Annotated in this window: 54 protein-coding genes and 1 other RNA gene (2 of these 55 only partly in view); 24 read left to right on the forward strand and 31 right to left on the reverse strand. The window is 43.6% G+C overall.

The annotated features are described in order from the left end of the window. Window positions 1-850, reverse strand: partial view of an endonuclease I family protein gene (locus JSY38_RS17735; protein ID WP_205114503.1) — the 5' portion only. It extends 2 nt beyond the left edge of the window; 850 of the gene's 852 nt are visible here — the first part of the coding sequence; its start codon is at window positions 848-850; only part of the stop codon is in view: it crosses the left edge, with 1 base visible at window position 1. 345 nt (window positions 851-1195) lie between these two features. Between JSY38_RS17735 and JSY38_RS17740 the strand changes: the two genes are divergently transcribed. Then, entirely contained in the window at window positions 1196-1849 is a 654-nt protein-coding gene (locus tag JSY38_RS17740; protein ID WP_205114505.1) for an SDR family oxidoreductase, read from the forward strand. Window positions 1850-1970: 121 nt separating this feature from the next. On the opposite strand, the gene csrA is transcribed toward JSY38_RS17740, so the two are convergent. Then, window positions 1971-2183, reverse strand: coding sequence for a carbon storage regulator CsrA (csrA, locus tag JSY38_RS17745; RefSeq protein WP_205114507.1), 213 nt, complete (start codon window positions 2181-2183; stop codon window positions 1971-1973). 131 nt (window positions 2184-2314) lie between these two features. Beyond that, window positions 2315-2965, reverse strand: a complete 651-nt coding sequence (locus JSY38_RS17750) for a LexA family protein (RefSeq protein WP_205114509.1) — start codon at window positions 2963-2965, stop codon at window positions 2315-2317. 84 nt (window positions 2966-3049) lie between these two features. Between JSY38_RS17750 and JSY38_RS17755 the strand changes: the two genes are divergently transcribed. Continuing rightward, window positions 3050-3247, forward strand: a complete 198-nt coding sequence (locus tag JSY38_RS17755) for a helix-turn-helix domain-containing protein (RefSeq protein ID WP_205114511.1) — start codon at window positions 3050-3052, stop codon at window positions 3245-3247. 189 nt (window positions 3248-3436) lie between these two features. Here the strand turns inward: JSY38_RS17755 and JSY38_RS17760 are convergent, their stop codons facing one another. After that, entirely contained in the window at window positions 3437-4204 is a 768-nt protein-coding gene (locus tag JSY38_RS17760; RefSeq protein ID WP_205114512.1) for an SDR family NAD(P)-dependent oxidoreductase, read from the reverse strand. Window positions 4205-4858: 654 nt separating this feature from the next. On the opposite strand from JSY38_RS17760, the gene proV reads away from it, so the two are divergent. Genes proV through proX form a run of 3 tightly spaced genes read left to right on the forward strand, consistent with a single transcriptional unit; the run spans window position 4859 to window position 8147 of the window. Continuing rightward, on the forward strand, window positions 4859-6055 hold the full coding sequence (gene proV, locus JSY38_RS17765; RefSeq protein ID WP_114413360.1) for a glycine betaine/L-proline ABC transporter ATP-binding protein ProV: 1197 nt from the start codon (window positions 4859-4861) through the stop codon (window positions 6053-6055). After that, window positions 6052-7116, forward strand: a complete 1065-nt coding sequence (gene proW, locus JSY38_RS17770; protein WP_205114513.1) for a glycine betaine/L-proline ABC transporter permease ProW — start codon at window positions 6052-6054, stop codon at window positions 7114-7116. Before proV ends, proW begins: the two co-directional genes overlap by 4 nt. Before the next feature lie 44 nt (window positions 7117-7160). Continuing rightward, a complete protein-coding gene (gene proX, locus JSY38_RS17775) occupies window positions 7161-8147 on the forward strand; it encodes a glycine betaine/L-proline ABC transporter substrate-binding protein ProX (protein ID WP_114413362.1) in 987 nt (328 codons plus the stop codon). 271 nt (window positions 8148-8418) lie between these two features. On the opposite strand, the gene JSY38_RS17780 is transcribed toward proX, so the two are convergent. Next, on the reverse strand, window positions 8419-8634 hold the full coding sequence (locus JSY38_RS17780; RefSeq protein ID WP_205114514.1) for a DUF1127 domain-containing protein: 216 nt from the start codon (window positions 8632-8634) through the stop codon (window positions 8419-8421). A gap of 466 nt (window positions 8635-9100) precedes the next feature. Between JSY38_RS17780 and JSY38_RS17785 the strand changes: the two genes are divergently transcribed. Continuing rightward, window positions 9101-9655, forward strand: a complete 555-nt coding sequence (locus tag JSY38_RS17785; RefSeq protein WP_205114515.1) for a YaeQ family protein — start codon at window positions 9101-9103, stop codon at window positions 9653-9655. 34 nt (window positions 9656-9689) lie between these two features. Here JSY38_RS17785 and JSY38_RS17790 read toward each other — a convergent pair whose 3' ends face one another. Beyond that, window positions 9690-10433: a dienelactone hydrolase family protein gene (locus JSY38_RS17790; protein ID WP_114413365.1), complete on the reverse strand. Its 744-nt coding sequence runs from the start codon at window positions 10431-10433 to the stop codon at window positions 9690-9692. A gap of 140 nt (window positions 10434-10573) precedes the next feature. On the opposite strand from JSY38_RS17790, the gene JSY38_RS17795 reads away from it, so the two are divergent. The 5 genes from JSY38_RS17795 (at window position 10574) to JSY38_RS17815 (ending at window position 15566) form a co-directional block, all read left to right on the forward strand. Then, on the forward strand, window positions 10574-11728 hold the full coding sequence (locus tag JSY38_RS17795) for a tRNA-queuosine alpha-mannosyltransferase domain-containing protein (RefSeq protein ID WP_205114516.1): 1155 nt from the start codon (window positions 10574-10576) through the stop codon (window positions 11726-11728). Between the two features lie 265 nt (window positions 11729-11993). After that, window positions 11994-13313 (forward strand): YjiH family protein, encoded by a 1320-nt coding sequence (locus JSY38_RS17800; RefSeq protein ID WP_205114517.1) that lies wholly within the window; start codon window positions 11994-11996, stop codon window positions 13311-13313. Window positions 13314-13513: 200 nt separating this feature from the next. Then, the gene (locus JSY38_RS17805; protein ID WP_205114518.1) at window positions 13514-13969 is read left to right on the forward strand and encodes a carboxymuconolactone decarboxylase family protein; all 456 of its coding nucleotides are present in this window, start codon (window positions 13514-13516) and stop codon (window positions 13967-13969) included. Between the two features lie 39 nt (window positions 13970-14008). Further along, the gene (locus tag JSY38_RS17810) at window positions 14009-14782 is read left to right on the forward strand and encodes a helix-turn-helix domain-containing protein (protein ID WP_205114519.1); all 774 of its coding nucleotides are present in this window, start codon (window positions 14009-14011) and stop codon (window positions 14780-14782) included. A 49-nt stretch (window positions 14783-14831) separates the two neighbouring features. Next, window positions 14832-15566, forward strand: a complete 735-nt coding sequence (locus JSY38_RS17815; RefSeq protein WP_205114520.1) for a hypothetical protein — start codon at window positions 14832-14834, stop codon at window positions 15564-15566. Window positions 15567-15625: 59 nt separating this feature from the next. Here the strand turns inward: JSY38_RS17815 and JSY38_RS17820 are convergent, their stop codons facing one another. The 3 genes from JSY38_RS17820 to JSY38_RS17830 all read right to left on the reverse strand — a co-directional run bounded on the left by JSY38_RS17820 (window position 15626) and on the right by JSY38_RS17830 (window position 18427). Further along, complete coding sequence (locus JSY38_RS17820) at window positions 15626-16159, reverse strand: glutathione peroxidase (protein WP_239544041.1); 534 nt, start codon at window positions 16157-16159, stop codon at window positions 15626-15628. A gap of 98 nt (window positions 16160-16257) precedes the next feature. After that, a complete protein-coding gene (locus JSY38_RS17825; RefSeq protein ID WP_205114521.1) occupies window positions 16258-17604 on the reverse strand; it encodes an alpha/beta fold hydrolase in 1347 nt (448 codons plus the stop codon). Between the two features lie 52 nt (window positions 17605-17656). Then, window positions 17657-18427, reverse strand: coding sequence for a hypothetical protein (locus JSY38_RS17830; RefSeq protein WP_205114522.1), 771 nt, complete (start codon window positions 18425-18427; stop codon window positions 17657-17659). Window positions 18428-18710: 283 nt separating this feature from the next. Between JSY38_RS17830 and JSY38_RS17835 the strand changes: the two genes are divergently transcribed. Beyond that, the gene (locus tag JSY38_RS17835; RefSeq protein ID WP_114413374.1) at window positions 18711-19268 is read left to right on the forward strand and encodes a CBS domain-containing protein; all 558 of its coding nucleotides are present in this window, start codon (window positions 18711-18713) and stop codon (window positions 19266-19268) included. 166 nt (window positions 19269-19434) lie between these two features. Here JSY38_RS17835 and JSY38_RS17840 read toward each other — a convergent pair whose 3' ends face one another. The 7 genes from JSY38_RS17840 to JSY38_RS17870 all read right to left on the reverse strand — a co-directional run bounded on the left by JSY38_RS17840 (window position 19435) and on the right by JSY38_RS17870 (window position 29116). Further along, window positions 19435-20181 (reverse strand): AAA family ATPase, encoded by a 747-nt coding sequence (locus JSY38_RS17840; RefSeq protein ID WP_239544043.1) that lies wholly within the window; start codon window positions 20179-20181, stop codon window positions 19435-19437. A 98-nt stretch (window positions 20182-20279) separates the two neighbouring features. Continuing rightward, window positions 20280-21671, reverse strand: coding sequence for an NAD-dependent succinate-semialdehyde dehydrogenase (locus JSY38_RS17845; protein ID WP_205114524.1), 1392 nt, complete (start codon window positions 21669-21671; stop codon window positions 20280-20282). A gap of 13 nt (window positions 21672-21684) precedes the next feature. Continuing rightward, window positions 21685-22968, reverse strand: a complete 1284-nt coding sequence (doeA, locus tag JSY38_RS17850; protein ID WP_205114525.1) for an ectoine hydrolase — start codon at window positions 22966-22968, stop codon at window positions 21685-21687. Further along, entirely contained in the window at window positions 22965-24224 is a 1260-nt protein-coding gene (locus JSY38_RS17855) for an aspartate aminotransferase family protein (RefSeq protein ID WP_205114526.1), read from the reverse strand. Before JSY38_RS17855 ends, doeA begins: the two co-directional genes overlap by 4 nt. Window positions 24225-24278: 54 nt before the next feature. Then, window positions 24279-25466: a N(2)-acetyl-L-2,4-diaminobutanoate deacetylase DoeB2 gene (gene doeB2 / locus JSY38_RS17860; RefSeq protein WP_205114528.1), complete on the reverse strand. Its 1188-nt coding sequence runs from the start codon at window positions 25464-25466 to the stop codon at window positions 24279-24281. Between the two features lie 624 nt (window positions 25467-26090). Continuing rightward, window positions 26091-27536: an aldehyde dehydrogenase gene (locus JSY38_RS17865; protein WP_205114530.1), complete on the reverse strand. Its 1446-nt coding sequence runs from the start codon at window positions 27534-27536 to the stop codon at window positions 26091-26093. A gap of 125 nt (window positions 27537-27661) precedes the next feature. Then, the gene (locus tag JSY38_RS17870) at window positions 27662-29116 is read right to left on the reverse strand and encodes an aldehyde dehydrogenase (protein WP_205116951.1); all 1455 of its coding nucleotides are present in this window, start codon (window positions 29114-29116) and stop codon (window positions 27662-27664) included. A 153-nt stretch (window positions 29117-29269) separates the two neighbouring features. Here JSY38_RS17870 and JSY38_RS17875 point away from each other — a divergent pair, with 153 nt between their 5' ends. Further along, window positions 29270-30157: a helix-turn-helix domain-containing protein gene (locus JSY38_RS17875; RefSeq protein WP_205114532.1), complete on the forward strand. Its 888-nt coding sequence runs from the start codon at window positions 29270-29272 to the stop codon at window positions 30155-30157. A 325-nt stretch (window positions 30158-30482) separates the two neighbouring features. Here JSY38_RS17875 and JSY38_RS17880 read toward each other — a convergent pair whose 3' ends face one another. From JSY38_RS17880 to JSY38_RS17910, 7 genes are all read right to left on the reverse strand, one after another. Further along, entirely contained in the window at window positions 30483-31700 is a 1218-nt protein-coding gene (locus JSY38_RS17880; RefSeq protein ID WP_205114534.1) for a metallochaperone AztD, read from the reverse strand. A gap of 182 nt (window positions 31701-31882) precedes the next feature. Next, window positions 31883-32350 carry a DUF2867 domain-containing protein gene (locus tag JSY38_RS17885; protein ID WP_205114536.1) on the reverse strand — a complete coding sequence of 156 codons (468 nt, stop codon included), beginning with the start codon at window positions 32348-32350 and terminating at the stop codon, window positions 31883-31885. A 155-nt stretch (window positions 32351-32505) separates the two neighbouring features. Further along, on the reverse strand, window positions 32506-32862 hold the full coding sequence (locus JSY38_RS17890) for a hypothetical protein (protein ID WP_205114538.1): 357 nt from the start codon (window positions 32860-32862) through the stop codon (window positions 32506-32508). A 62-nt stretch (window positions 32863-32924) separates the two neighbouring features. Next, window positions 32925-34283 (reverse strand): biosynthetic peptidoglycan transglycosylase, encoded by a 1359-nt coding sequence (locus JSY38_RS17895; RefSeq protein ID WP_205114541.1) that lies wholly within the window; start codon window positions 34281-34283, stop codon window positions 32925-32927. Window positions 34284-34408: 125 nt separating this feature from the next. Continuing rightward, window positions 34409-35038: an ATP-binding cassette domain-containing protein gene (locus JSY38_RS17900; RefSeq protein WP_205114542.1), complete on the reverse strand. Its 630-nt coding sequence runs from the start codon at window positions 35036-35038 to the stop codon at window positions 34409-34411. Continuing rightward, window positions 35038-36759 (reverse strand): ABC transporter permease, encoded by a 1722-nt coding sequence (locus JSY38_RS17905; protein WP_205114543.1) that lies wholly within the window; start codon window positions 36757-36759, stop codon window positions 35038-35040. Before JSY38_RS17905 ends, JSY38_RS17900 begins: the two co-directional genes overlap by 1 nt. Window positions 36760-36918: 159 nt before the next feature. Further along, entirely contained in the window at window positions 36919-38130 is a 1212-nt protein-coding gene (locus JSY38_RS17910) for an ABC transporter substrate-binding protein (protein ID WP_205114544.1), read from the reverse strand. Window positions 38131-38297: 167 nt separating this feature from the next. Here JSY38_RS17910 and JSY38_RS17915 point away from each other — a divergent pair, with 167 nt between their 5' ends. From JSY38_RS17915 to JSY38_RS17925, 3 genes are read left to right on the forward strand one after another with little or no spacing between them, the layout of a single operon-like run. After that, complete coding sequence (locus JSY38_RS17915; RefSeq protein WP_114413387.1) at window positions 38298-39440, forward strand: succinylglutamate desuccinylase/aspartoacylase family protein; 1143 nt, start codon at window positions 38298-38300, stop codon at window positions 39438-39440. 30 nt (window positions 39441-39470) lie between these two features. Further along, window positions 39471-41777 (forward strand): ATP-dependent helicase, encoded by a 2307-nt coding sequence (locus tag JSY38_RS17920; RefSeq protein ID WP_239544045.1) that lies wholly within the window; start codon window positions 39471-39473, stop codon window positions 41775-41777. A 10-nt stretch (window positions 41778-41787) separates the two neighbouring features. Next, window positions 41788-42744: an isopenicillin N synthase family dioxygenase gene (locus JSY38_RS17925; RefSeq protein ID WP_205114545.1), complete on the forward strand. Its 957-nt coding sequence runs from the start codon at window positions 41788-41790 to the stop codon at window positions 42742-42744. 66 nt (window positions 42745-42810) lie between these two features. Here JSY38_RS17925 and JSY38_RS17930 read toward each other — a convergent pair whose 3' ends face one another. From JSY38_RS17930 to JSY38_RS17945, 4 genes are all read right to left on the reverse strand, one after another. Continuing rightward, a complete protein-coding gene (locus tag JSY38_RS17930) occupies window positions 42811-43596 on the reverse strand; it encodes a class II glutamine amidotransferase (protein WP_205114546.1) in 786 nt (261 codons plus the stop codon). 78 nt (window positions 43597-43674) lie between these two features. Next, the gene (locus JSY38_RS17935) at window positions 43675-45342 is read right to left on the reverse strand and encodes a methyl-accepting chemotaxis protein (RefSeq protein ID WP_205114547.1); all 1668 of its coding nucleotides are present in this window, start codon (window positions 45340-45342) and stop codon (window positions 43675-43677) included. A 326-nt stretch (window positions 45343-45668) separates the two neighbouring features. Then, window positions 45669-46073: a phosphoribosyl-AMP cyclohydrolase gene (gene hisI, locus JSY38_RS17940; protein WP_114413391.1), complete on the reverse strand. Its 405-nt coding sequence runs from the start codon at window positions 46071-46073 to the stop codon at window positions 45669-45671. Continuing rightward, window positions 46070-46951 (reverse strand): 6-carboxytetrahydropterin synthase, encoded by an 882-nt coding sequence (locus JSY38_RS17945; protein ID WP_205114548.1) that lies wholly within the window; start codon window positions 46949-46951, stop codon window positions 46070-46072. The genes hisI and JSY38_RS17945 overlap by 4 nt, the downstream gene beginning before the upstream one ends. A gap of 211 nt (window positions 46952-47162) precedes the next feature. Here JSY38_RS17945 and ffs point away from each other — a divergent pair. The 3 genes from ffs to umuC all read left to right on the forward strand — a co-directional run bounded on the left by ffs (window position 47163) and on the right by umuC (window position 49391). After that, window positions 47163-47259, forward strand: an RNA gene (gene ffs, locus JSY38_RS17950) — signal recognition particle sRNA small type. A gap of 414 nt (window positions 47260-47673) precedes the next feature. After that, complete coding sequence (gene umuD / locus JSY38_RS17955) at window positions 47674-48120, forward strand: translesion error-prone DNA polymerase V autoproteolytic subunit (protein ID WP_205114550.1); 447 nt, start codon at window positions 47674-47676, stop codon at window positions 48118-48120. Next, entirely contained in the window at window positions 48120-49391 is a 1272-nt protein-coding gene (umuC, locus tag JSY38_RS17960; protein WP_205114552.1) for a translesion error-prone DNA polymerase V subunit UmuC, read from the forward strand. The genes umuD and umuC overlap by 1 nt, the downstream gene beginning before the upstream one ends. A gap of 4 nt (window positions 49392-49395) precedes the next feature. Here umuC and JSY38_RS17965 read toward each other — a convergent pair whose 3' ends face one another. The 3 genes from JSY38_RS17965 to JSY38_RS17975 form a co-directional block, all read right to left on the reverse strand. Further along, window positions 49396-50064 (reverse strand): hypothetical protein, encoded by a 669-nt coding sequence (locus tag JSY38_RS17965; protein WP_205114554.1) that lies wholly within the window; start codon window positions 50062-50064, stop codon window positions 49396-49398. Window positions 50065-50316: 252 nt separating this feature from the next. Beyond that, entirely contained in the window at window positions 50317-50685 is a 369-nt protein-coding gene (locus JSY38_RS17970) for a methionine-R-sulfoxide reductase (protein WP_205114556.1), read from the reverse strand. Window positions 50686-50801: 116 nt separating this feature from the next. Next, window positions 50802-51659, reverse strand: a complete 858-nt coding sequence (locus JSY38_RS17975; protein WP_205114558.1) for an AraC family transcriptional regulator — start codon at window positions 51657-51659, stop codon at window positions 50802-50804. A 143-nt stretch (window positions 51660-51802) separates the two neighbouring features. Here JSY38_RS17975 and JSY38_RS17980 point away from each other — a divergent pair, with 143 nt between their 5' ends. The 5 genes from JSY38_RS17980 to JSY38_RS18000 all read left to right on the forward strand — a co-directional run bounded on the left by JSY38_RS17980 (window position 51803) and on the right by JSY38_RS18000 (window position 57612). Then, a complete protein-coding gene (locus tag JSY38_RS17980) occupies window positions 51803-52735 on the forward strand; it encodes a phytanoyl-CoA dioxygenase family protein (protein ID WP_205114560.1) in 933 nt (310 codons plus the stop codon). A 111-nt stretch (window positions 52736-52846) separates the two neighbouring features. Further along, the gene (locus JSY38_RS17985) at window positions 52847-53557 is read left to right on the forward strand and encodes a dienelactone hydrolase family protein (protein WP_205114562.1); all 711 of its coding nucleotides are present in this window, start codon (window positions 52847-52849) and stop codon (window positions 53555-53557) included. A gap of 369 nt (window positions 53558-53926) precedes the next feature. Further along, entirely contained in the window at window positions 53927-55069 is a 1143-nt protein-coding gene (locus JSY38_RS17990) for an HlyD/EmrA/EmrK family protein (RefSeq protein WP_205114564.1), read from the forward strand. Between the two features lie 3 nt (window positions 55070-55072). Further along, on the forward strand, window positions 55073-56638 hold the full coding sequence (locus JSY38_RS17995) for an MFS transporter (protein ID WP_239544659.1): 1566 nt from the start codon (window positions 55073-55075) through the stop codon (window positions 56636-56638). A 53-nt stretch (window positions 56639-56691) separates the two neighbouring features. After that, window positions 56692-57612 (forward strand): LysR family transcriptional regulator, encoded by a 921-nt coding sequence (locus tag JSY38_RS18000; protein ID WP_114412127.1) that lies wholly within the window; start codon window positions 56692-56694, stop codon window positions 57610-57612. Between the two features lie 33 nt (window positions 57613-57645). Here JSY38_RS18000 and JSY38_RS18005 read toward each other — a convergent pair whose 3' ends face one another. Then, window positions 57646-57671: the final stretch of an IclR family transcriptional regulator gene (locus JSY38_RS18005; protein WP_205114568.1), read on the reverse strand. Its footprint extends 763 nt past the window's final position; only the last 26 of its 789 coding nucleotides appear in the window; its start codon lies off the right edge, out of view — the gene reads right to left on this strand; it ends in the stop codon at window positions 57646-57648.

The raw sequence follows: 57671 nt of genomic DNA on the forward strand, positions 1-57671 counted from the left end.
ATAAGCACTTACTCGCCCATATCACACCCACGAACTCAGGATGATCGATAAACGGATTACGGTTGCCTTGTAGCTCTTGTACTCGGTCGTTACGGCGTTTTTCAAAGTCGGTGACGGCAAATTCATCATTCCATTTAACCAGCGTGCAAAGGTCGCCTATGGATGGCTGGCCGCTTTGTTTCTCGTTGCTGTCTAATATGATCAGGTCTGGCATGTTTTCAGGTGAAGCGTCGTCGCCAGCTTCGTAGCGTGTTGCCATGTAGAAGACCATACGGGCGATTTGGCCTTTGGCGCGGTCGGTTGGCTCAAACGATTCATTGGCTTTGTCTACATAGGTGCCACTGAATACTTTACTGCCATTGCCTAGGGTATCGTAGAAAGGATCGCCGCCCATGTCGTAACCATAGTTACTGTGAGCGCCGTTAATGTTCCGATCGGCAGGGCGTAGGTGGTGCAAGTCGGTGTACCCATCTTGGCTTTGTTTTTTGAATCCTCGCGACTTTGGCCAAACGTGTTCTCGGTCCCAAGAATCGTTATTGGATTTACCACGGTTTGCCTGGTTAATGTGTCTGGCTTCATCTAGGTAAAGCATTTGCACTAGGCCACATTTTGGCGCGTCATCAGGACAGGCGGAATCGGTGTAAACCAAGGCTTCCCATACGTCTATCTTCTTGCCATCGTACCAATCTGTATTACCACTTTGCGTATACTTAAGCGGCTTCTGACCATCTATGATGGAGTGCAGCTTCGATTTCAACGCGTCACCAGATAGCCCTTCCGTTCCATCGTAGTAACCCGCCAATACAATTTCCGAAAACAACATCAGAAACACAAAAAAACAGCGACGCATGGCACATTTCCTGAGGAATAAGATAGGCAGGATTGTAGGGCCGTTTGCTGTCAGTAATGCGTTTGGATTTGCAGTGTTTTGTGAGTAAGTGTATGGGTTGTATGAGGTTTGTGTGACAGCTTTGTGGTGTTATCTGAATGGCATTTTCGAGTTTGTAGTTATGAGGTTAATTTAGGTGTGATCTACTTTCTTAAGCATGATTCTCTAATATCCAGTAAATATGCAAGCTTGTCGTTTGGGGTTTTATCTTGGTGTCATACCCTTATAGTAATAGGTAAGCCTTTAAAAGGCGGTGGCGTTTTAATATTCGCGTCTCGTTCCTTGAAACGTAGAAGGAGGCAGGTTATGAGTAAAACTCTCGTTATAGGTGCAAGTGGTCAAATTGGTCAGTTGATAACGAAGACACTTGTTGAGTCAAAAGAAGTTGCTCGTGCTCTGGTGCGAGATAAAAGTAAGCTGGATGAATTTAAAGGCAGTGAGCTGGAGATAGTCGAGGCTGATCTTGAAGAAGATTTTAGTCATGCATTTGATGGTATTGATAATGTGATTTTTGTGGCTGGTTCTGGTGGTTCAACAGGTGCGGATAAAACCTTGCTGATTGATTTGTGGGCTGCTAAAAAAGCCGTCGACTATGCACAAAAAACCAATATTAAACAGTTTATTATGTTGAGCAGTATTGGTGCTGACGACCCAGATGCCATGGAGTCTGACATTAAGCCCTACTTAGTGGCTAAGCACATGGCGGATCAATACCTGATGGCGTCTGGTGTGCCATACACCATTGTTCGTCCTGGCCCATTAACGAATGATGAAGGCGAAGGGAAGATTACCACTAGACGACCAACCACCATAAAAGAAATGAAGATTCCACGAGCCGATGTTGCTAAATCAATTTTATATATTCTGAGTAGAGAAGATTTAAACGGTAAAATATTTGAGCTGTTTAATGGGTCATATGACATAGACACCATATTGTCTATAGAGTTTGATCTTAGTTGATATGTCTCGTCCTAAAATACGTTAATAGCCCAATGCTCTATTTAGGCATTGGGCTATTTTTTATTGGCCACTGTTGTTCGAGTGGTTTTAGGCCTAAATTCAGGTAATAAGTGATACAGCACTAAGTAGGTTCTGTTTCACTGAGTTGCTCGCTTTTCGATTGCTGTAATTTTTCGGCTTGAATGCGTTTGTATATTTCTTCCCTGTGAACGCTTATTTTTTTCGGGGCTGTAATGCCTATGCGTACTTGCGTACCTTGGATTCCTAATACCGTGACTTCCATATCATCACCGATATTAATCGTTTCACCTGGGTGTCGAGTTATGACTAGCATGATTCCTATCCTTTGGTTGTTGTCGACCACGTCAAGTTACAGTTTTTATTGTTAGCTAGTCAACAGTCTAAGTTGTTTTGTTATGAAAAAAAACCACTGCGCTAGTATGAAGAGGATGGCTTGTACATAGTTTAGAACATTATTCGGGCTTGGGTCACAACCCCTACAATCTGTAGATCATTAGCCACTTCAATAGGCCTGTAGTTTGAATTAAGTGGCGTTAAGTAAGTGCGAACCGCGTCTACGACAAATTTTTTAAAGGTTACGTCTTTGCTGTCTGCTAATTTCGCAACGATCAAATCACCACTATTTGCCGTTAAGGTAGGTTCAACAAGAATAAAATACCCTTCAGGGACGCTAATGCCAGATGATGACATCATGTTGTCGCCAATCACTTTTAGCCAAAATGCCGTTGCAGATACCGTGTCTGTTACTTCTAGGTGTTTTAGCTTTAAAGATTCTAACTCGCCTATGTTCGGCCATTGTGCAGCTTGTTGGGCGGTAATGATGGGTCTTAGGTTATTTTTAAAGGGCTGTGAGGTTTGATCATCATTGATGTAGTGAGAGGTGTTTTCTCTTACTTCATTTGTTGTGCCCAGTAACAGCCATTCTGCATCGCAATCAAGCGCTTTGGCTAAATTGAGTAGCTTTCGCGGGTTTTGTGTTCTGCCATCTTCGATTTTTTGCAAAGACTGCTGTGAAATGCCAACGCGCTTGGCTAGCTCTGATTGAGTTAGTCTAAGGTCGGTTCGTTTTTGTTTAACGCGTTCTGAGATGCTCATAAGGTGAATAATTACAACTTTATCTGTATTTGACAAACAATAAAAGCTGTTATCAAATACAGTAAAGGTTGTTAAGGAGGTTATATGTCAGCCATTGCAAAAGCAGTCGAAATTGTAGGGAGTCAAACTGCACTCGCGCACATCTTAGGAGTTAAGCAAGCTCACGTTTGGAACTGGTTGCACATCCATAAGCGTTCGCCGGCAAAATACATCCGGTGCATCTCCCTGGCAACGAGGGGGCAGGTTAGTGAAAGTGATTTACTGAAAGATCATGAGCTTTAGTATTTGAATTTGTGAATTTTGGGCTAGATGAAAAATAGCGCCTAGCCTTCATCGACTCCAAACAGCACAACTAGCAAAAACACCTTCCCGCAACCACCGAAAGCATTGATATTCAATGTTTTTTATCACAATTGATCACGTCATTCGGTGGTTTTTTCGGTTTAGTTGTTACTTAGTTCTGCAACAGAATTAAACGGAGGATGCACCGCCGCCGCCATCAATACGGTAGTAGGCGCCAGTGATAAAGGAAGCGTCGTCAGACGCTAGGAAGTACATTAAGTTGGCTATCTCATCGGCTCTTGCATAGCGTTTTAATGGTACTGCGGCTTCGAAGGCTTCTCTCGCTTCTTTTTCATGGCCTTTCGCTGAATTTGTTTCAATGGAGCGCATCATTGCTGTATCGACACCGGAAGGAGCGACGGAATTGACTCGGATATTATAAGGCGCTGCCTCAAGAGCGGCGGTTTTGCTTAAGCCGATTAAAGCGTGTTTAGATGAAACATAGGCGCTCATGCCCGGTGCGCCTAGTAATCCGCCATTGGATGCTGTGTTCACAATGACACCACTTTTTTGCCCCATCATTGTTTTCATCACATATTTTAGTCCAAGGAAGGCACCAATCAGGTTTACGTCCATTACTTTTTTGTAGTTTTCTACGGTCTGATCAACAATGTTAGCAAAATCGCCATTAATACCTGCGTTGTTTACAAAAACATCAATTTTGCCAAATTTATCCAATGTTTTTTGTACGTAATTCTCGACATCTTTTTCGTTAGACACATCGCCGTCTATTAATAGCGTTTCTCCATTGATCTCAGCAGAGATTTTCTCTAAGGCTTCTTTTGATAGGTCAACTAATGCGAGATGTGCTCCAGCGGCGGCAAATTTTTTCGCTGCGGCAATACCAATGCCGCCAGCGGCACCGGTTATTAGTACGACTTTATTTTCAAAGCTCATAAACTTCTCCTGTGAAATTAGAATGTATCTATACGGAAATAGCCTTTTGTTAAATGTTTATAACCTTTTCACCATAACGAAATTTATCCGAGGATTTGTGGTTAAAATAAGTAAAGAATCTGAAAGGAGCATTTTTATCGATTCTTCTGTATCAAGACTTATTTAATGTCTTTAGCAGGTGTTTGGCGCTAGGGCGGGTAGTGTTTTTTGCGGTTCAAGGAAGGTTTGTTGATTTTCGGCAAAGCTCTGTTCAGATGGAAAAAAGTCATAAAAATGCTCCTCTTGATAATTGATCGGAACAATTCATCAAAGTCGGCTAGTATCATCGTTGTGGAAAGTGATTACGGCTCTAATTTTTTAGTGTTGTTTGCTCGCAACTCAACAAGCACAGTGTCTATGCTCCTAAGTTTACGAATCTAGCTAAATAGTTCATTAACATAGTAATTTCAGGGTTAATTTAGCAAAAAAAATGCAATTTTAATGGTCTAATTGTTGCGGTATTGCCCATGGCGTTGATACGGGCAAGTTTTTGGAATGTTAAACAAAATGTAAACATTTAGACTTGTAACTAATAATTTTTGTCTTTATGCTAAATAAACGTTAAGTCGTTCTTCAACAACGATTTACGATTGTGTTTAACAACAGAGAGCCATTATGGTCACAAAACTCGAAGTTAAAAACCTATATAAAATTTTTGGAGAACATCCCAAGAAAGCATTGAAGATGCTTGATAAAGGCATAAACAAGGACGAAATTTTTAAAAAGACGGGTCAAACAGTTGGTGTAAAGAACGCCAGTTTGGCTATTAATGAAGGTGAAATCTTTGTTGTAATGGGGCTTTCGGGTTCTGGTAAATCAACCCTCGTTCGTTTATTAAACCGTCTTATTGAACCTACCCAGGGCCAAGTGTTAATTGACGGCCACGATATTACTAAAGTGGATGATAAAGAATTACGCGACATTCGCCGTAGTAAAATCAGTATGGTCTTCCAGTCATTTGCATTAATGCCTCACATGAATGTGCTCGATAATACGGCTTTTGGTTTAGAGCTTTCCGGCGTCAATGTACAAGAGCGTCATGAAAAAGCCCGCAATGCATTGGCTCAAGTTGGTTTGGAATCTCACGCAAATAGTTACCCTGACGAACTGTCTGGAGGTATGCAGCAGCGTGTTGGTCTTGCTAGGGCATTAACCAATAACCCTGATATTCTTCTTATGGACGAGGCATTTTCAGCGCTCGATCCACTTATTCGAACAGAAATGCAGGATGAGCTAGTCCGCTTGCAGTCCGAGCACCAGCGTACTGTAGTGTTTATTTCACATGACCTTGATGAGGCTATGCGTATCGGCGATCGAATTGCCATCATGCAAGGTGGTGAAGTTGTTCAGGTCGGAACACCAGATGATATTTTGCATAATCCTGCGAATGATTATGTCCGCTCCTTCTTCAAAGGCGTTGATGTTAGTAATGTTTTCTGCGCTAGAGATATTGCTTCTAGATCCAGTCTTACTCTTATTAAGAAAGATTCTAGCGAGGGGCTTATAACCGGTTTGAAATTGTTAAATGAAAATGAGCGTGACTATGGTTATGTCATTGATAAAAGCCAGCGATTTTTAGGAGTGGTATCTACTATTTCACTGCAAGATGTGATTAAGAATAAGCAGACGCTTTCTGAGGCTATTATTGATGATATTCAACCGATTGCTGCAGATACTTCTATCGGGGATATTATTTCGATTGTGGCTCACTCTCCGTGTGCTGTGCCGGTTGTTGATGATCAGCAGAAGTACGTAGGTGTTATCAGTAAAGCTCGTTTACTAGAAACATTGGATAAGGAGGCTTCTGTATGAGTACCGAATCAAATCCTTGGGCAACCCCGTCAGACGACACGGGTGCAGCGGAATCGACAGCCAGTAACCCTTGGGGTGGCGCTGCATCGACTCAAAATTCAGATGCTATGTCTATGTCAGCTAGTGGCACGCCTGTCGAGCAAACGGATTTTAGTTTACTTCATCCTTTTCAAGACGTTTGGATTCCACTTGATAGCTGGATTGAAACGGGTGTTAGCTGGGTAGTAACGAATTTCCGTCCTTTCTTTACCGCTGTTAAAGCGCCAGTAGATGCTACTTTGACAGCGGTTGATAGTACATTTAATGCTGCGCCTCCGCTGCTTGTTATTGCGTTGTTCGGTTTGATTGCTTGGCAATTGTCTGGTCGACGTTTGGCGATAGGCTCTGTAGTTGGCTTGATAACGCTTGGTGCAATTGGTGCTTGGCAAGAATCGATGACAACCTTGGCTCTAGTGGTAACTTCCGTCCTGTTCTGTATCGTACTGGGGATTCCGACTGGCATTGCCATGGCGCGGAGTGATCGCGCAGCCAAAGTGATTCGTCCGATTCTGGATATCATGCAAACAACACCAGCCTTCGTGTATCTGGTTCCAATCGTTATGTTGTTCGGTATTGGTAATGTTCCTGGGGTTATCGTGACTATTATCTTTGCTGTCGCGCCCGTTATTCGCTTAACGAACCTAGGTATTCGACAAGTACCCAGTGACTTGATAGAAGCAGCAAACTCGTTTGGTGCAGATAAGAAACAGATGTTGTTCAAAGTTCAATTGCCACTTGCTATGCCGACTATCATGGCTGGTGTTAACCAAACGCTAATGCTTGGTTTGTCTATGGTGGTAATTGCATCGATGATTTCGGTCGGTGGTTTAGGTTTGATGGTGTTACGAGGTATTGGCCGTTTAGATATTGGTCTCGCGACTATCGGTGGTATAGGTATTGTTATTCTCGCTGTTATCTTAGATCGCATGACTCAATCACTTGGACAAGATGCTCGTCAGCGTGGCACTCGTCATTGGTATGAAACTGGACCAATTGGCCTATTGCTCGCTTTTAAAAAATGAAAATCAAAACGGTTACACTAAACTCATTCAAAGGAGATGTTCCAATGAAAAAGGTAGTTACATTAACTTCACTTGCCGCACTGTTTAGCGGTGCTGTCCTAGCCGATGGTCACTTGCCTGGCGAAGGTGTCAAAGTCACAGCGGTACAAAGCCCAATCGCAGAAGAAACATTTCAAACAATAGTTGTTAACAAAGCGCTAGAAAAATTGGGCTACGACGTACAGCCAATTAAAGAGGTTGACTATAGTGCTGGTTATACATCTGTTGCGAATGGTGATGCACAGTTCCTCGCAGTGAACTGGTACCCTCTGCATAATGCTATGTACAAAAATGCCGGTGGTGATGACAAGTTTTATCGCGGTGGCAACTATATAGAAGGGGCGGCGCAAGGCTACCTAATTGATAAGAAAACCGCAGACAAATACAAGATTACCAATATCGCTGATTTCAAAAAGCCTGAAATTGCGGCTTTATTTGATACCAATGGTGATGGTAAAGCAGACCTAACGGGCTGTCAGGCTGGTTGGGGTTGTGAAGGCGTTATTGAGCATCAGCTAGATGCATTCAACTTGCGTGATAAGATTACTCATAATCAAGGTCAATATGCAGCGATTATTTCTGACACGATTGCTCGCTACAATGAAGGTGAGTCGATCTTTTATTACACTTGGACGCCTTATTGGGTATCCGGCAAGCTTGTTCCAGGTCGTGATGTTGTATGGTTAGAAGTGCCTTATTCTTCGAATCCGAACAACACAGACACTGCGCTTCCAAATGGTAAAAACTACGGTTTTGACATCAACAGCGAGCGAATTGTTGCAAACAAAGCCTTTGCTGAAGCCAACCCTGCTGCTGAAAAATTATTTGAGATCATGAAATTACCTATTAATGCAGTAAGTGCTCAGAATATGCTGATTGCAGATGGTGAGGATTCTCAGCGTGAGATGGATATCCATGCTGATAAATGGATCAGTGCTAATCAAGCGACATTTGATGGCTGGATCTCAGAAGCCAAAAAAGCGGCGAAGTAAAATACTTTGTTAATCAGTTTTTGATTTGTCTGGATTCTATTTGAGATAAAAAAATAGACAGCTAGAAGGTCAATATCTTGATGATGGTAATACTAAAGGATGCTGTATTTATACAGTGTCCTTTTTTGCGTCTGCTGCTAATTTTTATGTTGAATATTGACTGCTAGTAGTCAAAAAAAACGCCTTTCATTACCGAATAATGAAAGGCGTGTTTGGCCATCCGGCCTAGTGGTTTACCGTCACCTCAGAGCCCTCTGAGGTGACGATCTGGTCACCCGTCACTCGGTTGTTCTCCCGGTGGTATTTGGGCTTTCTCGTTGTTTTGACTTTCTAGGTCTTGCTTGCCGGCCAAAGGGCGGATTTGTCCGTTGTCGCGGTAGAAACCAATGTCTTTTAAGTAATGGTCATCAAGCTGACGAAACAGCTGGTTCGTACGGCGAGCTTCGAAGTATTCTTTAGCGGCGTTGAATAGGGCGATGATACTCATAAGTTTTCTCCAAAATATACATTTAATAGTGTGTTTTGGCGGAACTTACGGGGTGATTTCTTACAGAGGTGACCGCGTAAATTCCGCGGTCAATGGTGTATTACACAGGCATTGAACACGTGGACAAAGTTTTGCGTACTCGATTATTACAGCGAGTCGCCATGGAAGAAGTAGAATGATTTAGCGTATAAATTGTCATTTTGCTTCTCCTTAACTTTGAGGTTTATTCATTGCGTTATGCATTGTGTAATATTTGCTCGTTTGAGCTCCTTAATTGAGCCTTTTTTCGTGACTTATGTCAATTACTTATATTGAAATAACGGTTCTTTTTTTAAAAACTATAAATACACTCTTGAATGCAAAAAAACAGTTTGTTTATGTCGGTATTGTGGGTGTGTTTTGCTGTACAATTCTTCGCGATTTTCCTGTGCTCTTTTTATAGTTAACAAATGTAGTAAGTGACCTCATGGCGACGAAAGCAACAATTTACAAAGCATCGGTTCAAGTGTCTGATATGGATCGGAACCATTACCAAAGTTATGAATTAACCTTGGCATTACACCCTTCTGAAACCGAAGAGCGCATGATGGTGCGTTTGGCGGCGTTTGCCTTGTTGGCTGATGAGAAAGAGGGTGGCGAGCAACTGAGTTTCAGTAAAGGTATTAGTACTGAAGACGAGCCAGATCTTTGGCAGAAAAATTACTCAGACGAAATTTTGCTTTGGGTCGAGTTAGGTCAGCCAGACGAGAAGCGTTTGCGCAAAGCCTGTGGTCGCGCTCAAAACGTCGTTGTAGTGAATTACAACGATAAGTCCGATATTTGGTGGGAACAAAACAAAGGCAAGAATAGCCGTTTTGATAACATGCGAGTATTGCGTTTCCCAGAAGCTCAAGTTGAAGCGTTAGCGAAGATCTGTACTCGTTCTATGCAATTGAATGTAACCATTCAAGACAGCGAAATGTGGATCTCTGGTGAGCTAGGCGAATGCCAGATGACACCTATGTGGCGAGGCGAGCAATAAGCTCACCTTCCACCACGATGTGCAGTTTACAGTGTTACGCCTTGTGCAAAGTGCGTTGGAACAGCGCAACCGCTTTGTTGTAACACTCTAAGGCGAGGGCAGGGTCGTAACGATCGCCTTCGTCGCGCATGAAAGCATGCTGGCCGTTGAATTCATGCCAAGTGAATAAGCGGTTAGTATCGATCAATTGCTGGTAAATCTTCTGGCGTCCTTCCGTAGAAACATGCGGGTCTTGTTTGCCCCACACCATAGTGATTTCGCCTTGAATTTCTTTTGTGCGAGTAAAAGAGTCGTTACCTTCATCGCAAGGAATGGTATTCGAATGAATGTCTGTTGCGTACAAGCAAAAAGCCGCTTGGATGCGAGGATTTAATGCCGCACGATATGCCAAATGGCCTCCTAAACAAACGCCCATGGTGCCAAATTGCCCCGTGCAATAATCTTGCTGTTCGAAATATTCCAGCATAGCCACGGTGTCGCTGTCGTGCGCTTCTAGGGTTTTGGTGAATTTGTCCGCGTTGCCTTTGTCTTTGCCTTCATCGTCATAGCCCAAGACTGTGCCGATTGGGTTAAGTTCATGAAACACTTCTGGCACAATCACCACAAAACCATGGCCAGCCATAATCGCAGCAGAGCGGGCAATTGGTGCGGTTTGTTGGAAAATCTCAGAGTAGAAAAAGATACAAGGAAAGCGACCTTCTGCTTGAGGGCGATAAACCGTGCAGCGCATGGTGCCGGTTGGCGTGTTAATATCTTGATCGTGACGTTGAATGATCATGGTAATCCTTAAAGCGATTTGTCATTTTCCTACATGATATTCGACCCAACTGGGATGAGCCAGCCGCAAAGCTTTCAAATAGACATAAAAGCTCTTAAATAGATAAAAAACTAAATTTAACCAACGAGTAGAAAGAAATCGTGCGAATTTTATTGATCAGTGCTTACGAAGCTAGCAGCCATAAAGCCTGGGCAAATACCTTGATGAATGGTTTAGATCAGCATGAATGGAGTTACTTGTCTCTGCCTGCTCGACATTTTGCGTGGCGGATTCGCGGTAACGCCATGAGTTTTGCGTTTGATCCGCAATTTAAACCTCAGATAGAGCAAGAGTACGATTTGGTCATTGCGACGTCGATGACAGACTGTGTCGGTTTAAAAGCCTTTTGCCCAAACTTACAGAACATTCCTTGGGTGCTGTATTTTCATGAAAATCAATTTGCCTATCCTGCCAGCGACAAACAGCAAGGCTTGGTGGAAATGCAGATGGTCACCTTGTACAGCGCCTTGGCTGCTGACCTGTGCGTGTTTAATAGCGCATTCAATAAAGACTCTTTCTTTGGTGGGGCGCAGGCCTTGTTAAAGAAACTGCCTGATTACGTCTCGCCAGATTGGTTAAATGACATAGAAGCCAAATCCCAAGTGCTTGCTGTGCCTTTGGATATGCCTACTTCAATCGAGTCTTTAGTAGAGACGAGTTTAGCGTCAGAAATAGAGGAGAGTGGAAAACTCCCTGAGCCTATCAAATTGGTTTGGTCGGCGCGTTGGGAATTTGACAAAGGGCCTGATCGATTACTGGCTATGCTAGAAGAACTAGAGCGCCGCAAGCTAGACTATGAAATTGCCATTCTTGGCGAACAGTTTCGTTCTATTCCAAAAGAATTTGATCAGATTCAAGCCAAGTTTGCTCATCGAATCACACAGTTTGGCTTTGCACCAAGTCGGGCGGATTATCTAGGTTTTCTTGCGTCATCAGACATTGTGCTTTCTACCGCATTGCATGAATTCCAAGGCCTTGCTGTGCTAGAAGCGGTCGCGCTGGGTTGTGTGCCAGTGCTGCCAGACCGACAGGTTTATCCAGAGCTGTTTGGCAATCACCTAAACGAAAAGCTGTATCTTTATCATAGCGATTTGAAAGATATTCAAAGCGAAGCCGAGCGAGCAGTGGACTTGATTCTGCGTGTTGTTAGGGATGATGTGAAAGCGCCAGATGTTAGCCATTACCAAGCCGAAAACTTACTAAAAAAATATGATGAGCTTATTGATCAGCACGGATGTCAAAATGATTATGTATAGACAACTTGGCTAATCTGTATTTTATCAAGCACTTATTGTTTCTGTTTTTCTCTACATTATTTATGAATCAAAATGGCGCGTAATGCTTTATATTGCGCCTATTTTGTGCGATATTCCTATGGTTGATGCCTTAAAAATAAAAACAAATTCACTTTAATCGTAAGAAAGAAGAGCAAATCCACGTCATTTTAATATGTATATACATGTTGGTATGTATGTTGCTTTTTAGCTTATGATTAATAACCTTCTCATAGGAAGTCTTCATATGAATGCTACAGATCCAAAGTCAGGAGCGGTGTCTCCACTGTCTCTTCTTAAACTCATTGCCTATAGCTGCATTGGTCTTTTTGTCTTTTTCATTCCGATCAATATCGGTGGGAAAGAAACCATTCCGCTTGATCATATTGTGTCTTGGCTCCGTAATGATTACGGTCAAATGGCTGAGGTTTACGCTATTTTAGTGGTGTTGGCTGGTGGTGCTTATCCTTTTATCTCGGGTAACTGGAAAGCCAGTAAAACGCAAACGGTGTTGTCTATTTTTAAAGTCTTGGGCGTCGTCACTGCGATAATGGCGTTTTTCTCCGTCGGGCCTGCCTTTTTATTTGAAAAAGACATGCTGCCTTTCTTGTTTAGTAAATTGGTGGTGCCGGTTGGTCTGATTGTACCGATTGGTGCGGTATTTCTAGCCTTTCTGATTGGTTACGGTTTGCTTGAATTTGCCGGTGTGCTTTTACAGCCGATTATGAAGCCTCTGTTTAAGACGCCAGGTAAATCAGCGATTGATGCGGTTGCGTCCTTTGTAGGTAGTTATTCTATTGGCTTGTTGATTACCAATCGTGTTTATAAGTCTGGCCAATATTCCGCGAAAGAAGCGGCGATTATTGCGACTGGTTTTTCTACCGTCTCGGCAACCTTTATGGTGATTGTGGCGAAAACACTGGGCTTGATGGATGTTTGGAACGTCTTTTTCTGGGCCACTTTATTGATCACTTTTGTAGTGACAGCCATTACAGTACGCATTTTTCCGCTTAGCAAAATGGACGACACGGCAGAAAGCCGTGAAGTCGAAAAGTTCGAGCATTCGCGCTTCAAACAAGCGGCATTGGAAGGGTTGGATGTGGCGAAAAATGCCGCGCCCATTGGTCGTAATATCCTGCAAAACATCAAAGAAGGCATGTTAATGGCAATGAGCATTTTGCCTTCTATTATGTCGGTTGGTTTGTGTGGCTTGTTATTGGCGAAATACACGCCAGTGTTTGAGTGGATTGGTTACCTGTTTTACCCATTCGCATGGATCGCCCAGTTGCCAGATCCAATGATGGTGGCGACAGCGTCGGCTACTGGTTTGGCAGAAATGTTCTTGCCTGCGTTAATTGCAGCGAAAAGCGTGTTTGTTGTGAAGTTTGTCGTTGGTGTAGTGTCTATCTCATCCATACTTTTCTTCTCTGCATCGATTCCTTGTATCTTGTCGACCGAGATCCCATTGAATATTAAACAAATGTTGATTGTTTGGTATCAGCGTGTGGCTTTAACGATCCTCATTGCTTCACCTGTAGCATTTTGGGCTGAGTCGTTTGTTCAGTAATCAATAAATAGTCGCTTCACTGCTATTCAACTATGAGCAATAGATAGCGATAGAAAAATACACTAAAACACACCTAATTGGCGCTTCTACATCAATTTGGTGTGTTTTATCTTTCCTTTCAAAATGTCGAATTTCTTCAATTAATGCTGATCAGCTATCGCTAGGATTGGGCTTCAAATTTTTTCTTTGGAGATCTCAATATGTTAAAACGTATCAACTATTATGCTGCTGCTCCACAAGTGTTCGAGTTGTTGTTCAAGCAAGAAGAAATTTTAAGCAAACAATTTGCGGATATACCAAGCTTAGGTAAAACTATTTTGGAGTTAGTGAAGCTTCGTGTCTCACAAATAAACCAATGTGCTTTTTGTTTGGATATGCACAGTACGCAAGCATTTGAAATGGGTGAGACGTACGAGCGAATGATAGCTTTGAATGCGTGGCAAGATTCACCGCTATTTTCTGAGCAAGAACGTCAGGCTTTGGCTTGGGTGGAGCATCTTATCGCAGGTCATTCTGTTGGGGACGGTCATTATGAAGAAATGCTGGCAAATTTTGGTGAATCTGGATTAACTCATTTAACCATTGCTATAAATGCTATTTCTAGTTGGAACAGAATAGTAAAAGTATTTAAACCTGAAGTAGGTAGCTTTCGCTGAACAAGCGGTTTGCCTCCACCAGTAAATGAGAGGACTAATATGTTATCGCCCTTGTTGTTTGATATTCGCTTTCCGCAAGGGCCACTTTCTCTGTGGGTACAGGCTATTTGGTCGGCACAAATCCCAATGGATCAACAGGGTGTTACGCGTCGATTGGTTGCTGATGCAGGTAGTGGAATATTGTTCAATCTTGGAGAGCCGATACGGGTTGATCAAGAAGTTTGGAATGAACCAGTGATATTTCAATCAACCAATCGGCAGGCGCATATTATTCATTTACCCACTGGTGCTAATTTAGTTGGTGTGCGTTTTCAGCCCGGAATGGGTGGCTTGTTGCAGACGGAGTTAGCTGCGCTGGAAGGCAATATTGGCTCATGGCAATCGTCTGAATTTATCCAATCTTTATTGGTTCAGTTAAAAAGTATTTTAAGTGTAGAAGAACGTATTAATTTATTGGATAAGGCTTTCGATCACGTTACTTCAGGATCGACATATGATCATGACCCAGTAGTGAAAGCCATAGAATTGCTTCAACAATCTTCCCGAGTTGATTTGTTAGATAGCCTTCCTCTTAGTCAGCGTCAAATAGAACGTCAGTTTCAAACTCGTTTGAGTATGTCTCCAAAATACTTCCAACGCTTGAGAAGAGTTCGAGCGGTTTTGTTGGCTCTAAAAATGGAAGAAAATCATGTCAAACTGGCTGAACTCGCTGTCGAATACGGTTTTTCTGATCAAGCGCACATGACACGTGAATGTCAGTTAATCGCAGGTATTACGCCAAAGCGTTTTATGAAAAGCAGGTTATTACGCTAACGGGTTTATTTTCAATGGTGCCTACCGTCAAGTTTGCTATGATTCCAGCATGAAATCAAAACTGCAACTTACCGCTATTTATCTGCCTGTTTTCCTAGTGTTGTGGCTGGGGCTTTTCCTCGATAGCAAAGCATTGGCGGAGCACATTCCGTTTAATCAATGGATCACTAATTTCTTGGTATTGATCTGTTTTGCCTGGGTTTATTCTCGTGTTACGGCAAGAATCAAAAAGCTGATGTTGTATGGCATTGCTTTGGCTTTGCTGGGGGAGGTGGTGTTTTCTATCGTGCTGGGAATGTACGAATATCGGCTTGAGAATGTCCCTATTTATGTGCCTCTTGGTCACAGTCTTATTTATGCCGCTGTGTTTTATATCCAAAAAGAAAAAATTATCCAGCGTAATAAGGCACGTATTATTTCGATTTTGTATTGGGCAATGATCGCCTATTCGAGCCTTTGGCTGCTGTTCGACCAGGATGTATTTGGCTTCCTTTGTATGTTGGTGATTGTGCTGCTGTTAAGAAAGAAAACGGGCAATGAGCTGTTTTTTCTTATCATGTTTTTCATGGTGGTGTATTTGGAATTGCTGGGAACTTATTACCAGTGCTGGTTTTGGCCCGACACCTGGTTCGGTAAGGTGCCTTTCATTGCGAGTAGTAATCCGCCGAGTGGCATTAGCGTGTTTTATTTTGGTTTCGATATTGGCTGTTTATGGATGTATAAAAAACTGAATAGACAAAAATGGAACCGCATGAAGATACTTAGACAAATCCGGTCTTCATAGCAAAAAAAAGAGTCACGTTATTGGCGTGACTCTTTTTTGTCTAAACTTTGCTTTAACGCTTATAGATCAGCTTCAATCGATGCAACAAGTGCGTCGTCTTTCGGCGTCACATCTGGAGAGAAACGCTCAACTTTGCCATCTTTGGTGATCAAAAACTTCTCAAAGTTCCAAACTACTTCTGGTGCCTTTGTCGCTTCGATTTTATGACCTGCCAACATGTTAACCATAGCATCGCGATTTGGTGTAACCGGTGCTGCTGTAATCAAGCCTTTGTATAAAGGATGCTTGTCTTCGCCAGTGACAGTAATTTTGCTAAACATTGGGAAGGTTACATCGTAGGTAAGGCTGCAAAACTGTTGAATTTCTTCATCGCTACCTGGTTCTTGACCTGCAAAATCGTTGGCAGGGAAGCCTAGGATTTCTAAACCTTGCTCGTGGTATTTTTTGTACAAGGCTTCAAGACCTTCGTACTGTGGCGTTAGCCCACATTTAGACGCAACGTTAACCACCAAAACGGTTTTGCCTTGGTAAGTCGATAGATCAACACTTTTGCCTTGGATGTCATTAACTGTCAAATCTAATACGTGACTCATGGAAACCTCTTATAGATGATAAAAACTAATTTTAAAAATCCATTTAAGCATAGCGTTTAATGCTTGGTTGAAATGCGAAGCAATTGCATAAATTAATGTTATGCGTGTTGTTCGCTTTTTAAAGGGCCGCCTTGGTCTAACAATAATTCACGTAATTTGCAGAACACTTCTGGCGATTGACGAACTCCGTCGTGTTCGTAGCTATTGGTGATCCAAACTTGAGAGTGTCCGACTTGGCTCGCCGTTTTTAGCGACAATTCACGGGGCACGTACATGTCGTTGTGATACACAGCGGCGACAACGGGCACCTTGTTCTTGGCAAGTTTTTCGAGATCATAAAGTGGCGCGTAGTCTTGGTATTCCGCTAGGGCGTTTGCTGCATCCGCAAAAGGGCGCAGTGAGGAAATTTGATCAAACATCCACGGATAGATCATTTCGCCAGTAAGCATCAAAGGTGAATTAGATGCATCAAATTCACTAAACTGATCTCGCAGCTGTTGTGCGGCCCAGCTAGTGCTTTCATTAGGTCGGCCATAGATACTTTCATGAATCGCCGCAAATAGCGGGCCTTCATGGTAGCTGGTGATGTTCATTACTTGTTCTAAAAATACATCACTGAGTCGTGTTTTATCGCTGCCTGCAAAGGCTTCATCGACTAACCAATGCACTTGATCAATCCCAGGGCCCATTCCCAACAAAATACCAATGCTTTGGAAGCGTTCTAACGTAAGTTGGTCGCCATCAGGCAGCCGTACCGTTTCGTTAGTAAGGCATTGAGCGATTTTTGCTATGGTATTGGCGTCTTCCGGGTAACGCGCATAATAGTCTTGGTTCTTCTCGATCACGCGCTGATAAGTTAGCTGATATACCTCTTTTGCTGATTCTTCAAGCCCAGCCAATCCGCCCGTTACATAACATGCCGCCAGACCTTCTGGTGCTTGGGATAAGTACGCCAGCGTAATAAAGCCACCGTAGCTTTGTCCTAAGGTCTCAAATAAACGACCACCATAGACCGTTTTACGTAAGTGTTCGCAGTCGGCCACTATGCTGTCGGCACGGAATTTAAGTAGGTAATCTCGGCCGTCCTCCGCAGACAATTTACTGATAAGGTTAGTATCAATTCGGCTGCTGCGACCTGTGCCACGTTGATCGATTAAAATAACCCGATGGGTTTTTAATGCTTCCGCCATCCATGGTGGGGAGCCTGGCATTGGGCGAGGGGATTTTCCACCAGGCCCACCTTGTAAAAATAATAACAAAGGCAGCTCATCATCGGCGCGGTTTATATCCACTACTTCGCGAGCAAACAGTGTGATCGTTGGGGTGTTGCCAGCAGAATAATTAACGGAATTTTTATCACAGGAAGCCCAATCTAGAGGTACGTCCAACTCGTATTCGGTAATCTGCATGCCTTTCATCTTGTACTGTTTCTGTACTGCGTTCATTCTTACCTCGTTGTTATGTATAACGATTTGACGGTTTGTATTGTTGGATACTTTATACTTGATAAATGCGGGTGATGAAATGTTCAGCGACTTTTTTGGGCAGGTCGCTGTCGGCTAACAAAGTTGAAAGCCCTAGGTTGATTGAATGAATTTGATCTGGGCTTAAATCGTCTTCAATCTGGAATTCCGTGGTAATCCAATCTTTATCGTCATGGCCTTTTTCGATGTGGCGTGAAATCTTGTAATGCTCAATACGTTGAGCAAGAAAATAATTACTGACAAGTGTGAAATACTCTTCGGTTTCTTCTGGAGTAATATCGTGCTTAACAAGATACTCTTGCAATAGGTTTTCTTGAGGGACGTTGGACTTTAAATACGTCTCCATCAGTTTGCTGTCTTTCGTAAACGCCCCCATGCCTTTATAAAGATTGCTTAGCGTTACAATTACGCTCATGGATGCCGGAGTGGATGCTAGGTAATCTTCGAGCACCTGAACTGCCATTTTTGGAAAACCTAGGCTGTTAAGATGAGAAGCGTAGTTACTGTAAATAGTGGCATTATCTAGGTAATTTAATGTTTCGAAAAACGCTTTGCTCAACTCTTTTTGGTTACCCAGAGCCACTTGTAAATACATCATTGCCACGTGACTGTAGCCTTTAGACAGTTCGCTTAGATGACTCATTTTTACTCGAATATCTCGTTCAATACTGGCTTTTTCGAACTCAGTTAACACACTAAATGGCCCCATTTGATAGTAAAATTGCTCACATTGAGTCATTACATCATTCATGAGGTCGTTTATCGAAAGCTCGGACTGCGTCATCGTTTTTCCTACGTTCTCTATCATTTAGCCAATTCACCATGACTTGATCCTAGCAAATATGATTGAAGCACGACTATAGCCACTGACAAAAAGAGCAAGCTCAACATGATTTCAATGTAGAAACGACATAAATAGTGCAAAACTTGCTGTAGAGACGGTCCTTAGGCTTGTAATTGTTATTTTTAGTACTTATCTATTACTTTATCAATAATGATTGCGATATGGTTGTCAGACACCGTCTACATTATATTTATTACAAGAGAGAACTTCGGAGCGGCTTTATATGAAAAAACTAAATTTTTACCCAACAACTGATATCGACGAATTGGCTTGGCCTGAAGAAAATTATGACCTTACCATCGATTCCCCAGCACTGAGCTTTTTTACTGATTTTAAAAACAATAAACCGTTGATCGTTGAGTCCACATGGTCTGTGTTAAATGTTAAAGAGCTCATGCAAAAAGAGCATGTGCGCTTAAAATTTGTCATTGATGAAAATAAGCATTTTATTGGCGTTGTTAGTGCTGATGATCTGATCGAACGAAAAATTGTTCAAAAAGTTTCGGAGGGTTTGGAGCGAGCTGAAATCGTTGTTGCTGACCTAATGACAGCTAAAAAGAATCTAAAAGCATTGGATTGGCAGGATATTTCCAAAGCCAGCATTTCTGATGTCATCACCGCCCTTAAAAATGATGGTGAACGTCACTGTCTTGTTATGGATCGTGAGAATCACAAGATTCGAGGCATTTTTTCAGCCAGTGATATTTCGCGCAGACTGCGTCTTAACATCGATATTCAAGAAAAAACCAGCTTTTCTAAAGTATTTACCGCGACACTGTAAAATTCCAAAAAGACATTCTTTGATTGTCTGATCTTTTCATAGCCCCTTATTGCCTACTGTTCGTCCATAGGCAATAAGGGGCTATTTGGTTTAATGCAGTTAACTTAATCAACTTTTCGATAACATGGTCAAATACATTTACATGCAAAGCCATGCTGTCTTCTTCCTATGAAAACAGTTCTTTCAGCATTGGCTCAGGGTTGTTTAGGAAGGCTCTTGTTACTCCGTAATGTTCGGTGTCTTCGTATTTGACTGGGTAAATGCCAGTTTTATCGATTTGGTAAATTTTCGCTCCCGGATACGCCATCAGAATGGGGGAGTGCGTCGCTATGATGAATTGAGACTGATTGTTTATCAGTTGATGCATTCGACTTAATACAGCAAGTTGTCTTGTTGGTGAAAGCGCGGCTTCTGGTTCGTCAAGGAGATAAAGCCCATTTCCACCAAAACGCTTCAACATAAGAGCGAGAAAAGATTCACCATGGGATTGATGATGCAGCGACTTTCCGCCATAGCTATCTTTAATAAATGGTCCTGGCGAGGGGTCTTCATCTAATTCATCTATATTAGTGGCAACGTTATAGAAGCTTTCTGCTCGAAGAAAAAAGCCGTCTCGGTAGCGTTTAAAGGATTTCGAAAGGCGAAGGTAGCTATGTAGATCTGAATGAGTACTGCGTGTACCGAAGTTGAAGTTTTTTGTGCCGCCTTCTGCGTTGAAGCCCAGACTGACTGCAATGGCTTCGAGTAAGGTGGATTTGCCACTGCCGTTTTCCCCAACAAAAATAGTCACAGCTTTATCAAACTCAATAAAATCCAGTTCTTTTACCGCTGGGATAGAGAAAGGATAAACGTCAAAGGACTCGATCAAATCTCGTTTAAGTTCGATTGCTTTTAAATATGGCAGCGGTTCCATGCTCATTACTCTTGTTACTTGTTTAAGGGTTGCTCATATACAAAAGAGCCTCAAGTGAGGCCCTTTTATTGAGTGTTAAACATAATAGCAATATAGCGCTAAGCAATCCAAATCTGCTGTACGTTAACAAACTCCCGTATGCCTTGCGGGCCAAGTTCACGTCCATAACCGGATTTTCCAATCCCACCAGATGGCAACCTTGGGTCGCTTTTTACGATACCGTTCACAGCAATTTGTCCGGACTCTAGGGTCTCAATAGCTCTATCTATGGCCACTTGGTTGCTCGTCCAAATGCTGGCGCCTAAGCCATATTCTGTTTCGTTCGCCAATTCCAGAGCTTGATCAATCGTATCAATCGGCGTCACGCTGAGCACTGGGCCAAAGGTCTCTTCTTCAAACACTGTCATGCCAGGTTTTACATCAACCAATAACGTCGGCGGATAGAAAAAGCCCGAGCGAGAAGGTAAGTCGCCGCCAGTTAAACAGCGTGCACCCGCGTCGATGCTTGCAGATACTTGGCGATGTAATTGATCTCGTAAGTCTTCTCTCGCCAATGGCCCTAGATTATTACTTTCGTCTCTTGGATCACCACATTTAAGTTTGCTAAAGCGTTCACGCAGTGCTTCACAGACTTCGTTATAAATCGATTTTTCGACAAACAGGCGTTTTACGGCGATACAAGATTGCCCCGCATTTATCATGCGCGAGAGAGTTATAATATCGAGTGCTTTTTCTAAATCCGCATCGGCCATCAGAATGCAAGGATCAGAACCGCCAAGCTCTAAGACGGCTGGTTTTAATCCCGCTGCCGCTTGTGACGCAATGGATTGTCCCGCCTTACTTGAGCCGGTAAAAGACACGGCTTTTACTTGCGGATGGTCGATCATTTTACTCGCCACCGAGTTGTCGACGGCTAAGTTTGCGACGACGTTTTCGGGTACGCCAGCTTGATAAAAACATTCCACCAATTTTTTGGCTGTGGCAGGCACATTCGGATCGGCTTTTAGCACGCAAGTATTACCCGCCATCAAGGCAGGTGCCAAAAAGCGTAATGCCAACCAAACCGGTGCGTTCCAAGGCAAGATGCCCAACACCGTACCAAGAGGAGGGTATTGCACATAGCTGTGGCTCGCATCCGACTCTAAGCTTTCAGGTGTTAGAAATGCTTCACCATTATCGGCGTAATATTCCGCGCACCAAGCGCTTTTCTCGACTTCAGCTATGCCTTCTTTAATTGGCTTACCCATTTCAAGCGCCATTAAATCGGCCAGTTCGTGTTTGTTTTCTCGCATCGAAGCGGCAACGGCTTTTAATATAGCCGCTCGCTTTGGAAAGCTTTTCGCCTTCCATTCCGAGAAGCCTGCCGCCACCTTATCGATGGCAGAGCTTGCTTCATCGAGTGACAACGCAGCGCAAGAAGGTAAGGCTTGCCCAGTTGTAGGGTTAATGCTTTCAAGGGCTGCAGTTTCTAGTTTGGCTGCTGTTAACATAGTCACCTCCTAATTAGCTCGCTGCTTTCTCGGTTTGCTTGGTGTTCGATTTGGACTTTTTGACACCTTCTTTTGCTGGCAAGGTGTTGGATAGGTCAATAGCTTTCTTTTCCTGAGGCACGGCTATGCCGGATTCGGATTTCACCGTAAAGTCGCGATCCATGCTAAAGAAAGAGCGACAGCCATCTTCGGTAATTTCGATGGTATCGGAAATGCCACAGGTTTTATCGCCTTCAATGCCCCACATCCATGGAATCATATGGAAAGTCATACCTGGTTTTAGCACCGCAGAATTACCTTGTTTCAAGCTGATGATGTAGCCTTCATCCCAGCTTGGTGGGAAGGCGATGCCGATGGAGTAGCCAGAACGCGTGATTAAACTGGCACCGACTTGGTTGTCCATAATAATGTTTCGCACCATATTATCCACGTCCGACACTGTCATGCCCGGCTGCACCACGCGATGAATTTCATTGAGCGCGCGCTTCATGATTTCTTGTGATTGATACATGGCGTCAGATAATTCGCCAAGAATCACAGTGCGCATCATGGCGGTGTGATAACGGCGATAACAACCACCGACCTCCAAAAAGACGTGTTCATTCGGTTGAACCGTTCGACCTTCGAAAGTAGCGTGGCCTATCATGCTTCGTGGCCCAGAAGTCACGTAGGGCATGACTGCTGGTGTTTCGCCACCCGCGCGGAACATAGCCGCTGCTATTTCTGCACCGATTTCGTTTTCCGTAATGCCTGGGCGACAGATCTCAATGCCGGCTTTCATACCGGCTTCTGTCGCCAATGCAGCACGGCGCATTACCATGATTTCTTCTTGAGATTTGCAGATTCGGCCTTCTTCGACGATGCCGAAGCAATCCATCAATTTGGCGTTTTTCAATGTCGTGTGAATACAATCCTGCTGATAAGCTGGAAAGAAGTAGCTATTGCGTTCGTAACCAATACGCTTGTCAGCTAAACCAAATTCCCGCAGCGCATCCACTAGCATTTGAATCGCATCGCCTGTATCAGGGTAAGGTCGAGTTAGTTCAACCCATGTGCGAGCAAATATATTAGATTCTTCCAACGCTCGGGTGATCATAAAAGGCTCTTTTTCGAGCGGGATCACCAGTGCCTGAAAGAATGAATAACCAGTAGTTTGGTAATCCGTTAAATACGCGATGTTCTCTGGGTCTGTGATTACAATCGCATCTAAGCGGCGCTCGGCAATGCGAGCGCGCAATTCACCCAAGCGACGTTGGTATTCAGCAAAGGTAAAAGTCATATCATCACGTTCAATCATGCAGCTTCCTCCATCACGAAACGTACAGCGTCTTTTAAAATATCCAAGCCTTCTATTAAGTCTGCGTCAGGGATGGTCAATGGTGGAATAATCTTCAAGACGCGACCACCACTGCCGCACGCACCGAGCATCAAACCTTGTTTGAAGCAGCGTTGAACGACTTTGGCGGCCATTTCACCGCTGCCCATATCAAGGCCAAGAATCAGGCCTTTGCCGCGCAGTTCTTTGGCGCTGTTTTCGCTCACTAAGGGTTCTAGTGCGTTACGTACTGTTTTGACTTTATCGACGACTTCTTTCATCAGTGTATCGTCTTCAAAGTAGCTCAATGCGACTTCACCCGCTACAAAGGACAAGTTTTGCCCGCGGAAGGTGCCAGTGTGTTCGCCTGGCGACCAATGTTTATCCAAATCAGGGTGTACTAAGTTCATTGCCATTGGAGTCCCCGCGCCGCCAATGCCTTTGGCCAAGGTAATAATGTCTGGGCTGATGCCCATATCATCAAAGCTAAAGTAAGACCCTGTGCGACCGCAGCCTACTTGAATGTCATCAACGATCAGCACTGAGCCAAATTCTTTGGCGAGTTTTTCCAGTTTTTGCATCCATTCTTTACTAGCGACATTCACACCGCCTTCCGCTTGAATCGTTTCTACCATGAAGGCCGCTGGTGGTTTAATACCACTGGATGGGTCGCGGTATTGGCTCGCTAATGTGTCTAACGCCGCAAGTGACGTTTCTTGATCGTGTTCTTGATCGAATAATTCATGGCTGACATGCAGCAAAGGCACACCGGAAGCCTGACGGAAATATTCATTTGCTGTTGCCGCCAAAGCACCCAGTGTCATGCCGTGAAAGCCTTGGCTAAAAGCGACGATATCGTGGCGGCCTGTGGCTTTACGAGCTAACTTCATGGCAGCTTCGACGGCGTTGGTGCCTGTTGGTCCCATGAACTGCATGCAATGCGGCATGTTTCTTGGCTTAAGAATGACGTCGGTAAACTTCTGCATAAATTGGGCTTTTGCCTGGGTTTGCATATCCAAGCTGTGCAGCACGCCATCTTTTTGCATGTAGTCAATCATGGCGTCTTTCATGTGTGGGTTGTTGTGACCAAAATTAAGTACCCCAGCGCCGGCGAAGAAATCGATGTATTCCTTGCCGTTTTCGTCAATCTGGCGAGCGTTTTTTGCCGTAACAAAAACCGTTGGGTACGTGCGAGCGTAAGCTCGAATATTGGATTCTCGTTGTTCGAAAATAGTCATAACGTCTCCTCAAAAGGTCTTATATCTATGACCTTTGGTTCGGGTTTTTGGATTTTATTGCTTGGGTATTGAGTGTTTTGGTAGTGATTGATCGGTAAGGCCGGCAAGTTGGCAAAACCAACGGCAGACATCTGCAATCAAGCGATCATTGAAATCGTAATGTGGGCTGTGGCAAGACACGTTATGGCCTTCGCCATCATCGCTACCAATCAGAGCAAACGCACCGGGAATAGCTTGTAAGTAATAGCTAAAATCTTCCGACGCCATGATAGGCAAGGCTTGTCCATGATTAAGTGTTTGCTCGCCATAAAGTGATTGCCATACCTCGCGACCATAAGTCGCTTGGGCTTTATGGTTAATGGTCGCTTGGTAGCGCATATCATGTTCGACAATGCATTCCACGCCATAAGCTGCTGCCGTTTGCGTAGCGACATCGGTAATGTGTTTATTAATTAACCTTCGTGTCGCTTCGTCTGGAACGCGAATGCTGCCACTTAGTGTCGCTTCTTCTGGGATTACCGTTGGCGCAGTTCCACCGTGTATTTGCGTGACACTGATAACTGCAGTTGCTTGCGGCGCAATACGCCGGCTGACAATTTGCTGCAAAGCAACATTAACTGCGCTTGCAGCCAGCAATGGATCAGCGCACAGCTCTGGTTGGCTGGCGTGACCGCCACGGCCTTTAAATTTCATGCTGAAAGTGCCATTACCACACATGACAATGTTGTCTGGGCAAGCAATCGTGCCATAAGGCAAAGCTGGCCAGTTGTGCCACCCGTAAATCTCACCGACATTTTCCAACGCGCCATCTTTGATCATTTCACGAGCGCCATGAAAACCTTCTTCGGCTGGCTGAAAGATTAATACCACAGGCTGAGGCAATTCTTTTTCAAACTGTTTTAACCAGCGAGCCGTTGCTAGCAAGGTTGCGGTATGGCCATCGTGACCGCAGGCGTGCATACAGCCATGATTTACCGACTGCCATTCCTTACCTGTTTGTTCGTCTATAGGTAAGGCATCCATGTCGCCTCGTAACGCAATCGCAGTACCTTTGGCTTCTTCATTGAGCAAAGCTACCGTTCCCGTATCGGCACAAGCACGCCATGGAATGTCTAATTCATCGAGTTGGTTTCGTACCAATGACGCGGTGTTTTTTTCTTGCCAGCTAAGCTCGGGGTGAGCGTGCAACTGCTTCCGCAATTTTTCAGCGAAGATGATATTGTCTTGCCATAATTTCTGCATAAACGCCTCCCTGAAAAGATTTTTAAACTTTGTTTAATTCGAAAACTTCATACAGTAGTAATTAAATAATTTGTGACTTGCAAGGCCGAAAAATAGAAAAATTGTTAAATAAAAGTAGATAAGGAAGGGAATATAAGAAGGAAAAAACAAAAAAAGCGCTCAAAACAAACACATAGATGAAAGTGTAAAAAATATTAAAAAAAACTAAAATTCACATTTTTATCAATTAAATAAGCTTATTTTCGTGCTCTAAAAATGCGCGTAATCGCCCTAAAAATAGGCGTTTAGAGTAGAAAATATAAATTTTAAATAGGTGTCATCTCTAATGATTAGTTATGTAACCTTTAAATTGGTAAAAGTTAGAGATCTAATTATAGTAGGCTGTTTTGTGTTGAGCCTAATTCTTTCGAAAAAGAGATTTTGGAGTTATTAGCTCTGTGATTCACACAGGTAAATAAAGCGCACATAACTTAATACACATTAAGTCGATTTATAAAAAGTAGAGGGGGTGGAATTAAGGGAGGTATGAATAAGTCTACTAAACCTCAACTGAGCAGTCATAAAAAATGCCAGACCATATAGTAATAGACTGGCATTGAGCACCTTAATGAGCTTGAAGACCCTTTAGATAGGGTAGTGCTGCTTTGGATCTTCGATTGTTATCCAGCGTGAATCAGTAAATTCAGCAATGCCAGCTTTGCCACCGAAGCGACCATAACCAGAATCACCAACCCCTCCGAATGGCATTTGAGGCTCATCACCTACGGTTGGCCCATTAATATGGCAAATTCCGCTTCTAATGGCATTGGCGCAGGCAAGTGCTCGATTGATGTCTTGTGAAAAGACAGCAGCGGATAATCCGTACTCGCTGTCATTGGCGACCTCGATAGCTTCTTCATCGCTATTGACGCGAATAATAGATTTTACAGGCCCGAAACTTTCTTCAGTGTAAATGCGCATGGTGTCATTAACGCCATCTAACAGAGTGGCAGAGAAGATAGCGCCATCGTTTTCGCCTCCACATGCCAGTTTGGCGCCTTTTGCTACCGCATCATCGATTAAATCGTGCATTTTATCGGAGACTTCTGGGTTAACGAGTGAGCCTAGAACGACTGCATCACGAGGATTTCCCCATGGTAATGCTGAAGCACGAGCTACTAGTTTCGTTACAAAATCGTCTGCAATGGCTTCATCTACAATAACGCGCTCGGTGGACATACAAATTTGACCTTGGTTCATGAATGCGCCAAAGATAGCCGCGTTCACAGCACCTTCTATATCGGCATCAGACAGGACTATGAGCGGTGCTTTTCCGCCGAGTTCGAGTAGGGCTGGCTTCAGGTTTTCACCCGCAATACGTCCGATGATACGTCCAACAGGGCTAGAGCCTGTAAAGTTAACGTGACGTACTTCTGGCGCTTCGATTAGGGCTTTTACTATGCTTGGGGCATCGCTTGGGTCATTCGAAATTAGGTTCACAACGCCTGCTGGGAATCCTGCTTCTAAAAAACAGTCGATGATTAAACGATGGGTTAGAGGGCAAAATTCGGAACTTTTTAATATCACGGTATTACCGCATGCTAAAGGTGTCGCAATGGCCCTAGAGCCTAAGATAATAGGCGCATTCCATGGAGCCATAGCCAAACAAACGCCTTTGGGTTTATTAATCGACATGGCCAAGGTTCCCGGTTTGTTTGATGGGATCACTTCGCCACCCATTTGTGTAGTTAATGCTGCCGCTTCACGAATATGTCCGGCGGCTAGCATAACGTTAAAGCCAGCCCAAGGACCTGTGGCCCCAGTCTCGGCTATCATGGCAGCAATAAATTCGTCTTGCTTCGTTTCCATAATATCGGCCGCTTTATTGAGCAAATTACGGCGTTCGGCTGGGCCTGATTGTGCCCAAGCCGGGAAGGCAAGTGCAGCAGCTTTAGTGGCTGCGTTTACATCGTCAAGCGTGGCTGCCGCTGAGGTAGAGGCAACTTGCCCTGTAACGGGATCTAAACGGTTATATTCTTTGCGGCTACTGGCTGTTAGGTCATTACCGCCAATGCTTAATAAAACAGTCATAACGTTTCTCCTTTTTATAATTTTAATGCTTAATTATTTTTGTTGATCTTGTTGATCTTGTTGATCTTGTTGATGCCATAAGAGCCTCTTTTCATTATCGTGGGTTAAGTGATAAGGATTGGAAGCTAGGTCGGTGAGACAGTAATCCAGCTCACTTCGGTGAATTCGTCCACGCAAGCGTCGCTACCAAATCGTCCATAGCCACTGGCTTTTAATCCGCCAAAAGGCATCGCTGGGTCATCTTTTACGGTGGCGGAATTGATATGGCAGGCACCGGATTCAAGCAGACAAGCCATTCTTCTGGCGAGTGGGATATCTCGGGTAAAAATGGCAGAGGCAAGTCCATATTCGCAATTATTGGCGACGGTAATAGCTTCTTCTGGTGAATCTACACGATAAATTCCGGCAATTGGGCCAAAGCATTCTTCCGAGTAAATCCGCATCATGGGAGTAATGTGGTCTAGCAAAGTCGCATCAATAAATTGGCCTCTGCGCTGTGTACCTGATATAAGCGTTGCCCCCTTATCGAGAGCATCTTCAATAAGTGCGGATAACCGTGAAGCGATGGAAGGACTTGCTACGGGCCCGAGTTTAACGCCTTTTCGACGAGGGTCTCCTGATACCAGGTCAGCAACCATCTCTTTTAGTATGCCAATAAACTCGTCTGCAATAACTTGCTCAACAATAATTCGATCCGTCGCCATACAGATTTGGCCTTGATTTAAAAAAGCGCCGTAAACCGCTTCACGTGCGGCCAGCTGTAAATCAGCGTCTTTTAAAACAATTAGTGGCGATTTACCGCCTAGCTCCAAAAGACAGCGCTTGAGGTGTTGTGCTGCCAGACCTGCAATTATTTTTCCTATACGAGTAGAACCAGTGAAATTAACCCGTCGTATTGACGGGTTCGCAATGAAGCTAGCGATGACTTCTTCAGCATGTTCTGGTGCATTCGTCATGACAGAAATTACGCCTTTTGGAACGCCTGCTTCGTGTAGTACTTCCGCTATTAGAGAATGTGTGGCTGGCGAGAGTTCAGACGCTTTAAGAATAACGCTGTTGCCAAAAGCCAATGGGAAGACGACGGAGCGCATGGCCAACACAATAGGTGCATTCCAGGGCGCAATGGCAAGGCATACGCCAACTGGCTGGCGGACAATATAGGAATCGGATGTTTCATTCTCGGCAAGGGACGAAGGGTGTTTAAGTGCCAAAGCAACTGCAGCTTCTATGGCTTCACCAGCGACATTGATATTGAAATCAACCCAGTCATTCACCGCGCCAATTTCCGTAAGCATCAACTGAGCAAAACGATCTCTGTACTTAGGCATGAGCTGTTTTGCACGGCGTAGAATTTTAGCTCGTTCGGAAACGTGGGTCGTAGACCATTTTGAAAAATTAGCGGCTGCGACCGCAGTCATGTGCTCTGCATCTTCTACGCGACCAGATGCCGCGCGAGAAGCGACCAAATTAGTGCTCGGGTCTAATCTTTCAAAATAGCCGCCAGCCGCTGCTGGTGTGTATTGTCCGCCAATGAACAAGTTCACTTCGGGTATGATAGATGGATCTACATCTTGGTACATAATGTTCAAAATTACACCTTGCCGTTATTAGATTTTTTATCGGTCGATGAGTAACGGTTAAAAGACTAACAGCTATATTTTCTATAAACATGTTAAATTATGGCTTAATATTGTTAAATTCTGGTTTATTTGATGGTTTCTAGAGGAAAAACGATGCTGACAAATATCATTGGCTCGATGGTGCGGTTTGAGTCTATTCAACCCGGTTTGCAATCTCGAATATTTAGCACGGGCAATGACAACTTTTTTGATTTCAATTTAATCGGCATCATTCAGCGTGGCGATGCGACTGTCTCGATGGAGGAAATGCATCAGGTTACAGAGTCTTCTATTTTCTGTATTCCTCACAAAAAACAAGCCAAGGTATTAGTGCCTGCAGGTAGTCAGGTTTGGTTGTTAGGTTATCGAGATGAGCTTAGCTCTCTGGTGACAGGGTCTGACTTAGACAGTGCCAAACTTGAAACATTGATGCGACAATTCACCATTACATCGAGTTCAAAACAAGACATAGACGAAGAGTTTTTACCTCTTATGAAGTTATTAAAGGCCGAAATATCCACTACCAATAAGCGCTCGCGTACAGTAATTTGCTCCATTATTCGTGTTTTGCTTATCGGTATTTATCGCCTTAGCAACATCGAATCTATTCGACTAACGCATTCCCCTGATGAACTCGTGCTTCAACAGTTTCGTCAGATTGTGGAGGTCGAATACCGGAATAGAAGGCCAGTTTCTTATTATTGCGAGGAACTGATTATGACCTATGACCGATTACATGCAATCTGCCAACGCAACTTAAAAAAGTCGCCCTTGCAGCTGATAAATAGCAGAGTGCTGATAGAAGCCACATCGAGACTTAAAAAGTCCGCAGGATCCATACAAGCTATTGCCAATGACCTAGGCTACAGTGATGGCAGCCAGTTTAGTCATTTTTTTAAAAAGGAAACAGGCATTTCACCCAGTCAATTTAAGCGTAATCACACAGAGAAAGGTGTCATTGAAAGTGATGAAAATACACCTGACTTTTCGGATTGGCCGTAAGCTAAGAGTGTCTGTCAGCGCTCGTAGCCCATATTTTTTTCCATTTCTGGCTTGCATCTGTTTGATGTCTTGCTCAAAACGCTCTGGAGAGAAATCGACCAGATCTTGATCTTCGTAATGTTTAACAAACAAATCTTAGTTGCCTGTGTCATCGGCTTTCAGCTTTGAGTTCTGGCATATTCGTGTGCTTACTTAGTCATTAGTATTCTGAGCGAATGGGTATTCAAACCTGCAATATTTTGGGTCAATTTAAAACAACAAAACCACCTTAAATTGCATAAAGTGGTTTTGGGGTACTATCTCTCTAACTAAAGCTGAGGGAAAATTAGTGGCTAATACCGCTACCGCCAGCAATGACAATATTATAAGGAATGCCATCAATTTTAATGCTCTTTGACTCAGAGAAGTCCTTTGCATTAATGAGGCGTATCAGGCCAGCATTTGGGTCAGTTATAACAATATTATCACCAGCCATGGCTAAGCGAGGTCTTGGGTCATTCCAGTGCCCGTCCATACTGTATGGCGCGGTTACGCGAGTGCTTTTTTCGATTTCACCACTTAATAAGTTAATACGGTGGATTTCACCATTTTCGGTTAGAACGTAGGCATTCTGAAGCTTAACTGGATCTAAAATGAAGTCCACACGGCGGAATGGCAGCTCCACAAGCTGCATGTAAGGTGCTTCTGTTGGATCTATAATGGCTAAGCCTTTTTTGCCATAGTTGCCAAGGAATATCTGAAAGGATTTAGAGCCTAGTAAGGTGCCTGTCGCTTCCCCTTTTGGAAAGTCTGCTGGATAAGGAAGCATTTTGTATTCTGTACCGTTTTTACCTGCTTTTGCGGCTAAAACTCCTTCTTTACAACCGACTGTCAGGTAAGTGCCAGAGAAGGCTTCTCCATGTAATCCTGTGCAAGTTTGCAGTTCACCTACGGTTGTTCCGTCTGTCTTGATTGCTTGTAAGCCTATACGTGGTGGGGCATGACCTTCTTCTGCTTCGTTCGATGCAACACTAGAAAGCCAGTTATCCTTCCAAGATGTCACAAAACCATGATGAGCATGATTTTGTTTAACACGTGTTACTTCAATGTGACTCTCAGTCAGTTCATGGCTGTCCAATACATCAGCGTACCCACCTTTATCAAAGTTGATGGACACGAGACCATCGTGCTCAACTAGATGAAATGGGCGAGGGCCCTTAAGCACTTTTTTTAGTGCAACAGGATCGTTGATTTCTATATCAGTATGAGCACCATGATCATGGAAGTGAAAGCCGGATTGAATAAAGTTCACCTGATCATTATCAGATTGAACAGCAACGATTAGACCATTGTTGGAAACAGAGTAAAGCTTGCTTTGTCCTGCAGTATTAAAGGTCCAACGCTTACTTGGGTTATCTAAATCAAAAGCGGTGACTTGTGGTGTAGCGTGATCACCAATAAATACGCGATAACGAGTCATGCTGTCATCGTGGTTCTCGCTTGCAATCGCAGTGGTACTAATGCTCATTGCGAGAAGGCTAACACTGCTAAGGCGTTTGATCATTCAGTTCTCTCCTTGGAAATTATAATTTTTACTTAATGCTGGGTTCGTTTTTCGCATTAATAACTAATGTCAACCTAGGCTAACAGGAAAGAAATGTTATATCATAACATTGCCGTGCACAATAAGAGACTATGGCCAGTTTCTAGACTTGAATAGGGAAAGCTTAGCTAAATTAAGTGTTGCTAGACAGAAGACGCACTTAATGACTGAACGCGAGCCAGTGCATTACGAACAATTAAAACGTGAAAGGGCAGAATGGTTTTAAGGTAAATTTTTCCGCCAATATTATGTGGGTGAACCCAAGTCGATAAAAATACTCGCCCGTCTTGAGCGATGACAGACACCCTAAAATCCAAATGTTTGTCGTTAAACCCTGCGATCAACTCTTGATCATTCTCTGATTCAACGGGGAAAAAGCCAACCTTGTCTGCTGCTTCTGGTCCATCGTTCAATAGACCAAATTTTGAAACGGCAGAGTTTCGTATGCTGACTAGAAAACGCGCCCATCCGGGAAAGTCTGTAATAATTTCAGCAGCTTCGCGAGGTGATAAATTGGATTGAACAGCGTAGCAATCGATGAAATCAGATTGCTGGATACGATCACTAAGAAGGCTGTTGCTAGGAAGTTCCGTTTCTATTACTTTGCTCATAGTAGGCCTTGGGTCTGAAAGATAAGATACACTTAGAATAAATATTTGGGTTGGCTTCTTGAGGCATATTTCACCAAGTACATCAAAAGGTGAATGATAGATATTTGAGGAGCCATACCTGATTGATCTTTTAAATTAATTAGGTCTGTTTAATTTTAAGGTGCGCTAGGGAAAACCATTGGGATTTTAAACTTGATTCTTGATTCGGCTCTATTTGCTTCAGATTGTTTGTTGTTCGCCCCCAATTCTATTGAGCCTACTTTTATAGCAAATTTACCACCTGCTTCACTGTTATCAGAAGCTGACACAGCAACATCAAATGTCACAGACTCAACTATTCGATCATAATTTTTTGATTCATCCAAACGTCCATAGTTTTGTCGAGCATCAGAATTCACATAGACATTATTTGGGTTGATGATAGCTGAACTGTCTTTTAGTTCTTGATTAGCCTCTTCAATTCCTTTAGATATCTGAACAAATGTTTCTCTTATAAAGTCTTTAAGTTCCATGCTTTATCCTTAGGTTTCTGTGGTTTCATTAATTCGATTGAAACAGATTTATAATAAAATTATTAATTGGTGAGTTCTGATACAAGTCTACTAATGCTATTGTTGTGGTCTATAATGCTCCCCTTGATAACAGCATCTTTATATATAAGAGCAAGTTCATTGAGGTCATTTTGGGATAGTACTTTGTTTTCTACTGCAGATTTTGCTGTTGCTATAACTTTATTTGCAAGTAGAGATTGTCGAATATTTGAGACTCGTTCAATCAAAAAAAATGCTTGAGCGGGTGTTGGATTGGTAATAACTGAGTCAAAAAAATAATTCATTGCAGGAATTACACCAAAGCATTTATTTTCAAACCTAACTGAAGAAATATAAATTTCTAAGATCTGTTGTTTCTTTAAGATCTTATTTAACCAAGGTGCTAAGAGGATTTCTATTGCCTTTCTGCGTTTGGTCTTTTTGAGATCAAGTATGAATAAAGTTCGTATTAGTTGTTGGTGAATAGTAGAGCCTCCAGACCTACGTTTGAGGTTGAAAAGGCTGAGGAATCCACGGACAATTGCTTTAAAACTAACGCCACCGTGTTGGTAAAAACCTCTATCTTCGATAAAAACTAATAGCTTGATTAAGTTTGTCAGTGAGACCTTCATTCTATCAGTTTCATAGGTGGCTAATGTTGCTCTATAAACTAAATATTCAATATTTGATGCAATAGGTAAGCGAATGAAACTTCCAATAAATTTGGTAAATAAAAGTCTCATGGTTTCATGAGTGTCAAGCAATGATGATCTAAATGTATATGTGAGGATTGTAATCCATAGAAAATTTGTTAATAAGATAAATGAAACCGAATTTTCTGATACTAATGAAAGTTCTATGCTTTTAATTAACAATGCCGATAGTAGGAAACATATACAGCTAGATATAATCAATAATATCCAGAAAGGGTATGCTGCATAAGTAAACCAACCAGGAAATAGCCGGATAGATAGTGGTTGATCTGCGCCTTCTATCCGCCAATTCGGTAGAACCAAATGTATTCGACCATAAGATAACCCAAGCATTCTACGTAAAGTAACAACCTTTCGGCTCGCAAAAATGATTGCTCTTTGTCTATCTGCAAAATATCGAATGCTAACAAGAGAGAAGAGGCTAACCATGAGTAACAGGGCTAAGGGGATTGAATAGCTGGGAAGTACAGAATCTAAAGTGTTTGATAAATTTTCTGTTGAACTTACTGCTAATGAACCCAAGGTCGCTGCTGCTACTAAAGTAATATTTGAAGCATTGAGAAAGACTCGCTCTTCTGACTCAAGTGCTTTAGCTGCTACGCTATATTCTTCAAGAGCAATATCTCTTTCAGAAAAATGATAAGTTGGGAAGTGTTGTTTCCAGCCTTCATTTTGATCGTCATGAATCATTTTCATTCCATTTTTCTAATAGCTGTAAAATTAGAGAAGGGCAATAATGTTATGCCTTTATATTTTCATTCTTTGATACTAATCCGCTTCATCATCTCTTTCTAGGAAAAACTAATCTAACTATTTTAGTTTCTCAATTCCAAGCACTCCCCCTCCATGGCTTTGGCGTCTTCAGGGTCGTGTGTGACAAGCAGCGCGGGTATGTTGGCTTGGCGTATCTCGTTTAGTACAAAAGTTCGTACGTCGCGTCTTAGGGCTGGGTCGAGTTTGCTGAAGGGTTCGTCGAGCAGTAGGAAGTCGGGCTGGGAAAGCAGTGTGCGAAGCAGGGCGACGCGGGCTTGTTGTCCACCGGAAAGATCTTTTGGTAGGGCGTTGGCTTTGTCTGGAATGCTGAGTTTTTCCAAGGCGTTTTGCGCCATGTCGATTCGTGCCGATTTTTTGATGTCGGCAGGGATGGCAAAGAGTAGATTTTCTATGATGCTCATGTGAGGGAACAATAAGGGCATTTGTTGTAACAAGCCGACTTTTCGTTCCTGGGTAGACTTTGTGTGCAAGGCTTGGTTGTTTAAAAAGGCTTCGCCAGTGGTGGTTAAGTTAGGCGATAAAGAACCGCTGAGAAAATGCAGCAAGCTAGATTTACCAATGCCACTTGGCCCCATGATAGACAAGACTTGACCATCAGTAATCTCGAAGCTCAAATCTTTGATAAGTGTCTTGCCATCCAATGTCAAAGAAAACGCATTTACACTGAGCACTATGTATTCCTTCTGCTAAACAAATTTTTTAATACCAATCGCCACCTAGTCCAGCGTAGTGGAATGTATTGTGCGAGCCAAAATACCATGATGGGAAAGAGGGCTTGCAGCATTGCCATGCTGCCCACTTGTTTTCTGTCGCCTGATGCGGCTTGCGCCACGGCTTCTGTCGTTAAGGTGCTGTAACGGCCTTCACCGGCAATAAGCGTTGGTAAATATTGAGCGATGCTGACGGAAAAACCTATTGCAAAAGCCGTCAATATCGCTGGCTTTAACATGGCGATTTTCACTAAGAAATAATTACGCCAAGGACGATGGTTGAGTCGATTAGCTTGCAGTAAGTATTCTTCTTCGTAGGCCAAATAGGGGCCTTTTAAGGTTAGATAAACATAAGGCAAAACATACATTAGGTGCAGGGCAATAATGGCGCACAAGTCGCCATTTAGGTTCGAGTAAATCAGCAGCACATGCAAACCAAACAAAAAGCCAATTTGTGGTAATAAAATCGGCACATAAATGAGCCAATCGAACACATGTGGTTTACTTGAGTTTGCACCTGTCGTGTTGTGACGTTTGGTTTCCAGCATCACAAGGCTAATCGCGCACGCCATGAGAGTTGCCACTAAGGCAATGGTCAGCGTGTTTGAGGTGAGTTCCATCAGCAGCGGTGTGGCGCGTTCGATATTGTCCCACGTCCATTGGCTTGGTAATGCATCGGGGAAACGCCAGCGTCGAGTAAGCGACCAAAGTGGTAGCAAAGCCAGAGCCACAAAGGCATTCAGCAAAGCGAATAAACCTAGAGCAACACCTAATCTGAGCACGCTGTCAGTTAAGCCAAAGCGCTTGCCGTTACTGCGTTCGGCACGAGTTAAGCGGCTAAACAACAAGTGCGAGAGTTCCCAGCCAGCCAATACAACAACAATGACTAGCATAAGAGTAACTGCGCCAGCGCTGGCCATTAATCGCATGGATAAATCAGGGGCGTTAAACCAGCGCAATAAAGTGACCGCCAGTGTCGACGGTGTGTTAGGGCCGATGACCAAGGCCAAATCTATTACGGTCAAGCTAAAGGCAATGACGATGAAGATAGGCAAGCGAATGATCGGATAGAGTTGAGGAATTAACACCTTGCGCCATAAGGTGAAACGGCTGTAACCAAGTGCTTGGCCCACTTGTAAGCTTTCCCGCGCCTTGATGCTTTTCATGGTGGCGAGCATAACAAACAACAGGTAGGGCATTTCTTTTATCACAAGGGCGAGAATCAACGAAACGCCATAAGGGTCTTGTACGGTAATCCAGTTAGGCGGTCGGTCAAACCCTGTCAACCATGGACTAAACAACCGAACTAACCAACCAGATGGACTCAATAGAAACAACAAGCCAATGGCAATGGCTGCGTGAGGAATCGCCAGAATCGGTGATAGCAGTGCTTCGACTTTACGGAAAAACGGTCGTTGATAACCCCACGCCAACAGCGACAGAGCGAACCAAAGGGAGAGCAGAGGCGCGGCAATTCCCGTTATGAGAGTGAGTTTCAAACTGGCGTAAAATTCCCCTTGGGTAAACAAGTCTCGCCAAGGAGAGAAGGAAAGGTTGTATTCACCAAGGGGAGGAAAATACGCAAACGCAGGAAGCAAGGTGCCGATCAAACCAATGGCAATGGGAAATACCAATAACAGACTAATTATCCCAGTGATCCATTTCGCGTGTTTTAACGGCATCTTGCTTCTTATTCAGCTAATTATAGAGTTCTAACGACGTTACGAGCGATGCCAAGACGAGGCAAAAATAGACGAAAAAGCGGAGTTTATAAGTTATAAATGAGCACTTTGAGTCTATTTTTAACAAAGTATTGGTGAGCGCAGTAGTCGTTCTATTAATTATTGTGCGTAACGCTTACGCCACTCACTCTCTAACGCTCCCACCCAACTACTGTGTGGTTCCGGTAGCGTTTGTCCTAGCTCTTCAATGCTCAACGTCGCGATACCACGAGGTAAATCGTCGAATTTGGCTTGTTCAGACGCAGGCAATTTTGCGTAAGATAAAACACTTAAGTCGCCCCAAATGGTCGGCGTTTGTTTTTTAATTTGTGCTTCAGGTGACAGCATAAAGTTGGCAACCACTTGTGCGCCTGCTGTTGCGCTGCTGTTGTAGGGAATCGCTAGAAAGTGCGTATTACCAATGGTGCCGTTGGTGAAAACGTAAGAGCGCACCGTGTCTGGTAGATTACCTTTGTCGATCTGAACCGATGCAGCGGAAATGTCGAAGCTTAATGCAACATCGATTTCTTGGTCATCGAGCAAACGCATCATTTCTTCTGAGCTAGATGGAAAGGTTTGACCATTGCGCCATGCGACTTTATGAAGCTGATCTAAGTAGGCCCACAAAGGTGCGGTGATTTTATCGAAATCCACACTGTCTGCAGGTTGTGAAAGCGCTTTGCGATAAGGTGTTAATTCGTACAAGGCTTGTTTTAAAAAGGTTGAACCAAGGAATTGCGGTGGCTCTGGGTAGGTGATTCGTCCTGGGTTGGCTTTCGCGTAGGTGAGCAAATCGACAATGGATTTGGGTGGGTTGCTCAAGGTCGCTGTGTCGTGCATAAAGATGACTTGCGCCATGCCCCAAGGGGATTCCATGCCATCAACGGGCGTACCGAAATCTTGCGTTAAGCTTTGGCGTGCGTTTTCGTCCACATAAGTGATGTAGTTTGGCAGTGACTGGCTGAACGGGCCAAATAATAGATTGTTGTCTTTCATGGCACGGAAGTTTTCGCCATTGAGCCAGATAAGATCGATTGAACCATTAGTGTTTTTGCCTGCGGCTTTTTCAGCTAAGACACGATTGACCGCATCAGAAGTATCGGTCAGTTTCACTTGTTTTAGCGTCACATCGTATTCTTCTTTAATACGGTCGGCGGCCCATTGAATGTAATCGTTAATATTGTCAGCACCGCCCCAAGCATTGAAATACACGGTTTGTCCTTTGGCATGTTGTAGCGTGTCTTGCCAAGTCTCTGTTGTGCTGGCTTGGGTGGATAAGCTGGTAAACGCAAACGTGGCAGCGATGGAGGCTGCGAGTAACGATTTTTTCATTCCTTTCTCCTGATGTTTTTAATCTGTACGAAAGCTTAGACGTAAATAGATCTTTGTTTCTTACAACTTTTATATTTAAGGAATTGTTTTTTATTAAGAATCGGTTTTAGCGTACCATGTTGCATGCTCAAATTGCTTGACTGTTTTACTGCTTTTTTCGAGGTGTTATGTCTTACCAAATTTACTCTCATGTATTGCCTAGCGCGACACCGGGAACTCAACGTGTGTTAAAAGCCCATCACTTTGGTGAAGCGGGTGCGCGACCTAAAGTCTATTTTCAGGCGGGGCTGCATGCGGATGAATGGCCGGGCTTTTTGGTACTTAACACCTTGCTAAGAAAATTGAAGAAAGCCGATGAAGAAGGCTTGATTCAAGGGGAAATAGTGATTGTACCTGTGGCGAACCCGATAGGTTTGGCGCAGAACTTTCATGGTTATATTCCTGGACGTTTTGCCTTTTCTGATGGCGGCGGCAATTTTAACCGCAACTGGCCCCAGTTAGGCGCGAAAGTAGAAAAACGCATTAAGGGCGATGTGACCGGCGATATTCAAAGTAATATCGAATTAGTTCGCCAAGCAATTCACGACGAGCTGGTACTGTTGCCAGAAACCACCGAACTGCAAGGTATGAAGAAAACCTTGTTGGCTCTGTCTATGGACGCAGACGAAGTGCTCGATTTGCATTGTTCGGGCGAAGCCAGCATGCACGCCTATGTGGCGCAAGAATTCGAAAGTCATTTTACACCCTTGTTAGCGTTACTCGGGGCAAAAGTCGGTTTGTCTGAACTGGAAACCGGTGCCGCCTCGTTTGACGAAACCAATGTCAGCGTGTGGCGGGATTTAAAAGCCCATTATGCCCATTTGATTCCTTGGGGAAGTCGCTCTTTAACGGTAGAATTACGCGGCGAGAACGATATATCCAATGAGTTTGCTCAGCAAGATGCGCAAGCCTTGTTCGATTACCTTGTGCTGCGAGAAGTGATTGCAGGCAAACCACCTGTGATTGATGACAGCCAAGTCGAATATTATCCATTGGATGCCATGGATTTAGTCAAAGCACCGTGTGCTGGCATTGTCTGCTATCACAAAGCCATTGGCGACGCAGTAGAAGAAGGTGAGGTGATTGGTGAAGTCGTGAACCTGATGGACGACGACGTTGAGACCTCCAGTTATCCTTTGATTTCACGCACCAATGGCGTATTTTTCGCCCGAGTACAACGACGTTTGGTGGTGTGTGGCGAATCTATTGCCAAGATCGCCGGTAGAGAACACCTTGCGTTTCGTGAAATTGGCCATCTATTTGAAGACTAGCGCTTTGAAGATTTACAAGGCAAAACTATTTTGATTCAAGCTCAACCTAATACTGACGTGACGTCCTCGTTAACCGATGAGCAGCAAAGCGTTGTTCATCACGATCTTTCGTTGCCAGCAAAAGTCATCGCCGTAGCGGGCGCGGGTAAAACCACCACCTTAATTTCTCGTATCGAGCATCTGTTGGCTCAGGGTGTGGATCCGTCGCACATTGGCGTGTTTATGTTTAACAAAAGCGCGCAAGAGGAATTTTCCGAGCGTTTGAGCAAGCGACTCATGAGTGCTGGGCATTTGCGTTCACCAAGCGTGATGACCTTTCATGCCTTTGGTATGAAGTTTTGCCGCCGCTTAGAACAGCAAGGTTGGCTAGCGAGTGCCAAGTTAATTACCGACGATTTTAGTTTGGTAAAAATGTTACGCGAGGCGTTACAGCGTTTGGTTCGCAATGGTGAGAAAATCGCTATTTTAGACGAGAAAGATTGGCTAGAAGATGTCTTGTTGTTTGTCGATCAAGTGAAAGCTTCTGACCAACCCGCGCAGATCGTTTTTGAAGCTTTGGGCTGGTCTAACGAACGTAAGTTTTTCCCAGCGTTATATGATGAGTTAGAAAAACTGCGCAAGCGTAATAACATACGCTTTTTTGCCGATTTACTCAGCGACCCTTATGAATTAATCAGTGAATTAGACGAAGCTGAACGCGTGAGAGTGCGTGGTTTGGTGCCGGATTTTCGTTACTTGCTAATTGACGAGTTTCAAGACATTAACCCTTGCCAATACGAATTGCTCAAGCTGCTTTATCCAGTGCCTTGCCAATGGATGATTGTCGGCGATGTTCAGCAGTGTATTTATGAATGGCGCGGTGCTAGTCCAGAGATTATGGCGAGTCAGTTTGATCAAGACTTTTCAAACGTAGCGACTTATCCGTTGAGCACAAGTTTTCGTTTTGGCCATGCCGTCGGTTTAATGGCGTCGAGCGTGATCAGTGAAAACGATCCTGATGCCTTGGTGATTGGCGCTGGCGAGCGCACGCGAGTGTCTTTTGCCCGCGCTCCGAAAACGGGTAAGGCGTTGTTGGGGGAGCTGAAATCTTGGGTTGATGAAGGTCGTGCATTGAGCGATACCGCGGTATTGGTACGCTTGTACAGTGACATGGTGCCAGTGCAACTCGCCTTGATGCACAAGGGCGTGCCGTATCAATTACATGGTGACTCGCCATTGTTGGAAAACCGCCAAATTCGCATGCTAATGGCGTATCTGGCGGTGATTGCTGGTGGTTTGGAAACGTCGAACACCTTTTTTCATCCGGATGATATTGAATACTTGCTGACGGTGCCGAGCCTTGGTGGTTCTATGGCGCAGCGCAAAACCTTGATTCAACAAGCGAAACAGTCTCCGCATTTGTTGCCGCAGATTATCGAGTCCGTGGCCGATGCTACGGATGGCTGGCGTGCGAAAAAACTATACGAACGTGCTGATTGGTTGCGCAGCTTAGGCATTTATCGCACCGATCCGGGGCAAGGCTTAGCGCATACCTTGGAGAAGTTGGGCATTTATCGTTATTTCGAAAGCACCAGCAGCAAAGATATTCAGACCCAAGAAAAGATCGCCACCTGCGATGCCTTTATGGCCTATGTGCGAGGTGTGGGCGGTGATGCCAAGTCGATCTTGGAACAACTTGCCACCCTGAATGAAAAGCAAACGGACGATGTTCACGGCGTGCATTTGATGACGATTCATAAGTCGAAAGGCTTGGAGTTCGATCAGGTGCTATTGTCTGGCTTACAAGAAGGCCGCTTCCCGTATTATGACGAGGATTTGAGCGCCATAGACAAGCAGGCCGCCAGTGATATGGCATCGGAACGACGTTTGTTTTATGTGGCCATTACGCGGGCAAAACAGAAGTTAGTCCTGCTCGAATCCCCAAGTGCTGATGAGCACAAACGTATGAAACAGGGTGACATTCCCCGTGCTGCGTTGAAAAGCTTGTCCTTGTCGCGTTTTGTGTTCGAAGCGCAGCCGTACGCGGTGAGCCATATTTGTGAAGCTTGGTACAGTGAAAATACTGGCACGCAAATTGATACGGAGAAAGGTTCGGTGTTTCAGCGCTATTTAAATGCGGTTGATCCTTCGCCTGCTTTAACCTTTCGCCATCGTGTAGAAGGTAAGAGTCTATTACAGCCCGGCGACAAAGTCCGTCACGACCAATTTGGTCAGGGCGTTGTTGTCCGACAAGAGCGAGACGCCAAGCAAATGATTTTCGTGGATTTTGGTGAAATGGGTCTAAAACGCTTTAATCCCAAGCATACACAACTTATAAAATTGTCTTCCAGAGCTTAAGGAACACCTAATGTCTATACCGTTAATTGATCTGTCGAAACTGATTGATGAGAACGAATCTGTTCGTCAGAGCGAAATTAAAGCCTTAGATAAGGCGTGCCGTGAGATTGGTTTTTTCTATCTGACCAATACAGGTATTCCGAAAGAATTGATGGCAGCGCTGATGCGCGAAGCCAAACGCTTTTTCAACCAGCCACAAGAAGTAAAAAACGCCATCGACATAAAAAACAGTATTAATCACCGTGGCTACGGCAATATTGGTGAAGAGCAGCTTGACGAAGTGAACCAAGGGGACTGGAAAGAAACCTTTGATATGGCGTTGGACTTTCCTAAAGATCACCCTTTGGTGATTAAATATCCGACGGCGTACGGCCCTAATCAGAACCCAAGCAATCCTACTACGCTTGAAGTGCTGCAAGAATACTATGTAGAGGCTTTTCAAGTAGCGCAAAAACTACTGACTGCCATGGCGCAAGCCTTGTCTTTAGAGGATGACTTCTTTACGCGCGGCTTTAAAGATCACGTGACTGTTTTGCGAATGATTCATTATCCGCCACGTCCAGCCAACGACCATGACAATGGTGCGGGTGCGCATACGGATTACGGCTGTGTCACCTTATTATTGCAAGATCAGATTGGTGGCCTGCAGGTGAAAAATCGCCAAGGTGAATGGGTGGATGCAACGCCAATAGATAATGCCTTAGTCGTGAATATCGGCGATTTGATGCAGCGTTGGACTAACGACGAATACGTTTCCACCGCGCATCGAGTGCGTGCTTCATTGCCAGATGTACATCGCTATTCTTTCCCATTCTTTGTGGAACCAGATTACGAAACGAATGTTGAGTGTGTGCCAAGCTGTGCGACCGCTGACAAACCGGCGAAATACGATGGGATCTTGAGTGGCGACTGGATTCAGTCTCGTTTTGATGCGACTTATGCGTATCGAGAAAAAGAACAAGCTTAATTTAGGAAACAGGTCGTAGATCTAGCGCTTAATGGTTGAAGAGGAATCTATTATTAAAAATGACCGCTAGGCGGTCATTTTTAATAATTCAGACAAGGGATGGATTTTGTAGACTTGATCTTTGATTTTGGCAATGTGTCCCGCAGGAACTTGAACCCAGCTGGCGCCAGAATAGTCGAGTGGTTCTGAGCCAATGACTATGTGCTTTTCAAATTGCTTGTAGTACAAGCTTGGGGCTTGTTCATCACTTGAAAAACGAATGGCTGTGATCTCTGTACCATCTGAAAGCACAGCGGTAAAACGCAGCGGATCTTGTATGTTTTTTACTTTCATCATGTCGAGAATTTGCGCTAAGGTTGTCTCAATCGCATGCTCTGGATTCGTCTCTAAGCCATTGGCAATCATCAATAAGAAAATCACTTCTGAATCGGTTGCTCCGTGGCGATGGCTATAAAGGTGCTCTGGAATCAAACGATCCAGTTGCCAGCGCAAAGATTCATAGCCGCCAATTTGTCCGTTGTGCATGAATAGCCAGTTTTTGTAACTAAATGGATGGCAGTTAGAACGGTTGGTTTCTGTGCCAGTAGACGAGCGCACATGAGCGAAAAATAAACCACTTTTAATGTGTTTTGCTAGGCTTTTTAAATTGCTATCACTCCAAGCAGGTAAGACTTCATGGTACAGGCCCGGCTCTTCTCGCTCATCGTACCAACCAAGACCAAAGCCGTCAGCATTTACTGTGACCTCCGACTTTCTGGCACTTAAACTTTGATGAATTAAAGAGTGCTCTTGCTTAAAAAGCAACGATTCAAGATAAACAGAATCACCTTGATACGCCATCCAACGACACATGATTTTCTCCTGGGAATGAAAAGGGGAAGTAAGTTACTTCCCCGAATTATCTTAATCTAAAAGCGCGCTACTGTGGATCTATACTTTGAAATAACTGATCTTTGCCGATAGCTGTGTTGCTAACGACGCTAGCTGCCCAGCTGAGTTACTAATCGAGTGAATCGATGTAGTGGTTCGTGAGGCGATTTCAGTAATGTTCTCTACGTTGCGGCTAACATCTGCGGTTACAGAAGCTTGCTCTTCTGCTGTGGCCGAAATACGGTCATTCATATCGCGGATCTTGGTAACAGAAAGGTTGATATTCTGTAACGATTTTTCCTCATGCTTAACCTGATTTACCGCATCTGTAGAGCGCTGATGGCTGGAAGTCATGGCTTTTACCGCAGACGATGTGCCAGTTTGCAGTAGAGTAATCATTTTTTCAATTTCTTGTGTGGCGTTCTGAGTGTTCTGGGCAAGATGGCGCACTTCATCAGCCACCACCGCAAAGCCTCGTCCTTGTTCACCTGCTCGTGCTGCTTCAATCGCCGCGTTTAATGCGAGTAGGTTGGTTTGCTCAGCAATGCCCAAGATGGTATTCAGAATGGTGCTTATTTCTTGGGTATTAGACTGTAGTTCATTAATGGTATCGGCCGAACTGGCAATTTCAGAGGCCAACTCTTCTATACTCTTAATGGTTGTTGTTACTATGGCTGTGCCTTCAGTCGCAGCACTTTCGGCATCGTGTGCTGCCTGGCTCGCATCTGTAGTGGCTTCGGAAACATGAACCGCGGTAGATTGAAGTTCTTGTATTGCCTGAGAGACGAGGTTGGTTTCCTCTTGCTGGCGATCCACCATATCGGAAGACTCATCGGTGATTCGATTCAGGTCATTGGCAGCATTCGTGAGCATGGAGCTGGATTCCGCCACATCGTGCAAGATGCTACTGAGCTGTATAACAAGCTTATCCATTGCTGTTTCTAATAGGCCAATTTCATCTTTACGTGTGCTGGTAACTTGCGATTTAGCCAAGTTGCCAGCTGCAATATCTTCAGCGCGGCGAACGGCTCGGATAAGAGGTCGACAAATGCCGTTAACGATAATGGTGCTGACGATAAGGCCAATAGCGATAAGAATGGCAGCAAGTACACCGCTGGTATAAATAGTTTGGTCAAGCTTGCTGCTTTGTGCTTTTGCAACGGTATCGTTGTAGTCGTTAATCGCAGTAATGATTTCTTCCATCTGCGCATTAACGGTAATCAGGCTTTCTTCGGCTTCTTTACGGAATTTGTTGGCTTTTAGTGTATTAAGTTTTTCCCACCAATTGTAGGTCTCTGTGCTGGATGCTAGGAAAACTTCTTGCTGTTCTTCTAATACCCTGATTTGTTCAAATAAACCTTCTAGACCATCATGGACTGGCATAGTGGCCAGTATGCTTTTTACATTTTCTATACTGGTGAGCAGTTCGCCAGTATAGGTTTTGAATTTATTCGCCGACTCGGTAACTTGCTCTACGCCATAACCACCAATGGATTTGGCGATTGATACTTGGAAAAAACCTCGTTCAAATTCAACTGATTGTTGTAGTAAAAGCTGACGGCTCTTTTCTAAATTTTTAACTAGTAGGAGGCTTTGAGAGGAAAGGCTTTGTAATTCGGAGGAGACAGATTTACTGGTTAAAGCGGAGCTGATACTAATTCCTACAATAACCAGTGAAAACAAGGCAATAAGCGACAATATTTTTGTGCGCACGGACAGTTTTAACATAGCGAATCCAATATTAAGAGTGGAAGAGAATGACAATAATTGAGCAATAGTTATGCCAATTAAATTACATTACCTTACAGAAATAACGTCTGCTTATAGCTTTCTATGTATTGGTACTTACTTGTCCTGTTTTAGGTACTAATCTAGAAAGTGGGGGGTGGTGATACAGATTGGGTCATTTCTGTGTCATGTATTAGCCCGTTTTTCTTGTCTGAAATGTGCAAAAAAAGCGGCCAGCTCTTAAGATAGCGTGAAATGGGAGTAAAGGTACAGAAATAATTTGAATTTACGCACTAATATAGTGCGTAGATTGTAGGGAGGAGAGTCTATTGTGGCGCGGACTTTACAACCACTTCATTTCCTTCGACAGTGAAGAAAAAGCAGTCTCGACGGTTGGTGTGGCAAGCAGGGCCTTTTTGATCTACTTGAATAAGTATCGCATCACCATCGCAATCAAATGACATAGACACCAATGTTTGACGATGCCCTGAACTTTCGCCTTTGCGCCAATAGGTTTGACGAGAGCGAGACCAATAACATACTTGGCCTGTTTCTAGGGTTTCACGAATGGATTTCTCGTTCATGTACGCCAGCATCAAGACTTCACCTGTATCGTGCTGTTGCGCGATAGCGGCGATCAAGCCATGTTCGTCTGTTTTTAGGTTAGCTAATACAGTGTCTAAAGAGAGTGTTTCGCCTTTGGCGAGGTTCTCGTATTCTTTTAAGCTCATGTTCTTGCCTTAAGTTTTTCTGAAATCGCGCCTTTACCAATGCCTTCAAAGCCGTGGGCTTCAATGTGCACACCTGGATTCTCTTCTGCTAATACATCGGCAATGTGTGCGGAAAGGGATTCGACTGTCGTATCACAATCCAACATGTAGACTTGATTGCTGTCTATCTTTAGCTCAAACAAGCCTTGCTGACTGGTGTAGCTAAAGCAGTGATAGCTCACGCCGTTTTCAGTCGCTTGGCTTATTAAGTCTTCTTGTGTACCTAAATAGATGTCTTCCCAACGCTTTGCCCAATCGTGTTCGATTGTTGCATTACGTGCGCCATCGGCGTAAATCTCAACCGTAGAACGATGGCCATGAGCAATACGCTGGCAATTGCCTGCGTGCTTTTTCAAACCATGGCTGTATTGATACTGCGCGCCAGTGATGTGCTCTGGTGAAAAGCGCACGCTTACTGCTTCTAATTCCGCAGGCAGCAGGTTAAGAATTTGTGATTCAACCCATTTAGCCACGGCTTCAGGTGTGATTTCGGTCATTGGCAATACACAAATCGCTTGAGTTGGTGCATCACACTGAAATACACGCTTGTCGCTAGAGATTTCTTTGCTGTGGTCAAAATGAAATGACACGCGGTCATTTGCTAATGGTGTGATTGCTGATCCACTGTGCTCAGCAGGAATTGCCAGCATGTGATCAATGTGGTCATCGAGCCATTTCTTGATTTGTTTTTTAACGATGCTGAAATCACAAATCATGCTTTCATCGTTTAACTTGCCGGTCAGAACAATGTCTGTCTGCCAGCTTTCACCCAACAAACCACGTGTGGCATCAAAGTAGGAAAAATCTACATGGGTTAGGTTTTTAACAAATAGCTTCAACTCGCTACTCCTATGATTCTTAATGGTGCGTATCTTACCGTAAATAGAAGCCGCGTTATAGCGCGATACTAAGAAGCAAAAGAGCAGGTGAGGGCGCAAGATAGTTAGTTGGATTTAAGTATTTGAAAATACATAAGAAAGGCGGTTGATATTTCGAATTGGCTGCGTATAATTGCGCCCCAAGGTCAACAGGCCTCCTTTATGGTGTCTCTGCTGGTCCCCTCGCAACGATAAACCGTTAATCTGGTCAGGTCCGGAAGGAAGCAGCCACAGCGGTGGACTTGTGTGCCGAGGTGCGGCTGGTAGAGATGCCACCTTAATCTCCCCCAATGTTCTAAATTCTCTTTTTTATACTTCAATACTTATTTAATCTTTTTGTGTTTCTATAAAACTCTTTTGATGCATTGTTGCGTCTTTCCTCGCTACTGAACATAAACAACATCACTTGTAGGGCACGATAAGCGAAGCGTAATCTGCCGTGAAAGCGCAGCTTTCTTTTGTGGGTGAAAACCATTTTTCATCTGACCCCAATTGACCCCAATAGATTCTCCAATAGATTCAATAAATATTTCACGATGTACAGTCACGTCTTTAGATGCTGTCACACTGACTCGAACTTACCTTACCCCTCGCTGCTGAATGCTCTTCTTACAAAATTTCACTTGGTGATTCGTGCTGCTTGAAACTATACTGTACAAATATACAGTATATGGTATTTTATCATGCGTGTTACTTATCTTGGTGTGTCTGAGTCGGCGGCGTTTATCGCGGCTAATAGTGTGCGAATCCCATTGTATGTGGATTCGGTGTCGGCGGGATTTCCTTCGCCGGCTCAGGATTTTGTTGAAAAATCTTTGGATTTGAATGAGTTCTGTGTGGCTCATCCGAACGCGACGTTTTATGTGCGTGCTCAGGGTGATTCGATGATTGAGGCGGGGATTCATTCTGGCGATGTGTTGGTGGTGGATCGTTCGTTGACGGCGCGCCATGGCGATATTGTGATTGCTTCTATCCATGGCGAGTTGACGGTGAAAACGCTAGAGCTTAAACCTACTGTGCTTCTGCGTCCGAAGAATAAGGCTTATAAGGCGATTCCTATTACCGAGGAATCTGAACTGGAGGTTTTTGGTGTGGTAACCAGTGTGGTTCGTAAGTACGAGCGTCATTAATGCAAACCGCTTTTGCTTTGGTAGATTGCAATAACTTCTATGCGAGTTGCGAGAAGTTGTTCCGGCCAGATTTAAAATATGCGCCTGTTGCGGTGTTGTCGAATAACGATGGTTGTATTGTCGCCCGCTCCAAAGAGGTAAAGGCTTTAGGCATAAAAATGGGCGTGCCGATGTTCCAAGTGCAAGATGAGATAAGAAAGCATGGCATTGTGTGTTTTTCGTCGAATTATGCTTTGTATGCGGATATGTCGAATCGGGTGATGACCATCTTGGAAGAGGAGGCTCCGCGATTGGAGGTGTATTCCATTGACGAAGCTTTTATGGATCTGACTGGCATTGATCATGTGACGGATTTGTTGGCGTTTGGCAAACAAGTAAAAGCTAAGGTAGATAAATGGACAGGCATTACGGTTGGTGTGGGCATCGCGCCCACTAAAACCTTGGCGAAGTTGGCAAACCATGCGGCGAAGAAGTATCCAGCAACCGGTTCGGTGGTAGATTTGATGGACCCAGACAGACAAAAGCGTTTATTGGCAATTGTTGATGTAAGTGATGTATGGGGCGTTGGTCGTCGTACTACGGCAAAGCTAAAGGCAAGAGGAATACAAACGGCGTTGGATCTGGCTAATGCTGACCCTAAATCGATTCGAAGTGAGTTTTCTGTGGTGTTGGAGCGAACCATTCGAGAGTTGAATGGGGTGTCCTGTTTGGATTTAGAATTAGTCAGGCCAACAAAGCAGCAGATTATTTGCAGTCGATCCTTTGGTCATAAGGTGACAGACAAGCGTGAGCTACGGGAGGCCATCGCCAAGTATACAACCAGAGCCGCTGAGAAGCTACGAGGGGAAAAGCGTCTTTGTCGTGTGGTGAGTGTGTTCATTCGTACCAGCCCGTTTATTTCAAATGAACCACAGTATTCTAAAACTCTTTCAGCTGAACTGCCTAGCCCAACTGATGACACGCGGGATTTATTGGAAGTCGCTGATGTGCTGTTTACTCGAATCTGGCGTGATGGTTTTCGTTATATGAAAGCAGGTGTCATGCTTGCCGACTTTTACGAGCATGATGCTTTTCAGCAAGACTTATTCCGAGCGGACAGTACAAAACCTAATGCAAACGCTTTAATGAGTGTGGTAGACAAGATCAACCACAGCGGCCTTGGCAACGTCTTCTTTGCCTCGCAAGGTGTATCGCCTCAGTGGGCGATGAAAAGAGAACACCTGTCGCCTGCTTACACGACCAGGTGGGATGAACTGCCAAAGGTTTGGTGATCAATTACCAAGAAACGATGTAATGTACTCTCCAATCATTGCGATTTTCTTCTTCATTTACTAAAACATGAACGCCAAAATGCATAACTGTGTATTTGTTGTCTTTATATTTAAACCACCTCTTTGATGCACCCAAACCAAAGGCATCAATAAAGTCCTCGGCGGGGCTTAAGTATACATGCCATCCAGTAGACTGATCCGGACCTAGTCTAGGGTTATAAAGAATGCCAACTAATCTTAAATCTACATCTCCATGATTTTCACCTCTTACATCTGCGCTAATTCCTATTCCAGAAGCTAAGCAAATCTCACCTAAAGTGAGAATACAGGTTTGGTTATCAATAATGGCATTCGTTTCTTGCTGCTTTTCAAAAAGTGTAGATTGAATGCTTGTAATAACCTGTTTGGAATTCGCTAATTCACTGTCATTAGCTAGATTTTTATCGCTATCAGCTTTAGTTATTTCTGCTTTTAAAAGTTCTACGTATGCGTTGTAGTCTTTAAGAGCCTCTTCATAACTAGAAGTTGTATTTTCACTTTTGGCTTGATCAAAAGAGGCTTCTGCTTTTAATTTTGCCTCAGAAATTGTTACTCCTAACGATATTTGAGGGATGAATACGAAGCAGACACTCGTTATGTAGAGAAGCGATTTTAATAAATGTTTAATAATCATGATCGAATCATCCTTGTGTTGGTTGTTTTTTAAACAATACAATATTAAGTAAAGAAAGTGCAATAAAAGAGATGTGGTTTTTTTGATGAAATATATATCTTCATTCTTTTCGGTTAGGTTTGCCGGTTCAGGTGTGCCATTCAGTTGTTGCGATGCTTTGTTGTAAATTGAAACTTCAACATCGAGCCAGACTTAGAGACAAGAAAACCGCCAATTAGGCGGTTTTCTTGTTTATGCGCTTGGGCTAAGTAATCAGTCTTTGCCGATAAACTTCATGGAGATGGAGTTTACGCAGTGACGAATGTTATTTTCAGTGAGTCTTTCGCCTTCAAACACATGACCTAGGTGTCCATCACAGTTGGCGCAGACTATTTCGATACGGCGGCCGTCGGCATCGGGGACACGTTTAATAGCATTTGGAACTTCATCGTCAAAGCTAGGCCAGCCGCAGTGAGATAGAAATTTATGTTCTGAAGTGTATAGGGGCGCATCACATTGGCGGCAGACATATAGTCCGCTGGCCATTGTGTCGGTATATTCTCCAGTAAATGGGCGTTCTGTACCTTTGTCTAGAATGACGCTGGCTTCCATTGGGGTAAGTTTGTTATAGGTATTACTCATATAAAACACTCTCTTGCCACGATAATGGGATTGGATTTGGATAAATTATGGCACGCATAGTGACAGGAAACTAAGACAATAAATTGTACATCAAGTTCGTGTATGTAAATGGGGTGTCATTTTATGTGCCACAGCTTACGGAATTGAAGTGGTGACACATGCTTAAATTTTTTAAATTGTCTATTGAAATTAGACTGGTTTAAAAAGCCGCTCTTTTCCGCAATGAGAGGCACAGGTAGTTCGCTACTAATTAGAAGAGAGCAGGCATGTCCGATACGAACTTCGTTCAGATATTGATTAAAACTTTGCTGCATGTTGGCTTTGAAAAAGCGCACAAAGTGACTGGTACTCATGGTGCCTATATTGGCGGCATCGTCTAGCGTAATTTGTGTAGCGAAATATTTGTGTATCCAACTTAGTATTTGGCTAAGCTTTTTTTGCTGGTTAAGGGTGGTTTGCTGAGTATTAAACTTTGAACTGGCTAATTTCTTGTAAGGCTGATTCTGCAAGCAGACTAATATATCAAGCAAAAGAGTGAGCTTTCTTGCTTCATCAGCCTGGATCATTTCCAAAAAGCGTGGACGAAGTTGGTGGGCGAGGCTTTCTGAAAATTGAATACCTTGATGTGATTGATTCAATGTGTCTTTCAATGACGCGAGTTCTGGAAATACACCAGTGACACTTTCGATCCAATGATGATTAAACCACAAAACGATGACGCTAATAGGTTCTTCGGGTTCTAGTGCGTTTTGAGAATGCCAAGTATGAGGCAGATTCGGCCCAATTAGTGTTAAGTCATTGTCTGTGTATTCTTCAATATTGTCTCCTACATAACGCTTTCCTGTGCTGTTGATGGAAAACGTTAACTCGTATGCGGGGTGAAAATGCCATTCGAAAGGGATCTCTTTTAATTCTCTGAGTAAAAATTGCCAAGAAGTTTGGGCTTTAGTCAGACGTTCTAAATGAGCTTTCATGATTTTTGGCACTTATTGATCTAAATTTTTTTGAATTTGGATCAGATAGTACTGGAATTGCGGCATATATGACAAAAAATAATGCCTTAGCTCATTACACTGGTTTGGAAACATAATAAATATAAACAAACGAGGTAAGTGCTGTGACGGAAGATTTAAATACACCAGGAAACCGATCCGCTGGTCGTCATGTTGGTGTGGCATTGTGTGATATTAAGAAGCAATTACCATTACGAGTTTTAACGCAAGAGCAGTTTCTCCATTGGCAAAGGCGCGGTTTTGTTGTTATTCCTGCCGCCATAAACTCATCACAAGTGCGAGAAACGGTTGATTTTTTATGGGAATTTCAAGATATGTCTGCAAAAGATTCAGATACTTGGTATGCCCCCCAGCGTTTAGATCATGCAATGACAGAGCTGAATAACTCAGGAATGGTAGAGGCGTACCACCATCAAACGTTGTGGAATAACCGTCAATCGCCAAGTGTATACAATAGCTTTGTGGATATTTGGGATAAGGAAGCATTATGGAGCACGATTGATCGTGCTAATTTGAATCCACCGAATCGTGGAGGCCGTGAATTTACAGGTTTTATTCATTGGGATAGTGATACATCACAAACACCATTGCCAATTAGTGTGCAGGGTGTTTTGGCGCTGTCTGACACAGATGAAGAAACGGGTGGATTTCAATGTGTGCCTGATCTATATCGCGATTTGGCTGTATGGCGTGAAAGCCAGCGTCCAGACCGAAACCCCTTTGTGCCAGATTTAACTGGATATGAAACAGCGTTTGTGGCGATGAAAGCTGGAGATTTATTGATCTTTAATGGCTTGCTTCCCCATGGTATTCGTCCCAATAATTCAGGTCGTGTGCGTATTGCTCAGTATATATCTATGAGCCCTGCATTAGATGATAACGAGATACGGGATTGGCGAGTTGATTGCTTTGAGCAAAAAAGCACACCAATGGGTTATGCGTTTCCGGGTGATCCAAGGCGGTGGGAAAAAGAAAAATACCCAGCCGCTAAGTTAACGCCCTTGGGAGAAAAATTACTGGGTAAGAGGCTTTGGTAAATAGTCTGGGTGGCTGTTGCGATAGAGATATCGAGTAATTGCATTGATTTCATTAGGTTTAGCTGGTTACACTGAATAAATATTATTAATGAATTTTCAAAGGGGTTGCTTGTGGGTCAGACATTCGAGTCGATATTTAAAGACAGTGTTAAGCGTATGCATTACCAAGTCGATGGGCTGAGTTCTGATAAAAGTCACATTCAGGTGATTATTTGGCCAACATTTTCTGGATTGACTGACTTTGAAAAAGGCATTGCAGACCGTATTGCGTCACTGGGATTTTCTGCAACCGCGTTGGATTTGTACGGCATGGATCAGAACCCAGTCGAAATGGATGCGAAACTGGCGAAGATGGGTGCTTTGCTTGCTGAAGCGGGTCCTTTACATGGTTTGCAAAAGGAGCTGACTGAATCCGCTTGTGATGCAATTCACGGCAAAACCATTGTGCATGTTGGTTTTTGTTTAGGTGGTCGTTTGGCGTTGGAGGCCGGTTTGCATCTGGCGGAAAGTGCTGGCGCGGCGAGTTTTCATGGCTTAATGAGTTTTTTCCGTGCTCAATCGGAAGAAAAGGCCAACACCAAAACTAAAATAATGGTGCTGAATGGTTATGAAGATCCTCTAGTTAATGAATCTGAAGCTCAAGAAGCGAAACGTTACTGGGCAGGTTTGGGGATGGATTTTCAGTACATAGATTTTGCTAGCACCATGCATTCGTTCATGTTGCCAAGTGCGGACAATCCAGAACATGGCAGCCAGTATAATCCATTGACCGCGCAGCGCGGTTATCAATATTTGGAACACTTTTTAGAAGAATTTGTTTAAGTAATACCGATTCAAGCAGACAGGGAGAACTCAGTCTGTGTCTGTTTGAATCGTCTCTTATCGTTTGTTGTCCCTCTCGATCATACCTTTCTTATCTTATTCGGGTTCTGGCAGTCAGAACGGATAATAAATAGTTATAAAACATTCTTAGAAAGCGACGTGTTTTTTGCTTTTGCAACTGGTTTTCTATCTCAAAATGTCGATCTTTTCATAAGTTCTAAGTAAAAAATAAGGAAAAAAGGCCTTGGCTGTTTCGTCTTAAATATAGGATGATAGATCCCATTTTTTGATATTGTCCTCCCAGTTTTATCGCCTTATTCTTGCCTGATTAAAATCCCCCTTCAGATTATTTTAGAGTATAAAAGAGCGATGGAAGAAATAGATAAGCATTCAATTAAAAAGAAAAACACCATTGTTATGTTGGCGATTGGCGTCATTGTGGTATGCGTTGTTGTCTATATTTGGTGGTCAAAAATAGGACGATTCCACGAGGCAACAGAAGACGCTTATGTGTCAGGCAATATTGTGAGTGTTATGTCGCAAATGTCTGGAACGGTTACGGATATCATGGTTGATAATACCAGCTTGGTGAGTGAGTCCGATCAATTAGTGAAAATCAATCCGGTGGATGCTCAGTTGGCTTTGCAACAGGCAGAGGCGAGCCTTGCGAGTACTATACGTTCTGTGCGCAATAGTTTTGCTTCTTTGGAAGAGCAAGAGGCTAATGTGGGGTTGGCTAAAATCTCTTTGGATAAGGCGCAAAAAGATTATCAACGTCGAGTGAATTTAAAGAAGAATAACTTAATTTCTAATGAAGATTTAAGCCACTATGAAAGTACTTTAACGAGTGCTCAAGCTTCTTATAACCTTGCTCTGAAGTCATACGATACGAATAAAACTAAGGTCGACAATACGACGGTGCTGACGCATCCCGATGTGTTAAAAGCGGAATCTGTTTTAAAAGCGGCTTGGTTAACGCTGAATCGTACTTCTATTCTTTCTCCTGCCAGTGGGTATATTGCGCAACGTAGTGTTCAAGTGGGCCAGCATGTGGCGGCAGGAACGACTTTGATGTCTGTTATTCCATTAAAAAATGTTTGGGTAACTGCGAATTTTAAAGAAACACAGCTTGGTAATATTCGTGCTGGACAGTCTGCCACTTTAACGTCCGATGTCTATGGTTCTAGTGTGATTTACCATGGCAAGGTAAAGGGAATAGAACCAGGAACGGGTAGTGCGTTTTCTTTGCTTCCCGCGTCTAACGCGACAGGAAACTGGATTAAGACGGTACAAAGGGTGCCGGTACGTATAGTGTTGGACCCTGCTGAATTAGAGGCGCACCCGCTGCGTCCTGGTTTGTCTATGAGTGTTACGGTCGATACCAATAATGCTGGCGCACCAGCATTAACACCTCTTGCAGATGTTCAGGCGCCTTGGCGTACTCATGTATTTGATCACAATGATGATGACGTCAATGTGATTATTCAAAAGATCATTAAAGAAAGTTTGTAAGTGATGATAAGTCGAATTAGCCGTCACAAATATGTGCCAGCGCCATCCCATGAATGGTTAATGCTGGCGACCATATTTCTACTTATGCTGCTGAACTTTTTACAGACCGGCATGATTGTGTTTGCCGCTGCGCCATTGATGGGCGAACTTGGTGTTTCTCCACAAGAGTATAGTTTGGCAACCGCGTCGTATGCTTGTGTCGCTGTGGTTACGATTTCAAAGCAGCGTTGGTTAGTTGAGCGAATGGGTTGGAAGCTCTACATATTGGGCTCCTTGTTCATCTTCTTTATAGGCTGTGTGGTAGGGTTTTACTGTCGGAGCTTTGATGGCTTTTTGATTGGCTATGTCATCATGGGATTTGGCGGAGCTGCTTTCATGACGGGGGCTAGGGTTATTATTAATTTATTTCCCCCTAGCCTGATCCGCTTAACGGGTATTAAAGCATATGCTTATGGGTTGACCATAGGTTCGGCTCTTGCACCATTTTTAGCTGCGCATTTATTTATGACCGCTTCTTGGCATTATCTGTTTGTTATCTTGATGGTGGTGAGTTTATTGAGTGCAATTACGGCTGCTTTTTGTTTGCCGGGCATACCTGCAAAAGAAGAGATGCGTAGTCAAAGTCATCCTTATATTTTGATGGCCTTAGCTGCAGGTTCTTTTTTGGTTTTGTACGGCTTTCAGCACGGTAATTATGCTTTTTTTAGCAACACTGTGTTGGTATGTGTGTTTTTATTGCTGGGCTTGAGCAGCCTGTATTATTTTTTACGCAGCATGGTGCGTCACCATGAAAATCGACCGTTATTGTCGATGAAGTCGCTGTTTAGTAGCAAGTTGTACCGAAATGGCGTGACTGTGTTTTTTGTCTGTTATTTGATCATGGGGTCAAACAGTTATTTGATACCACAGATTATGCAAAAAGGCCTTGGTTACGGCTGGAGCACGATTGGCAACTGGTACGCTCTTGGGCAAGTCGCGGGTGTTGTTGGGTTGTTCGTTAACATGCTTATTATGCCTAAAAAGCCTCATGGAAAAAAATTCTATGTGGCAGGTTTTGTTTGCTTGATGGCGTACGGTTTTTTGATGATGAAGTTAACACCAACGACAAACTTACAGACTTATGTGGTGCCAGCGCTATTCCTTTTTGTGTTTTTTACGGTGTGCGTACAAGGTACGGTGGCGGCGAAGGCGTTTGCCGAACTACAGCATGATGAAACGGTCTTTTCTCACGCTCAGCAAGTGAAAAATATGGTGTCACAAATAAGTGTGGCGTTAGGAATATCCTTGGCAAGCATTGGGCTGCAGTGGCGTACGACGGTGCATTATGGTGTGCTAAATCAGCATGTCGCAACGAACGACTCTATATTTGTAAGGACACTGAGTCAGATCAGTAATGTGTATAGCGCTCACATGAGTAGCGATATGGCCACTAAGGCAGGTTTTGCATGGATTGCGGATCAAGTTCATCGTAATGCCGTGATATTGGCGGGGATTGATTATTTCTCTTTGCTATTTGTTGTGGGTATTATCGGGGTGATTGTTATGGGGTGCCAAAAACGCCTAAACTAGCGTTTTTCCAATGTCATTTTTTGGTCTTTTTTTGTAGGGTAATAAAGCGGTTTATGGATTTTAACGATATTTATTATTTTTACCTGACTGCTGAACATGGTGGCTATACTGCTGCTGAGCGAGTATCGGGCATTACTAAATCGCTTTTAAGTCGTCGAGTCGCGCAGCTAGAAGATAAGCTGGGTATCCAATTGATTCAGCGCAACAGCCGCCAGTTTTCCCTAACTGATGCTGGCCTACAATTGTATGAAGGCGCCATTAATATGGTGGCGGAAGGTCAATCTGCTTACGAGTCTGTGGCGTTATTGCAGTCTGTGCCTTCGGGTGTGGTTCGGGTAAGTTGTCCTGTTTTATTGGCTCAGCACCACTTTTCTGTCTTTTTGCCTGAGTTTATGAAGAAGTATCCCAAGATTTCCGTGTTTTTGGATGCGACAGATAGAGATGTTCAGGTACTGGAAGAACGCATTGACATCGCGCTACGAACACGAGGCGCCATAGTTAATGGAGCCGGTATGGTGGCGAAGAAGCTGGGCACCAGCAAAATGATTTTGGTAGCGAGTCCGCAGTTTATCAAAGAATTTGGAATGCCAACTCATCCAGATCAGCTTTCTAAACTGCCCACATTGACCGAAACTTTTGGTAAGCAGGAATCTGTTCATCAGTGGGAATTACTTGGACCGAACAGCAGTATTTGCTTGGTTCAGCACCATCCTCGGTTGGTGTGTTTGAACCGCTGGTTGCTTTTAAGTTCGGCATTGCAAGGTGTCGGGGTGGGGTTGGTGCCAGAAATTGTCGCTACGGAAGAGCTAGAAAGAGGGAATCTGGTGCGTGTTCTTCCTGAATGGACAACTAAGATAAGCATTGTTCAGGCGGTATATTCAAATAGGAAAACCATGACACCAGCATTAAGAGTATTTTTGGAAAGTCTTTTGCAATATTTTGCTGAAGTGGTAAGTCCTAATCGTTTTGATTGATCTGTTCAGTGCATTACTTTCGCTATCATGGGCTTATGGATTATTGGGCGTTGTGGCTC

This window comes from Marinomonas foliarum (genome assembly GCF_016906065.1).
Taxonomy (GTDB): domain Bacteria; phylum Pseudomonadota; class Gammaproteobacteria; order Pseudomonadales; family Marinomonadaceae; genus Marinomonas; species Marinomonas foliarum.

What these genes read in the sequence shown, in the direction of transcription:
- doeA (WP_205114525.1), bottom strand. Translation starts at nt 22,968, where the DNA reads ATGATTGAACGTGATGATATGACTTTTACCTTTGCTGAATACCAACGT.
- JSY38_RS17905 (WP_205114543.1), bottom strand. Translation starts at nt 36,759, where the DNA reads ATGCCGTTAAAACACGCGAAATGGATCACTGGGATAATTAGTCTGTTA.
- JSY38_RS17845 (WP_205114524.1), bottom strand. Translation starts at nt 21,671, where the DNA reads ATGTTAACAGCAGCCAAACTAGAAACTGCAGCCCTTGAAAGCATTAAC.
- JSY38_RS17930 (WP_205114546.1), bottom strand. Translation starts at nt 43,596, where the DNA reads ATGTGTCGTTGGATGGCGTATCAAGGTGATTCTGTTTATCTTGAATCG.
- JSY38_RS17740 (WP_205114505.1), top strand. Translation starts at nt 1,196, where the DNA reads ATGAGTAAAACTCTCGTTATAGGTGCAAGTGGTCAAATTGGTCAGTTG.
- JSY38_RS17780 (WP_205114514.1), bottom strand. Translation starts at nt 8,634, where the DNA reads ATGAGTATCATCGCCCTATTCAACGCCGCTAAAGAATACTTCGAAGCT.
- JSY38_RS17755 (WP_205114511.1), top strand. Translation starts at nt 3,050, where the DNA reads ATGTCAGCCATTGCAAAAGCAGTCGAAATTGTAGGGAGTCAAACTGCA.
- JSY38_RS17995 (WP_239544659.1), top strand. Translation starts at nt 55,073, where the DNA reads ATGATAAGTCGAATTAGCCGTCACAAATATGTGCCAGCGCCATCCCAT.
- JSY38_RS17910 (WP_205114544.1), bottom strand. Translation starts at nt 38,130, where the DNA reads ATGAAAAAATCGTTACTCGCAGCCTCCATCGCTGCCACGTTTGCGTTT.
- JSY38_RS17815 (WP_205114520.1), top strand. Translation starts at nt 14,832, where the DNA reads ATGAAATCAAAACTGCAACTTACCGCTATTTATCTGCCTGTTTTCCTA.
- JSY38_RS17855 (WP_205114526.1), bottom strand. Translation starts at nt 24,224, where the DNA reads ATGACTATTTTCGAACAACGAGAATCCAATATTCGAGCTTACGCTCGC.
- JSY38_RS17865 (WP_205114530.1), bottom strand. Translation starts at nt 27,536, where the DNA reads ATGACTGTTTTATTAAGCATTGGCGGTAATGACCTAACAGCCAGTAGC.
- JSY38_RS17875 (WP_205114532.1), top strand. Translation starts at nt 29,270, where the DNA reads ATGCTGACAAATATCATTGGCTCGATGGTGCGGTTTGAGTCTATTCAA.
- umuC (WP_205114552.1), top strand. Translation starts at nt 48,120, where the DNA reads ATGCAAACCGCTTTTGCTTTGGTAGATTGCAATAACTTCTATGCGAGT.
- JSY38_RS17915 (WP_114413387.1), top strand. Translation starts at nt 38,298, where the DNA reads ATGTCTTACCAAATTTACTCTCATGTATTGCCTAGCGCGACACCGGGA.
- JSY38_RS17890 (WP_205114538.1), bottom strand. Translation starts at nt 32,862, where the DNA reads ATGGAACTTAAAGACTTTATAAGAGAAACATTTGTTCAGATATCTAAA.
- JSY38_RS17880 (WP_205114534.1), bottom strand. Translation starts at nt 31,700, where the DNA reads ATGATCAAACGCCTTAGCAGTGTTAGCCTTCTCGCAATGAGCATTAGT.
- proV (WP_114413360.1), top strand. Translation starts at nt 4,859, where the DNA reads ATGGTCACAAAACTCGAAGTTAAAAACCTATATAAAATTTTTGGAGAA.
- JSY38_RS17750 (WP_205114509.1), bottom strand. Translation starts at nt 2,965, where the DNA reads ATGAGCATCTCAGAACGCGTTAAACAAAAACGAACCGACCTTAGACTA.
- JSY38_RS18000 (WP_114412127.1), top strand. Translation starts at nt 56,692, where the DNA reads ATGGATTTTAACGATATTTATTATTTTTACCTGACTGCTGAACATGGT.
- JSY38_RS17935 (WP_205114547.1), bottom strand. Translation starts at nt 45,342, where the DNA reads ATGTTAAAACTGTCCGTGCGCACAAAAATATTGTCGCTTATTGCCTTG.
- JSY38_RS17925 (WP_205114545.1), top strand. Translation starts at nt 41,788, where the DNA reads ATGTCTATACCGTTAATTGATCTGTCGAAACTGATTGATGAGAACGAA.
- proW (WP_205114513.1), top strand. Translation starts at nt 6,052, where the DNA reads ATGAGTACCGAATCAAATCCTTGGGCAACCCCGTCAGACGACACGGGT.
- JSY38_RS17805 (WP_205114518.1), top strand. Translation starts at nt 13,514, where the DNA reads ATGTTAAAACGTATCAACTATTATGCTGCTGCTCCACAAGTGTTCGAG.
- hisI (WP_114413391.1), bottom strand. Translation starts at nt 46,073, where the DNA reads ATGAGCTTAAAAGAATACGAGAACCTCGCCAAAGGCGAAACACTCTCT.
- JSY38_RS17895 (WP_205114541.1), bottom strand. Translation starts at nt 34,283, where the DNA reads ATGATTCATGACGATCAAAATGAAGGCTGGAAACAACACTTCCCAACT.
- JSY38_RS17830 (WP_205114522.1), bottom strand. Translation starts at nt 18,427, where the DNA reads ATGACGCAGTCCGAGCTTTCGATAAACGACCTCATGAATGATGTAATG.
- JSY38_RS17825 (WP_205114521.1), bottom strand. Translation starts at nt 17,604, where the DNA reads ATGAACGCAGTACAGAAACAGTACAAGATGAAAGGCATGCAGATTACC.
- csrA (WP_205114507.1), bottom strand. Translation starts at nt 2,183, where the DNA reads ATGCTAGTCATAACTCGACACCCAGGTGAAACGATTAATATCGGTGAT.
- JSY38_RS17965 (WP_205114554.1), bottom strand. Translation starts at nt 50,064, where the DNA reads ATGATTATTAAACATTTATTAAAATCGCTTCTCTACATAACGAGTGTC.
- JSY38_RS17885 (WP_205114536.1), bottom strand. Translation starts at nt 32,350, where the DNA reads ATGAGCAAAGTAATAGAAACGGAACTTCCTAGCAACAGCCTTCTTAGT.
- JSY38_RS17800 (WP_205114517.1), top strand. Translation starts at nt 11,994, where the DNA reads ATGAATGCTACAGATCCAAAGTCAGGAGCGGTGTCTCCACTGTCTCTT.
- JSY38_RS17785 (WP_205114515.1), top strand. Translation starts at nt 9,101, where the DNA reads ATGGCGACGAAAGCAACAATTTACAAAGCATCGGTTCAAGTGTCTGAT.
- JSY38_RS17820 (WP_239544041.1), bottom strand. Translation starts at nt 16,159, where the DNA reads ATGAGTCACGTATTAGATTTGACAGTTAATGACATCCAAGGCAAAAGT.
- JSY38_RS17790 (WP_114413365.1), bottom strand. Translation starts at nt 10,433, where the DNA reads ATGATCATTCAACGTCACGATCAAGATATTAACACGCCAACCGGCACC.
- JSY38_RS17810 (WP_205114519.1), top strand. Translation starts at nt 14,009, where the DNA reads ATGTTATCGCCCTTGTTGTTTGATATTCGCTTTCCGCAAGGGCCACTT.
- doeB2 (WP_205114528.1), bottom strand. Translation starts at nt 25,466, where the DNA reads ATGCAGAAATTATGGCAAGACAATATCATCTTCGCTGAAAAATTGCGG.
- JSY38_RS17870 (WP_205116951.1), bottom strand. Translation starts at nt 29,116, where the DNA reads ATGTACCAAGATGTAGATCCATCTATCATACCCGAAGTGAACTTGTTC.
- JSY38_RS17970 (WP_205114556.1), bottom strand. Translation starts at nt 50,685, where the DNA reads ATGAGTAATACCTATAACAAACTTACCCCAATGGAAGCCAGCGTCATT.
- JSY38_RS17990 (WP_205114564.1), top strand. Translation starts at nt 53,927, where the DNA reads ATGGAAGAAATAGATAAGCATTCAATTAAAAAGAAAAACACCATTGTT.
- JSY38_RS17835 (WP_114413374.1), top strand. Translation starts at nt 18,711, where the DNA reads ATGAAAAAACTAAATTTTTACCCAACAACTGATATCGACGAATTGGCT.
- JSY38_RS17975 (WP_205114558.1), bottom strand. Translation starts at nt 51,659, where the DNA reads ATGAAAGCTCATTTAGAACGTCTGACTAAAGCCCAAACTTCTTGGCAA.
- umuD (WP_205114550.1), top strand. Translation starts at nt 47,674, where the DNA reads ATGCGTGTTACTTATCTTGGTGTGTCTGAGTCGGCGGCGTTTATCGCG.
- JSY38_RS17760 (WP_205114512.1), bottom strand. Translation starts at nt 4,204, where the DNA reads ATGAGCTTTGAAAATAAAGTCGTACTAATAACCGGTGCCGCTGGCGGC.
- JSY38_RS17840 (WP_239544043.1), bottom strand. Translation starts at nt 20,181, where the DNA reads ATGGAACCGCTGCCATATTTAAAAGCAATCGAACTTAAACGAGATTTG.
- proX (WP_114413362.1), top strand. Translation starts at nt 7,161, where the DNA reads ATGAAAAAGGTAGTTACATTAACTTCACTTGCCGCACTGTTTAGCGGT.